The following is a 54,057-nucleotide window of genomic DNA, read 5'->3' on the forward strand; positions in this document are numbered from 1 at the left end:
CCGCTCGCCACGCGCCAGAAGGGCGGAGGCGGGTATCGCGGCCGCAAGGCGAGCCTCGCGCATCCGCTGTTGCGCAGCGCGTACCCGCGCGTGCTCGCCGAACATGCTCATGCCGCGTCCTCCCGTTCCACCCGGTGGCGGGCCCGGGCCCGCGTCTCACGCATCATCGCTCCCCATTCGGTGCGCGTGGCGGGCAGGCTCATCCAGTGCATGCAGCGACGGAAGAACAGGATCGCGGCCAGCACGAATACCAGCTGCAGCACCGCGAGCGCGACCAGCGCCCAGATCCAGGACGCAAACCACTTGGCCAGCAGCACGCCGACCAGCGCCAGCAGGGTCAGGCCCAGGCCGACGCCAGCGACGGTCGCGGCCAGGCCAGCCAGCAGCATCCACGAAAGCGCGCTGCGCGCCAGTCCGACTTCGGCCGACAGCAGTTCCAGCTGGGCGCCGAACAGCTCCTTGATGGCGCGGCCGAGCCCGCCCAGTTCGGCGAGCACGCCCGAGGGCGGTGCCGCCTCGGCGGCACCGCCCTCGGTGGTGGTGGTTTGTTCGGCCTGTGGCATCCCTGGCACTCGTCGGCGTTTTCGTCAGCGCCGCAGGAGGCGGCCGAGCAGCCAGCCGGCGCCGACCGCGATGGCGACCGACTGCATCGGCTTCTCGCGCACGTACTCGCGCGCCTGCTCCATCCAGAGCTCAGCCCTGTCCATGGTTTCGTCACGCAGCTGGCGGCCACGCTCGCTGAGATCCGCCGCCTTGTCGTTGGCCCGGTGGGCAGCGCTGGCGGCCTTGTCGGTCGCCCGATGCACGCCCGCCTCGACCTTGTCGGCGGTGGTGTCGACCGCCTGCTTGGTGCGCGCCACCGCATCGGAGGTGGCCTGCTTGACGCGCTCGGCGCCCTGGTCGATGCGGGCGTGCCCCTTCGAGGTGCCCGTGTCCGCCAGCAGCGGATCGGTCGCGTCGGAGGCGGCCATGGAAGGATTCGGCACGGCCGGGTTCAGACCGGGATCGCGCGGGGTGGACGAGCTTTGGATCGGGTTCATGGCGTTCTCCCGGTGGATGGTGAGGACACCGCCGCTCAACTGGCGCGGCGGAAGAAGGCAATGATCGCGAGGATCAGGAAGATGACGAACAGGATTTTCGCGATGCCCGCGGCGGCGCCGGCGATGCCGCCGAAACCGAGGATGGCAGCAATGATCGCGATGACCAGAAAGACGATGGCGTAATGCAGCATGACGGCTTCCTCATGGGTGAGAGTTGACCCCCTTCATGGGCCGGCCTGCAAGGCCCGACGTGGCTCATTCATCCACAGGGGCTGCCATCTGCACGTGAAGAGGCGCGTGCCAGTGCGCCTCCGTTCACTTCGCGTGCGGGTTGATCGCGTAAGTGCCGGTCAGCCCGGCGCGGGCGAGCACGTGGCCGTCTATCGCCTGGCGCAGCTGCCCGACGCCGAAGCCCGGAGACAGGCCAAGGCCCGGAATGTCCAGCGCATGCAGTTCGAAGCGGTAGCGGTGCACGCGCGCGTCGTTCCAGGGCGGGCATGGGCCATCGTAGCCAAGGTAGGTGCCGGCCATGTCCGGATCGGAGGCGAACCAGCCGCCGTAGTCGTTCGCGCCCTGGACGCTGCCGGGCGGGCCGGCGGGCGTGCGCTTGCCGCGCGGGGTGACGCCGTCGCTGCACGAACCGTTTCCCAGCTCGCCGCATTCGGCCGGGATGTCGGCCATCAGCCAGTGCACGAAATCGGTGCGCGGCAGGTCGGCACTGACCGTGCGGCCTTCCTTGTTGACGTCGTCGCCGCGGCTGGGCGCGTCGCCATCGATGCAGGTGAGCACGAACGAGCGCGTGCCGGGCGGGGCGTCGCGCCAGGCCAGGTGCGGGTTGCGGTTGTCGGACAGGGCGATCGGGTCGCCCGGCTTGCCGAAGGCGCACGCGGGCGGAATCGGCTCGCCATCCTGGAAGTCGTTGCTGCGTAGTTGCATGGAAACTCTCCTGTCGTCGAAATCCAGCTCCCCCTCTCCTCCCGGGAGAGGGCGCAAGTCAGCGCCGGTACGTCACGCGGTACACCGCTCCGGCCAGGTCGTCGCTCACCAGCAAACTGCCATCGGGCAACGGCTGCACATCCACCGGCCGGCCCCACGCCTGCTCGTCCTGCTCGAACCCGGTGATGAAGGGTTCGTAGGACGCGATCTTGCCGCCATCCAGCCGCACGCTCATCACGCGATAGCCCGACTTCTTCGTGCGGTTCCACGAACCATGCTCGGCGACGAAGATCGCCCCCTGGTAACGCGCCGGGAACTGCGTGCCGGTGTAGAAGCGCAGCCCCAGCGAGGCCACGTGCGCGCCCAGCTTGAGCACCGGCGGCGCGTAGTCCTTGCAGGGATGGCCCTTGCCGAATTCCGGATCGGCGATGTCCCCCTGGTGGCAGTACGGATAACCGAAATGCTGGCCGAGGTGGTCGACGCGATTGAGCTCGTCGCTGGGCACGTCGTCGCCGAGCAGGTCGCGACCGTTGTCGGTGAACCACAGCTTGCCGGTGGACGGCCGCCAGTCGAAGCCGACCGTGTTGCGGATGCCGTAGGCGACGTCGGTGAGGCCGCTGCCGTCCGGATTCATGCGGGTGAGCTTGGCGTAGGCCTTGTCCTTGTCGCACAGGTTGCAGGGCGCGCCGATCGGCACGTACAGCTTGCCGTCGGGACCGAAGGCGATGAACTTCCAGCCGTGGTGCGTTTCGGTAGGGAACTTGCCGTAGACCAGTTCGGGCGCGGGTGGGTGGTCCAGGTGGTTTTCGATGTCGCGCAACACCAGGATGCGGCTTACCGCCGAGACGTACAGGTCGCCCCTGTGGAAGGCCACGCCGACCGGCAGCTGCAATCCGCTGGCGACGACGCGCACCTTTTCCGCGCGACCGTCGTGGTCGGCATCGGTCAGCGCATAGACCTTGCCGGCGTCCATCGAACCGACGAACACGGTGCCCTTGGCGCCCACCGCCAGCTCGCGTGCCTGCGGAACCTGGTCGGAATAGACGGCGATATGGAAGCCCTTGGGCAGGGTCAGCCGGTCCAGTGCCGGGGTGGCCCAGGCGGGTGCGGCGGACAGGGCCAGCAAGAGCAGGAAGGGCAGACGCATGACGACTCTCCTTGGGGGCGGAAAGGCCAGCGTAGCGCTCGCGCCGTGAAGCCGGAAAGGATGGGCCCGCCCGGGCGCCTGCTGCTACCGTACGCGCCTCACGAGGGGGATGCATGAGCGAACTGGACGACCTGGCCACCCTGGTCCGCGCGGCCACGCCGTTGCTGGTGATCGAGACGGTGGACGAGCAGCGCGTGATCGAGTGCTTCCGCCACGTCATCGCGCAGTCGCTGCGTCCGTTGTGGCGCTGGACGCTGACCGACGGCCTGGGTCGCCTGGATTTCGTCCAGCCCACCGGCGAGGCCGTTGCGCCGGACGCCAGCGCCACGCTGGAGGCGATCCGCGCCGCCGACGAACGCGGCGTCTACCTGCTGTTCGATTTCCATCCGTTCCTGCGCTACGCGATGAGCCTGCGCCAGATGCGCGAGATCGTGCAGCGCCACCGGAGCGCGACGCACACGCTGGTGCTGGTCGGCGCCAGGATCGAGCTGCCCGAAGAACTCGAAGCGCTCGCCACGCGCGTGCCGCTGGCGCTGCCGGATCTGAAGGAACTGGCCGCCATCCTGCGCGGCGAGGCCGCCGCCTGGCAGCGCGAGCAGGGGCGCCGGCTGGAGGTCGACGGCGACGCGGCGCGCACGATGGTGCGCAACCTGGTCGGCCTGTCCGGCCCCGACGCGCGACGCATCGTGCGCAAGCTGATCTACAACGACGGCGCGCTCGGCACCGCCGACCTGCCGGAGCTGATGCGCTCGAAGTTCGACCTGCTCAACCGATCCGGCCTGCTGCACTACGAATACGCCACCGCGAGCTTCGCCGACGTCGCCGGCGTGGCGCGGCTCAACGCCTGGGTGCAGCGTCGGCGCGCGGTATTCCTCGATCCCCAGCCGGCGCTCGATCCGCCCAGGGGCGTGCTGCTTCTGGGCGTGCAGGGCTGCGGCAAGAGCCTGGCGGCGAAGGCCACCGCCGGTGGGTTCGGCGTGCCGCTGGTGCGGCTGGATTTCGGCACGCTGTACGACAAGTACCAGGGCGAGACCGAGAAGAACCTGCGCGAGGCGCTGGCCAGCGTGGAACTGCTCGCGCCCTGCGTGCTGTGGATCGACGAGATCGAGAAAGGCCTGGCCAGCGGTGGCGGCGAAGACGGCGGCGTGTCGCGCCGCGTACTCGGTTACCTGCTGACCTGGATGGCCGAACGCAAGGCCAAGGTGTTCGTGGTCGCCACCGCCAATGCGGTCGACCAGCTGCCGGCCGAACTGCTGCGCAAGGGTCGCTTCGACGAGATCTTCTTCGTCGACCTGCCCACGCCGGCCGCGCGCGCGGCGGTGTTCGCGCTGCATCTCGAACGGCGCAAGCTCGATCCGGCGGGCTTCGACCTGCCGGCCCTTGCCGCCGCGAGCGACGGCTTCTCCGGCGCCGAGATCGAACAGGCCATCGTCAGCGCTCTCTACGACACTGCCGGCAGCGGCGCACCGCCGGACCAGGCCGCGCTGTGCCGAGCGCTGGAGCAGACCCGTCCGCTGTCGGTGCTCATGCGCGAGCAGGTGCAGGCGCTGCGCGACTGGGCTCGCGAACGCTGCGTGCCGGCCGACTGATTCCCGCTTCGTCTCCTCCCCTTCCCCCGCAGCCGGATCCTCATCCCGGGCTGCTCGGCGGAGGGTGACGGAGCCAATCACGAGGGCTGCAAAACTTGCAGCCCGACGCAAATGTTGCGCGCTTACCGGCCGGAAACACCCGCAAACCGCGTCGCGCGAAAGGGCACGCTTCTTGCCGCCTGGGGAAACCCCCGCGGCCGGTGCTCCGTGCCGGTCGTCTCCCTCCGCAGACGACAGAAGGACGCTTCCCATGTTCGCTCACAACAAACGGCTGCAGTACACGGTGCGGGTCTCCGAATGCAATCCCGCGCTGGCCAATCTCATGCTCGAACAGTTCGGCGGACCGCAGGGCGAACTCGCCGCCGCGATGCGCTACTTCACCCAGGCGCTGGCCGAGGACGATCCCGGGCGCAAGGACATGCTGCTGGACATCGCCACCGAGGAACTGAGCCACCTGGAGGTGATCGGCACCATCGTCGGCATGCTCAACAAGGGTGCCAAGGGCAAGCTCGCCGAAGGTGCCCAGGAACAGGCGCAGGCGTTTCGCGAGCTGCAGGGCGCCGGCAACGACTCGCACGTGACCCAGGTGCTCTACGGCGGCGGACCGGCGTTGACCAATTCCGGTGGCCAGTTGTGGACCGCCGGCTACATCGATTCGATCGGCGAGCCCACGGCCGACCTGCGCTCGAACATCGCCGCCGAGGCTCGCGCCAAGATCATCTACGAGCGGCTGATCAACGTGACCGCCGATGCCGGCGTGCGCGACGCGCTGGGCTTCCTGATGACCCGCGAGATCGCCCACCAGCAGTCGTTCGAGAAGGCGTTGTACGCGATCGAGCCCAACTTCCCGCCGGGCAAGCTGCCGGGCAAGGAGGAGTTCGCCAACGTCTACGTCAACACCTCCCAGGGCGAGGGTGACATGCGCGGTCCGTGGAACAGCGACGACAACTTCCAGTTCGTCAGCGACCGCGAAAAGATGCTGGCGATGGATGGCGGCAGCGGCATGCCGGAAGTGGCAATGACCGACCAGCAGCGTTCGGTGCTGATGGAGATGGCCAAGCGCACGCGCTCGGATCCCTCGATCAATCCGGAAACCGGTGCCGAGCTGGGCCGCAGCGGCGGCCAGCCGCGAGGCACACGCCACTAGCTCCAGGAAACCGTGGGGGGCTTCTGCCCCGCCTTGCCCGCAAGGATGAGGGGCTGGGGCCCACCCTGCGTGCTGCTTGCTCAGCCGAAGGCGGTATCGAGCAGCATCATCAACACGAAGCCGACCATCAGCCCGCCGGTGGCGAAGTGCTCGTGTCCCTGCCGGTGCGATTCGGGGATGATTTCGTGGCTGACCACGAACAACATCGCCCCGGCCGCGAAGCCCAGCCCGACGGGCAACAGCATCGGGTAGTCGATCACGACGCCGGCGCCGACCAGGGCGCCGACCGGTTCGATCAGGCCCGATGCCATCCCCACCGATACCGCCCAGCGCCGGCGGTAGCCCGCGGCCATCAGCGCGATCGCCACCACCAATCCCTCGGGCAGATCCTGGATGGCGATGCCGGTGGCCAGCGCCACACCGTGCGCCACACCCGGCCCGAAGCCCACGCCGATCGCCAGCCCTTCGGGTAGGTTGTGCAGGCAGATGGCGAACACGAACAGCCAGGCGCGCTTGAGCCGCAGCGACGGATGCCCTTCCGGTCCCTTGATGAAATGCTCGTGGGGCAACACGCGTTCGAGCAGCACCAGCGCGGCCGCGCCGATGAGGATCGCCACGCCGACCAGCGCGCCCGCCGCCCATGGGCCTTCGCCCTGGCGCTGGGCCTCCTGGATCCCCGGTAGGGCCAGCGAGAAGGCGCTGGCCGCCAGCATCACGCCCGCGCCGAAACCGAACATGGTGTCCTGCGTGCGCTGATCGATTTTCCTCGCGAACAGCGCAGGCACCGTGCCCAGTGCGGTGGCGGCCGCGCCCGCGACGCCACCCAGGCAGGCCGCGAGGATCGGCGTCATGCCCATGCTTCGGTCCTGCGCGTGGGTAGGGTCGTCGCGGGCATGCGGTTACGGGTCAGCGGGCAGGCGTCCAGCATGGCGCCCGGGCGGCCCCGGCGGCGTGAACGGATACGTTGATCCGCGGCGCGGTGCCGCCCATGCTGGCGGAACCGCCCCGGTTCCCGCGAGATCCCCATGTCCACGCTCCCGCCCTTCCACCTCGCCTTCCCGGTCACCTCGCTGGCCAAGGCGCGCGCCTTCTACGGCGGGCTGCTCGGTTGCCCCGAGGGGCGCTCCAGCGAGGACTGGGTCGATTTCGACTTCCACGGCCACCAGATCGTGGCGCACCTTGCTCCGGAAGAAGCTCGCGCGGTCGCCGCGCACGAGGTCGACGGCGATGCGGTGCCGGTGCGCCACTTCGGGCTGGTGCTGGCGATGGATGCCTGGCAATCGTTGGCCGACCGGCTGCGGGCGGCGGGTACGCGATTCGTCGTCGAGCCGCACATCCGCTTCCGTGGCCAGCCGGGCGAACAGGCGACCATGTTCCTGCTCGACCCGTGCGGCAACGCCCTGGAGTTCAAGGCCTTCGCCGATCCGGCGCGTCTGTTCGCGAAATAACCCAGGGTGGGCTTCGGCCCATCGCACGATGGCGCCAAGCCGGTGGGCTGCAAGCCAACTTACGCCAGCAACGCGTTGAACCGCGCGGCGATGTACTCGTCGGTGAAGCTCACCATGTCGGCGCCGCGAATGAAGCCGCAATGGCCGCCGTGTTCGGCGATGTCGAGCTCGATGTTCGGCGGCAGCTGCAGTTGCTCGAAGGCCCGGACCGGAATCACCGGGTCGTCGCGCGCGGTAAGGATGGTTGCCGGGATGGCCAGGCCGGCGAGCGCGTCGCGCGCTACCGAATAGCCGTCCAGGTAAGCCTGCAGCGAATCGAAGTCGGTGTGCCGCAGTACCAGCGCCTCGGTCAGCCCGCGCAGGCTCTGCTTGAGCTCGGCCAGCTCGAAGTACTGGCGCTGCGGAAAGGCCTGCTGCTTGGCTTTCAGCGACTGCCGCCACTTGCGCATGAAGTACGCCTGGTAGAACCAGGGCGCGCTTTCTTCCAGCGAGAACAGGCCTTCGCCGGGATCGATGATCGGGCACACCGCCAGCGCGTAGTCCAGCGCGATCCCTGCCGCCGGCGCGCGCAGCGCCGCCCGCAGGGCGAAATTGCCGCCCAGCGAAAAGCCGGCCAGCGCGGTCACCGGCCGCGGCCAGCGGCGCACGATGTCGCCGAGCGCGTTGGCCACCTCGTCGATGCGGCAGGAATGGAACAGCGCCTCGTTGAGGTGGTGGCTCGCGCCATGGTCGCGGAAGTTGAGCCGGAACACGTCCCAGCCGTCGCGCAGCAGGCGGCTGCCGGTCTGCAGCACGTAAGTCGAATCGACACTGCCTTCCCAGCCGTGGAACAGCACCGCCAGGCCGCGCGAGGCACCACCGGTGCGTTGCGCGGTGAACGCGCCGGTCAGGCGCACGCCCTCGCCGCCATCGACCAGCACCGGCTCAGCGCCCTCGAGCACCTCGCGCGCACTCTTGGGCAGCAGCAACCGACGCACGCCACTGGAGGAAAGCATGGTCTGCAGATGGCCGCTGGTCAGCGGCCAGGGGGGACGGAAATCCTTTCCGCGGGGCAGCTCGCTCATGCGTGCGCGTCTTCCAGGGCCGCGCCGGTGCGCTCGCGCGAGAGGTCGGCCATGCGCCGGCGCGCCTCGGGCATCGCCGGCACGGGCGCAAGGAAATGCACTTCGGCGTCCAGCGGCGCCTCGCCCAGCATGCGCAGGAGGTTGCCCATGAAGTTCTCGCCCTCGCGGAAGCCGGCGTCGACCACCCGCTTGCCGTTGCGCGCGAAGCGCAGCGCCACCGGCTGCACCGGCACCTGGGCGTCCAGCCCGGCCTGGAAGATGCGCGCGTGGAACACCTTGAGCACGCCGTTGTGGCCGGTGCCTCCCTCGGGAAACACGGCCACCGAGCGGTGGCCGCGCAGGCGCTCGACCATCGCCTGCATCACCGCCGCCAGCGAATGGTTGCTGCCGCGCCGGTGGAAGATCGTGCCGCCGGTCGCGGCCATCCAGCCGACCAGCGGCCAGCGCGCGATCTCGGCCTTGGCGACGAAGCAGGCGGCGCGCTGGCTATGCAGCAGCTCGATGTCGATCCACGAGGTGTGGTTGGCGACGAACAGCACCGGGTCGGGCAGCGGCTTGCCGACGCGCACCGAGCGCAGGCCGAAGATGCGCATCAGCATGGTCGACCACCAGCGGATCATGCGGTGCGCGAACGGCTCGCGGCCGTCGACCATCACCCGGTGGCGGTTCCAGCTGAGGATGCCCGCGCACAGCAGGATGCCCAGCAGGATGTGCAGCAGCAGCAGCGGCACCCGCCACAGGTAGCGCAGAGGGCGCCAGGGATCGCGGTCTGGAGTCAGGGCGGTGTCCATGAGCCGGTTAGTTTATCGTTTTCGTCCTGCCCCAGCGCATCGCCTGGCGCGCAGGTGGCCGCCCCCCGTGCGGAAAGGTCGCCGAAGCCGGCCCCGCGGGGTCATGGTTCCAACTGCCCCAGCGGCAACGAGGGCGAGCGCTTGACGGTGCGCAGCACGAAGCTCGAATTGGCGTCGGCCACGCCCGCGTCGTTGAGCAGCCGGTCGAGCAGGAAGCGCGAGAAGTGCGGCAGGTCGGCCACGTACACGTGGAGCAGGTAGTCCATGTCGCCGGTCAATGCGTGGCACGCGACGACTTCCTCCCAGCCTTCCACCTTCTCCACGAAGCGGTCGATTGCGCCCGCCTCATGCCGCGCCAGCTGTACGCGCACGAACGCCTGCAGGCCCAGGCCGACTGACTGCGGGTCGATCTGCGCGGCGTAGCCGGTGACGATGCCATCGGCTTCCAGCCGCTGCAGCCGCCGCAGGCAGGCCGAGGCCGACAGGCTGACCCGTTCGGCCAGCTCCGCGTTGGTGATGCGCCCTTCCCCCTGCAGCACGGCGAGCAGGCGCAGGTCGGTGCGATCGAGCTTGGACATGGCAGCTTGCTCCACTTTACGAGCGCTCGGCGCAAGAATACTGCGCCACCTAACGGGTGATTCACAACAAACGCAACCTTCGTGCAGCCCACACTGCGTATTCTTGAAAGATCGAAGGCTTGCGCCTGAACCGCCCGGAGTCGCCATGGAAACCGCCACGCCCCGCAAGGTCGAACACCAGCAGACCGACCGCGGTTACGTACCGGTCTACGCCACCGGCGTGGTGGAGCAACCCTGGTCGAGCTATACCCGCACGGACCACGAGGTGTGGGACACGCTGTTCGCGCGCCAGTGCGAAATGCTGCCGGGGCGTGCCTGCCAGGAGTTCCTCGACGGCGTGGCCAAGTTCGGCCTTGGCGCCGGCGGCATTCCGAAGTTCGCCGACATCAACCAGGTACTTTCCAAAGCCACCGGCTGGGAGCTGGTCGCGGTCGAGGGATTGCTGCCGGATGAGGTGTTCTTCGATCACCTGGCCAACCGTCGCTTTCCCGTGAGCTGGTGGATCCGCAAGCCCGACCAGCTGGACTACCTGTCCGAGCCGGACCTGTTCCATGACCTGTTCGGCCACGTGCCGCTGCTGCTCAACCCGGTGTTCGCCGACTACATGCAGGCCTACGGCCGTGGCGGCATGAAGGCGCACGCGATCGGGCCCGAGGCGCTGATGAACCTCACGCGGTTGTACTGGTACACGGTGGAGTTCGGGCTGATCAACACGCGCGAGGGGATGCGCATCTACGGCGCGGGCATCGTCAGTTCCAAGGGCGAATCGGTGTACAGCCTGGATTCGGACGCGCCCAACCGGATCGGCTTCGATCTCGAGCGCGTGATGAGCACGCGCTACCGCATCGATACGTACCAGCAGACCTACTTCGTGATCGACAGCTTCGAGCAGCTGTTCGAGGCGACGTCGCCGGACTTCACGCCGATCTACGCGCGCCTGCGCGAGAACGCGCCGCACGCCGCCGCCGACGTGCTGGACGATACCGACCGCGTATTCCACTACGGCAGCCACGAAGGTTTCGCCACCAACGCGGACACCTGAGCGCCCGACCCTGGGCCCGACCGGCATCTTCCACGCATGACGCGATGGCCGGCATGGCAGTCGCGCCCACGCGCGCACCTACATCAGTCGACGCTTTGCCATCCAGTCGCGCACCACGCCGGTCCACAGTGCGTAGCCCTCGGCATTGAGGTGCAGCCCGTCGTCGTCGAACCAGCGCGGATCGGCCTCGCCGTCGGCGCCGAGCATCGGCGAGTGGATGTCCAGGAAATCCACCCCGCGTTCGTCCGCACAGGTGCGGATCAATGCGTTGGCCCGGCGGATCAGCGGCAGCTGCCTGCGCCGCGAAAGATTGGGTTTGATCGACAGATAGGCGAACGGCACCTCGCCTGCCCAGCGGCGCGCCTGCGCGACGAAGGCGCGGAAAGCGTCGCGCACCTGTTCGGGCGACTTGCCGTCGGCCAGGTCGTTGCCGCCGGCGTACATCACGATCGCCCTCGGCCGGTAGGGCGCGACCAGCTGTTCGGCGAAGTACACGCTATCGGCGATTTCCGACCCGCCGAAGCCGCGATTGATGGTGGGCACGTCCGGGAAATCCGCCGCCAGCGTATGCCACAACCGGATCGATGAGCTGCCCACGAACAGCACCGCGTCCACCGGCGGCGGCGCGAGCCTGTCGATCGCCGCGAACACCGCGATCTCGCTCTGCCATTCGATGAACTCGGCGACCTCGCCGCCGGAAGGAGAAACCTGGTCGAGCATGCCGTCTCCGCCGGACGCTGGTTGCCGCGAGCCTAGGCGATCGGCGATCAAGGCGGCGTGGGTGCGCGCGGAAGCCTCAACGCGCGAGGTCCAGCGTCGCATGCAGCCAATTGCGCACCAGGCCCGTCCACAGGCGGTAGCCCTGCCGGTTCATGTGCAGGCCGTCCGGGCCGAACCATGTCGGTCGTGGCTGGCCATCCGGCCCCAGCATGGGCGTGAAGACGTCCAGATAGCCGATACCCTTCTGCCCGCGCGCGTACTCACGCACCAGCGCGTTCGCCCTGCGGATCTGCGGCAACAGGCTCTTGCGCGCCATGCTGGGCTTGATCGCGATGAAGGCGACTGGCACATCCGCGTCCAGCGACCGCGCGCGGCGCACGAAGGCGCCGAACTCATCGCGCACCTGCTCGGGCGTGCAGCCCTCGGCCAGGTCGTTGTCGCCGGCATAGAAGACGATGGCGCGCGGGTGATAGGGCCCCACCAGGCGATCGGCGTAGTAGGTGGCATCGGGAATGCGCGAGCCGCCGAAGCCGCGATTGATCACGGCGCGGCCAGGGAAGTCGGCGGACAGCGAGCTCCACATGCGGATCGACGAACTGCCCACGAACAGGACGGGATGCGCGGGCGGCGCTTGCGCGCGGTCGGCCGCAGCGAACGCGGCGATGTCCGTTTGCCACTGCTCGGGCCGGTCGGCACAGGCCTGCGCCAGCGAGGGCAGCAGCGCGAGTATCAGCAACAACCATGGGAGTCTCATTGGCTCAACCTACCACCCGTGGCGTCAGGGACAGGTTGGCGCGCACCGCCGGATCGCATGCCCGTCCGGCCGCTACGGCCGCTTGAGCTCGCTCACTTCGAGCACCTGCGCGATGCGCGTGCCGTCCCAGCGGTAGATGAAGTGCTGCGCCTGCACGCAGGGGGCGACCACGTCCGGGAAGAACGCCGCCACGCATTCGCCGCCGGCATGCCGCGCGCTGTCGTAGACGATGCCGCTGGCGCCGGCCGCGCGCAGCGTGCGCGCCAGCGCCACGCTGGCCGCGTAGTCGTGCGGATCGTGCGCGGCCGGCCAGCCGCCGCGCAGGTCGTGCAGCTTGCAGTCGATGCTGGTGCGATAGCAGCGCATCTCGATCTCGCACGCCGGCTCGGCGGTAGCGGCGAGGAAACGCTCGCGGTGGTAGACGGTTTCCTCCACGGCGGTGGCCACGCCGTGTGCGGCGTAGAACACGCCCCAGCTGCCGTCGGAGAAACGGCTGCCTTCGGGGTTCAGATGGGTGAACGCGGCCATCACCGGCGTGCTGCCCGGGCCGCTGATGCGCCGCCCGCGCGGCACGAGCTTCAAGGCGCCGGCTTCCTCGCGCAGGCGCGGGTTGGTCATCGCCTCGATGGCGAACAGCGCGTCCAGGTCCGCCGGGTCGGCGATGCGGTCGAACACGCCCACCGGCGGGAAGCGGCTGGGCACGATGCGGTAGGCATGGCTCCAGCGGATGCGTTTCAGGGGCGGCAGGTCGGCAGGCATGCAGGCTCCGGGTTGTGCGTCCTCCCGTCACCGGGGCGGGGAGAAACCAAGCATGGCAGCGCGAGGTCTCGCCGGGCGCGACCGGAGTCTCGCGCCCGCCTCAGCCGCGTTGCGCGTCCAGGTACTGGCGCACCACGTACAGATCGCCCACGTTGCCCGAAAGCATGCGCTCGAGCGCCGAGTGGCCGCCGAACAGCGGCGCCTGGTTCGGCTTGCGCAGCCAGGCGTCGGCCTGGGCCGGATCGGGGAACAGGATCTGCAGCGACTTCCAGATGCCGAGCAGGTAGCTGATCCGCTCGATCACGTCGCGGCCGGGATTGCCGTCCTGGTCACGCTTCCATTTGAAGAAGGTCGATTCGGCCGGGTCGCCAAGCAGGCGGCGCTGTTCGGCAATGCGCAGTTTCCAGTGCTCGGCCAGGCGGAAGAAGGAGCGCAGCGCGGGACCGCCAAGGTCACCGGCAGGGGCCTGTTCGGGACGGGGATGGGCCAGCATGCGAAACTCTCCTTTTGGAGTTCGCATCCAATTTACTGCAAATATGCAGTTGCCGCAAATCGCGTGCGTCCGCAGGTGGGCCTCGGCTACCTCCTGCGATGGCGTTTGGAAACGGTGGGCCGGAGCCCACCCTGCCGTTACTTGCAGTCGCAGCCGTAGCCGGGTTCCGGGCCTCCCTCGGCAATGAATCGGTCGATGCGCTTTTCCAGCACCGGCAGCGGCACCGAACCGAGCTGCAATACGGTGTCGTGGAAGTGCCGCAGGTCGAACCTGGCACCCAGTGCGTGCTCGGCCTTGCCGCGCAGCTCGCGCATCTTCAGGTAACCGAGTTCGTAGGACAGGGCCTGCCCGGGCCAGCTGATGTAGCGGTCCACCTCATTGGCGATTTCGCGCGCCGACAGCGCGGTGTTCTGTGTGAGGTAGTCGATCGCCTGTTGCCGCGTCCAGCCCAGGTGGTGGATGCCGGTGTCGACCACCAGCCGGCAGGCGCGCCACATCTGGTAGGTGAGGTAGCCGAAGCGCTGGTAGGGCGTCTTGTAGATGCCCATCTCGTTGCCCAGGTATTCGGAATACAGGCCCCAGCCCTCACCGAAGGCGGAGATGTAACCCTGGCGCCGGAACTCGGGTTGGCCCTTCTGCTCGGCAGCCAGTTCCAGCTGCAGCGCGTGGCCGGGATAGGACTCGTGCAGGGTCAGCGCCGGCATGTTGAAAAGCGGCCGCGACGGCAGGTCGTAGGTGTTGACCAGGTACGCGTCCGCGCCGCCGCGGCCGGAGGTGTAGTACGGCGCGATATCGGCCGGCACCGGCACGATGGCGAAGCGCGCGCGCGGCAGGTGGCCGAAGAAGCGGCTCATCTGGCCGTCCACTTCCTTGGCCACCCAGGCGGTGCGCTGCAGCAGCTCGTCGGGCGTTTTGGCGTAGAACTGCGGATCGGTGCGCAGGAAGTCGAGGAACGCGGGGAAGTCGCCCTTGAAGCCACTGTCCTTCATCGTCTGGAGCATCTGCGCGTGGATCTTCGCCACCTGCTCCAGGCCGATCGCGTGGATCGCATCGGGGTCCAGGTCCAGCGTGGTGTATTCGCGGATCTGCTGGCGATAGAACGCCTTGCCCTCCGGCAGTGCCTCGGCCGCCAGCGTGGTGCGCGCGTGCGGCACGTAGCTCTGGCGGAAGAAGGTCAGCAATTTGCCGTAGGCCGGGATCACCTCGTCGCGGATGCGCCGCAGCGCCTCGCCCTGCAGCGCCTGCGCCTGGTCGGCGGGGATCGCGCCCGGCATCTGCTCGAACGGTTTGTAGAAGCTGCTGGCGGTGGGATCCTTCAGCTCCGCCACGGCGGCGATCGACACGTCGCGCCCGTCCAGCACGGCGCGCGGCACCGAGAAGCCGCGCTTGAGGCCCAGCCGCATGTTGGCGATCTGCTGATCGAAGTAGGCGGGGATCTGCGCCAGCCGGTCGAGGTAGCGGCGGTAGTCGTCGGTGGTGCGCAGGTGGTCGGCGTCCAGTTCGTAGCCGATGTCGCTCCAGAACGCCGAGTCGCTGTTGAACGGCATCTGCCAGGTCTTGAAGCGCTGGTCGGCCAGCAGGTTCGCGATCTGCGCGTGGTAGATGGCGTAGTTGACCTGGTTGGCGGGCGAGAGCTGGCTTGCGGCGAGCGCATCGAGCCTGGCCAGCACCTGCTGCCATTGCTCCAGCCGCTGCTGCTGGCTGGCCGCGTCGACGTTGTCCAGCCGGCCGTTGTTCGGTTGCGGTTCGCCCGAGGCGCTGATGTCGCCCTGCCCGGTGCGCCACGCCCACTCCTGGGTGTAGATCGCCTTGAAGCGGTCGTCGGCGTCGTTGGCGTGCACGGCCGGGGCGAGCAGCAGGCCCGCGGCCAGCAGGCCGCCCAGCAGGTGGTTCATCGGGGAAGCTCCTTGCGAGGGAAGCGGTGATGATCGCAAAAGAAGCCCCTCCGATGGGCGCGCCGCGTAGGGTGGACTACACGCCTGCGTAGTACCCGCGCATGGCGTCCAGGTAGGCGTCCAGGTTGCGGCCTTCGCCCATCGCGAAGCGTTCGCCGGTTTCGTCGAACTGGTCGATGCGGTCAGGACGGAAGTTGCGGAACGCGCCGCGCAGGCGGCACCAGGTGCCCAGCGTCCACTTGCCGCCCCAGAACGCCAGGCACAGCGGCTCGACGTCGCGCGTGCTGGCCTGGCCCGCTTCGTCGCGATAGACCAGCCGCAGCACCAGCTGCGCCTCGATCGCCGCGTGCAGTCGGTCGATGCGCGCAGCGAACGCGGTGCTGTATTCGTCGCGCCACACCGGCGCGTAGATGCGCGTGCGCGCGGCGCGCTCGCGCAGTTCCGGCGGCAGCACCGCCTCGATCTTCATCAGCGCGGCCTGCGCGCCTTCGGCCAGGCGCTCGCCGGCGAAGGCGCGCACGAAGCGGGTGCCGACCACCAGCGATTCGAGCTCCTCGGCGGTGAACATCAGCGGCGGGATGTCCGCGCCCTTGCGCAGCACATAGCCCACCCCCGCCTCGCCCTCGATCGGCACGCCCGAGAGCTGCAGGTCGGCGACGTCGCGGTAGACCGTGCGCAGCGAGACGCCCAGCGTCTCGGCCAGCGAGCGCGCCTGCAGCGCGGTGCGGCGGCCGCGCAGGGCGTGGATGATGAGGAACAGGCGGTCGGCGCGGCGCATGCGCGCATGATCGCCGAGGCGCGACGCATGGGCCAGTGCGCCGGCACCCGCGGTCGCTCAGGACTGGCTGGCGAGAAACCCGGCATCCTTCGCTTCCGCCCGTTGCATCGCCGGGCGCGCACGCACGCGGGCGATGTAGTCGCGCACCGGCGGCACGTCCGGCACCAGTTTGAACATCGTGGTCCAGTGCAGCGCGGTGCCCCACAGCACGTCGGCGGCGGTGAAGCGCTCGCCGAGCAGCCAGGGCCCGGGTGTGAGCTGGGCGACGATGGCGTCCAGCACTTCCTGCCAGGTGCCATAGGGCGAGGTCGCGTGGGGCGCCGGCTCGCGTTGCATGGAATGATCGACCAGCGCCGGCTCGAAGCAGGAGCCATAGAACACCATCCAGCGCAGGTACGGCCCGCGCAGCGGATCGCCGATCGCCGGCGCCAGTCCCTTGTCCGGATAGAGGTCGGCCAAGTACATCATCACCGCCGGCTGCTCGGTGACCATGGCGCCGTCGTGGCGGATCGCCGGCACCTTGCCCAGCGGGTTGAGTGCGAGGTAGGCCGGGTCGCGCTGCGTGCCGGCCTTGAGATCCAGCAGATGCAGGTCGTAGTCGACGCCCAGTTCCTCGAGCAGCGCCAGCGTGCCGCGCGAGCGCGACTGCGGCGCGTGGAAGAAGGTGATCTCCGGTGCGTTCATGGCGTGTTCTCCGGCGGCCGATGGCAGACCGCTTCCAGGTTGTGTCCATCCGGGCCGATCACGAAGGCGCCGTAGTAGTTGTCGTGGTATTGCGGGCGCAGCCTGGGCGCGCCGTTGTCGCGCGCGCCGGCCGCCAGCGCGGCGCGATGGAAGGCGTCGACCTGCGCTCGGCTGGCGGCCGCGAAGGCCATGTGCAGTGGTCCCGGGACATGGTCGGCGCGGGTCAGCCAGAGCTCCTGCTCGGCCGTTCGACCCCGACCGGCGGCCAGGCCCACGGCGTCGGGAAAGCCTTTCACCACCGCGATGCCCAACGGCTGCAGCGCCTGCTCGTAGAAGCGGCGCGCGTGTTCCAGGTCGGTCACGGGGAGCCCGAGATGATCGAACATGGCCTTGCGCTCCTAAAGGTAGGTGGTCACGGCCGGGGGGTTCATCCAGTTGTCGTGGCGACCGTCGAAGTAGCGCACCGGCGCGCGGGCCAGTTCCTCCGGACTGGCGTCGTCCAGGCAGGCGAGGTTCACGCTGACGAAGTCGCCGCCCAGCTGCTCCAGGTGCCCGGTGCCGAAGGGCTGGATGCCGCATTGCCGGCAGAAGCGGTAGTGCATGCTGTGGGTGCCGAACTGGTAGTCCGCCAACGCCGCTTCGCCTTCCAGAAGGCGAAAGGCCTCCGGCCTGACGATCGCGCCCCAGCGGCGCGTCTTGCTGCAGATCGAGCAGTTGCAGCGGCCGGTGCCGGCGGAAAGATCGATGTCGGCGGCAAAACGCACCGCGCCGCAATGGCAGCTGCCGTGATAGGTCCTGGTCATGCGTGTTCCCCGGCCGTGGTGATGGACGATGATGCGCCGCGCAGCAGCGAACGCGGCGTGGGCGCCAGGCGCAGGGTTTCGGGCAGCGCCTCCAGGCAATGGACCCAGGCTTGGACGATCGGGTCGGCGGCCGCGGCGGCGCGGTGCCGTGCCTGCGCCGCGGCATCGGCGAAGGCGGCGAACCAGACGAATACGCTTTCGCCTTCGCGCACCGGGAGCCGCGGGAAGGTGTTGCGCGCCGGCTCGGTGACGAACTGTCCCAGCACCGGTGCGCCGAGGCGCTCCAGCACGGGCCGCACCTGCGTATCGAAACTGCGCGCCAGCGGCGCGGCAGCGGACGGTGGCACGGGGCAGATCGTGGCGCTCAGCAGGCCGGCAGGCGAGCGTTCGCCAAGTCCCGGGCGTGGCATTCCCTGCACTGCGAAAGGCTGGGTCGGGCGCAGTAGCAGCACGTCGTCCGAATCGAGCATCGTCGCGTTGGCGGCCTCGCGGTGAGCGCGCCAGACCGGGCCGTCGTAGAACGCCGCCAGCGCCGCGGCGCGCGCGGGCATGTCCGGAAAACTGCGCAACCAGACGAAGCGATCCGGATCGTCGAGGTCGCGGTACTGCCCTGGCAGGGCCATGCCGAGCGCTTCCTGCGGCTCGATGAACTCGCGCTCGAAGAGCTCGACCAGCCGCTCGCGCTGGCCGGGACGCAGCGTGTACTGGCGCAATTCGAATACGGCGTGGGCGCTCATGGGCGCCGTCCGAACAGCGTGGCGACCAGCGCCAGCAGGGTCATCCGCCGGGATGGCTGGCGCGCGGCCTCGGCCGGCAATCGATGCGGCCCTTCGACCAGCCGGTTGCGCCCGGCCAGCGGGCGGTAGGCGTCGGCGATGCGGTCGAGGATCGGATGCACGATCGTCCTCCTCACGCCGCCACCGCTTCGCCAACGCACCACGGCGGCAGCTGGGCATGCTTGAACAGGCGATACCAGTGTTCGCGGTCGCCCGGGCCGTAGAGGTCCAGCGTGCGGATCACCTCGCGCGCGAACTCCACGCTCCCCAGATGGCTGGCGGTGATGGTGCCGCCGTCGCTGACTGCCAGTACCGAGGCGTCGTACTGCGCGCTGCCGGCGTAGCCCGGTACCTGGGCATCGATATGACCGGCCCAGTTGCCGGTGTGGCGGCAGCGGTCGAGCAGGCCAGCGCGAGCCAGCGCCAGCACGCCGCTGTCGATGCCGGCGACCACCGAGCCGGCACCGTGCAACTGGCGCAACGCGGCCACCGCCGAGGCGCCTTCGCCGCGCTGCCACAGGTGACCGCCCGGCACGATGGTGAGCGCGGCACGCGCGAAGTCGAGCTCGGCAAGGCTCAGCTCCGGCTGCACCGCCAGGCCGCCCATCGAGCGCACCGGCGCGCGGGTGAAGCCCACCGTCGCCACCTGCCAGTCGCCCGGCCGACGCACCTCGCACAGCGCCAGCGCTGCCTGCCAATCCGCAAAACCGTCGAACACCAGGAAATGGATCGTGTCGCGCATCGCGTTGCCTCCTTTGCAAGATGGGCAGGATGCGCCGGGGCTGCTGCCAGCGTGATGTCAGCAGTGGGGCAAAAGGCGGACCCCATTATCCCGGGCTCATACCTGCAGGCCGAAGGCGAAGCACCCCGAATCCGCTTTGCCAGGCCCGGCGCGGAGGGGGCCGGGTGCGTCCCGCCATTCACGCGCACCCCGTAAAATGCGCGTTCCTTCCAGCCACGGACCCGACATGAAGCCTGTTTCGCTGATCCAGTTCCTGATCGAGGAGCGCCGCGCCGGCCACATCAACGCCGAGCTCTCGCTGCTGATCGAAGTGGTCACGCGCGCCTGCAAGCGCATTGCGGTGGCCACCAGCAAGGGCGCGCTGGGTGGCGTGCTGGGCAACGCCGGCAGCGACAACGTGCAGGGCGAGGCGCAGAAGAAGCTCGACGTGATCTCCAACGAGATCCTGCTGGAAGCCAATGCCTGGGGCGGCCACCTGGCTGCCTGCGCGTCGGAGGAGATGGAAGATCCGCAGCCGATCCCGGACATGTACCCGAAGGGCAACCACCTGCTGCTGTTCGATCCGCTGGATGGCTCGTCCAACATCGACGTGAACATCTCGGTGGGCACGATCTTCTCGGTGCTGCGCTGCCCCGAGGACGTGACCGAGCCGAAGGTCGAGGACTTCCTGCAGCCGGGGACGCAGCAGCTGGCCGCCGGCTACGTGGTGTACGGCCCGGCCACGTTGCTGGTGCTGACCTTCGGCCACGGCACGCACGAGTTCACGCTGGACCGCGAGGTCGGCAGCTTCATCCTGAGCCGGCGCGACATCCGCATCCCCGAGCAGACCGCCGAATTCGCCATCAACATGTCCAACCAGCGCCACTGGGAGGCGCCGATGCAGCGCTACGTCGGTGAGCTGCTGGCCGGCAGGGAAGGACCGCGCGGCAAGGACTTCAACATGCGCTGGGTCGCCTCGATGGTCGCCGACGTGCATCGCATCATCACCCGCGGCGGCGTGTTCTTCTATCCGCTGGACGCCAAGATCAAGGCCAAGGGCGGCAAGCTGCGCCTGATGTACGAGGCCAACCCGATGGCCTTCATCGTCGAGCAGGCCGGCGGCGCGGCCACCACCGGGCGCGAGCGCATCCTGGAGCTGCAGCCGACCGGCCTGCACCAGCGCGTGCCGGTGTTCCTCGGTTCGAAGGGCGAGGTGGAAGTGGCCACCCGCTACCACCGCGAGGCGGACGTCGCCTACGCCTGAGGACCCCGGGCAGGCGCCCGTGCGCCTGCCCGGTCCCGCCCCGGTTTCGCCATCGTCCTGCCGCACGCTTCCCGCCGACTTCCCGACCTATCGACGATGGCCCGACGCCTGAGCCTCCTGCTGCTGTTGACCGTGGCCCTGGCCGGCTGCGCACCCGTGCGCAAGCCGCCGCCGGTCCCACCGCCGCGCAAGCTGGTGGTCGGGCTGGCGCTGGGTGGTGGCGCGGCCAAGGGCTTTGCGCACATTGGCGTGATCAAGATGCTGGAAGCCAGCGGCATCCACGTGGATGTCGTTGCCGGCACCAGTGCCGGCAGCGTGGTCGGCGCGCTGTATGCCAGCGGCATGGACGCCTTCGCCATGCAGCAGGCGGCCATCTCGCTGGACGAAGCCTCGATCCGCGACGTGCGGCTGTTCAGCGGTGGCCTGGTGCAGGGTCGGAAACTGCAGGATTACGTTGACGGGCTGGTGCGCCAGCGACCGCTCGAACGGTTGAGGCTGCCCTTCGCGGCGGTCGCCACCGAGCTGGAGACGGGCCAGCGCAAAGTGTTCCGCCAGGGCGACACCGGCCAGGCCGTGCGCGCCTCCTGCAGCGTGCCCGGCGTGTTCGAGCCGGCGGCGATCGGCGGGCGGCATTATGTCGATGGCGGCGTGGTCAGCCCGGTGCCGGTCGACGCCGCGCGCGAGCTCGGTGCCGACTTCGTCATCGCGGTGGACATCTCCGCCCGCAGCGACGGCACGCTGCCGGATGACATGTTCGGCATCGTCGGCCGCTCGGTGGTGATCATGGGCCAGCACCTGGGCGCGCAGGAGCTGGCGCGCGCCGACGTGGTGATACGTCCCCGGGTGAACGACATCGGCGCGGCCGACTTCGCGCAGAAGGAGCGCGCGATCATGGAAGGCGAGAAGGCGGCGCTGGCGGCGATGCCGCTGGTCCGCGCACGGCTGGCCGCGGCGCAGCTGGCGCCGCCGGCGATCGCCGCACGACCCAGCCGCCCTTAGCTGGACTTCAGCCCACCGGCACGCTTCCCCCGCATCCCGGTCGGCCCAAGCCCAGCCTACGCGAACCATGGTGTGACCGGCCGCACTGGAGCAAGCACCGATGCGCTGCTAGCGTGGACCCTTTCCTCGCGAGAGCGGCCCATGCCCCCTTCCCTGCGCCTCCTGCCCCTGTTCACCCTGGCCCTCGCCCCGCTGGCGTGGGCCGCGCCCGGCAAGGTCGACCCACGCATCGACCAACTGCTCGACCAGCTCGGCAAGGTGCGCATGGTCCACGCCGTGCAGCTCTCGCCCGATGGCCAGCGGCTGGCCTGGGTGGTGGACAGCCACGGCAAGCCGATGATCCAGCTTGCACGCGCCGATGGCACCGGCGCGCAGGCGCTGGCGATGGGTGATACGCCCTGCCGGCAGGAGGAGATCGCCTGGTCGCCCGACTCCCGCCACCTCGCCTTCCTGTCCGACTGCGGCGGCAAGGCCGGCGATATGGACGTCTATGCGGCCGATGTCGCCAGCCAGGTCGCTCCGCACCGCCTGGCCGACCTGCACGGTTACGCGCATGACCTGGCCTGGTCCGCCGACGGCCGCACGCTCGGCTTTCTCTATGTCGAAGGCGCCACCCGCCGCGCCAGCGCGGTAGCCGCGGCCAAGCCTCAGGTCGGCGAGGTCGGCGTCGAGGGGTTGGAGATCCAGCGCATCGCCACGCTGCCCGCCAGCGGCGGCACGCCGGCGCTGGTGAGCCCCGCGGACAGGTACGTCTACGAATTCAGCTGGTCGCCGGACGCCCGGCAGCTGGCCTACGTCGCGGCGCCCGCGCCGGGCGACAACAACTGGTGGATCGCCAGGCTGTACGCCCAGGACGCCCGCGCCGGCGCCGCGCCACGCATGCTGGTCGACCCGAACACCACCGGCCCGTTGCACCGCCTGCAGATGGCGCTACCGCGGTGGTCGCCGGACAGCCGGCGCATCGTCTTCGTCGGCGGCCTGATGAGCGACCAGGGCGCCACCGGCGGCGATCTCTACGCGGTACCGGCCGCGGGCGGCGCGACGGTCGACCTTACGCCGGGCATCCACGTCACGCCGTCGTGGTTCGCCTGGACGTCGCCTCGCACGCTGCTGGTAAGCCAGGTGACCAACGGCCGCAGCCAGCTGGCCGACTATGCGGTCGATGCGCAACGCGCCACGCAGCAGCGCGTGCACTTTACGCTGCCGGCCAGCATCGGTGACGGCAGCGCCTCGATGGGCGTGTCGCTGTCGGCCGACCACAAGCGCATCGCGTTCGTGCAGAGCTCCTACACCGCCGCACCGGAAGTACACGCCGGTCCGCTCGGCCACGAAGCTCCCCCCGCGGTCACCGCGATCAACGCCGCGCTCGCTCCGAGCTGGGGCAAGGCCGAATCGGTCGAGTGGGAGCATGACGGCCGCCACGTGCAGGGCTGGCTGCTGTACCCGGCGCACTACGATCCGAACAAGACCTACCCGATGATCGTCAGCGTGCACGGCGGCCCGTCCAGCGCCGTGATCCCGCGCTGGCCCGGCGTCGGCTACGGCAGCGTGCCGTTCTCCACCCTGGGCTACTTCGTCTTCCAGCCCAACCCGCGCGGCAGCTTCGGCCAGGGCGAGGCCTATGTGCAGGCCAACCGCAAGGACTTCGGCTACGGCGACCTGTCGGACATCCTCGCCGGCATCGATGCAATCGAAAAGAAGCTGCCGGTGGACGACCAACGGCTGGGCCTGACCGGCTGGAGCTACGGCGGCTTCATGAGCATGTTCGTGCCCACGCAGACCGACCGCTTCCACGCCGTGGTGGCCGGCGCGGGCATCGCCAACTGGCAGAGCTATTACGGGCAGAACCTGATCGACCAGTGGATGATCCCGTTCTTCGGCGCGTCCGTGTACGACGACCCGGCGGTGTACGCCAGGAGTTCGGCGATCAACTTCATCAAGCGGGTGAAGACGCCGACGCTCGTGGTGGTCGGCGATCGGGACGCGGAGTGCCCGGCGCCGCAGTCGTTCGAGTACTGGCATGCGTTGCGCGCGCAGGGCGTGCCGACCTCGCTGGTGGTGTATCCGGACGAGGGCCATCACTTCGTCGATCCGGCGCACCAGCGCGACGTGCTGCAGCGGGCACTGGAGTGGTTCGTGAAATACCTTCCGGCCCGCTGACCGGTTTGCGCCGGGCCGGAATCCCGGCCTGGCGCTTTATTTGGGCGGATCGCGCCGCTGCGTGTGCTTGACCGCCCCCAGGATCCCCAACCCGAACACCACGATGACCCCGGCACCGATCCATTGCAGCGGCACGTGCATCAGCCAGGCGACATAGGCCAGGCCGCCGATCAGCACGATGATGCCGACGAGGTAGAGCGAGAACGAGGACATCGCGTGGCCTCCGTGGCGTGGATTCCATCGGAAGCAGAGCGGTTGGGCGATCACCGGCGCGTGAAGCCGTGCCGGGTGCCTATCGGCGCCGGCTGCAGCCGGCGCCCGGGGTGATCGCCGGCTCGATCCCTGGCCCATTGACGCGCCGTTGCCGCCGTCCGCTCCACGCTGCATGGAAGCAACGGAGCCCGAAGGCGTGAACGAAACCACCCGTCTGTCCCGCTACGCCCGCATCGGCGCGTTCCTGCTGCGCTATCGCAAGGCCGGCCTGTTCAGCGGGCTGGAACTGGACATCCAGGAGGCGGCGCTGGCGGACGAGGAAGATGCGTTCAGGCCGGGCCAGCCCAAGCAGTTCGTCGACGACCTGGAAGCGCTGGGGCCGACCTTCATCAAGGTGGGCCAGGCGCTGTCCACGCGTCCGGACATGGTGCCCGCGCCTTACATCGCCGAACTGGAACGGATGCAGGACGACGTCATGCCGGTGCCGGTGGACGAGATCCGCAAGATCGTCGAGGCCGAACTGGGCGCGCGCATCGGCACGTTGTTCGCCCGCTTCGACGACCGGCCGCTGGCCGCCGGCTCGGTCGCCCAGGTGCACGCGGCCACGCTGCGCGACGGCCGCGAAGTGGTGCTCAAGGTCCAGCGCCCGAACATCGCGCAGACCCTGCGCGAGGACCTGGCGATCCTGGAGAAGCTCGCCGGCGCGGCCGACCGCATGACCGACGTCGGCCGGCGTTACGGGTTCGTCGGCCTGGTCAACGAACTGCGCCACAGCCTGGCCAACGAGATCAACTTCGAGCTGGAGGCGGAGAACCTGCGCCGCTTCGCCGAGAACCTGCGCGGCTACGACACGCTCTACGTGCCCTTGCCGCTGGCCGACTTCACCACCACGCGCGTCCTGACCATGCAGCGCGTGCGCGGCATCAAGGTCACCCACATTCCCGCCTTGCGGCGCATCGAGCATCCGCTGCACGAGCAGGCGCGCGAACTGCTGCGCGCCTACCTCGACCAGGTGTTCCTGCACGGCCTGGTCCATGCGGACCCGCATCCGGGCAACGTGTTGCTGATGGAGGACCAGCGCCTGGCGCTGTTCGACCTGGGGATGGTGGTACGGCTGGTGCCGCGCACGCGCCAGTTGCTGCTCAAGCTGATGCTCGGCGCCATTTCCGGCAACGGCGATCAGGTCGGCGACATCAGCGAAACGATGGGCACCGCGCTGGAGGACTTCCGCCGCAATCTCTACCGGCGCCAGGTCGAGCAGCTGATCGCCAGCTACGTGGGCCTGCACAACTCGAGCCGGCAGTTTTCCGAGGGCCGGCTGGTGCTGGAGCTGGCCCGCGTGGGCGCTTCCTGCGGCCTGCGCCCGCCGGCGGAACTCTCCATCCTGGGCAAGACCCTGCTCAACCTCGAGGCGGTCACCAGCGCGCTCGATCCGACCATCGACACGCGTCGCGTCGTCGAGCAGCACCTGCAGCAGGTGCTCAGGCGGCAGGCGCTGGGGACGCTGTCCCCGGCCAACCTGGCGACCGAGTGGCTGGACCTGCAGGAGCTGGCGCGGCACACCCCGCAGCATGTGGCCGCGATCCTGCGCACGCTGGCGCAGAACCGCCTGCGCGTGCGGGTGGACGGGCTGGAAGAGTCGCACATGATGGAAAGCCTGCAGAAGATCGCCAACCGGATCAGCACGGGGGTGATCGTCGCCGCGCTGGTGATCGGCGGCGCGCTGACCTCGCGCATGCACAGCGGCCCGATGCTGTTCGGGCTACCGATCCTGGCGGTGCTGTTCATCGCGGTGGCGACGGTGCTGGGGCTGAGCCTGGTGATCAGCGCGCTGCGCCGCGACGGCAAGGTGGAGCGGGCCGCCAACCGGCCGCCGGACTAGCGGGATCCCGCGCAGGAGCGGCTCGTCAAAACAACGAGCCCTGCGGCGAGGCCACGCGCGGCGGTTCGAAGCGCGAGCTATCCAGCTCGAGTTCGCGCGCGCGACCGAAACCGTGCCGGCGGCAAGCTACCTCGAAACGCCGCTTGAGCAGCTGTGCGAACACGCCTTGCCCGCGCATCCGCGTGCGGAAGTCGCTGTCGTAGTCGCGCCCGCCATTCATCTGCTGGACCAGACTCATCACGTGCTCGGCGCGCTGCGGCGCGTGCAGCGCAAGCCACTCGCGGAACAGCGTCTTCAGCTCGTAAGGCAGCCGCACCACGGTGTAGCCGGCACAGCGTGCCCCCGCCGCATGCGCCTGTTCCAGCACCGCTTCCATGTCGCGGTCGTTGAGCGCGGGGATGATCGGCGCGACCAGCACGCCGACCGGCACGCCGGCGCCGGCCAGCGCCGCGATCGCCTGGATGCGCCGGTGCGGCGCGCTGGCGCGAGGCTCCAGCTTGGCGGCCAGGTGGTTGTCCAGCGAATTGACCGAGATGAACACCTGTACCAGCCGGTCGCGCGCCATGGCGGCCAGCACGTCCAGGTCGCGCTCGATCAATGCGTTCTTGGTGACGATGGTGCAAGGGTGGCGGCACTCGGCCAGCAGCTCCAGCGCACCGCGGGTCAGCCGCCAGCGCTTTTCCACCGGCTGGTAGGGGTCGGTGTTGCTGCCGATGTTGATCGGGCTGGGCACGTAGCCACGTTTGCCCAGCTCCGCGCGCAGCACTTCGGCGAGGTTGCCCTTGGCACGCAGCCGCGTCTCGAAGTCGAGACCGGGCGAAAGATTGAGGTAGCTGTGCGAGGGCCGCGCGTAGCAGTAGATGCAGCCGTGCTCGCATCCGCGATAGGGGTTGATGGCCTGGTCGAAACCGATGTCCGGCGAATCGTTGCGACTGATCACGCTGCGCGCGCGTTCCTCGGTGACCTCGGTGCGGGGGCGCGGCGCGTCGACATCGAGCAGCAGGCTTTGCCAGCCATCGTCCTCGGCATGATGGCGTACGCTCTCGAACCGCCCTTCCGGATTGGAAGCGGCGCCCCGGCCCTTGATGGCGTGCGGCGGTAATTCGGACATCGGTCCAATCTAGCGCGCCGGCGTCTCAGGCGACGCGACCCCCACGCAGCCGTGCGCGGGCGAAGCTACACTCGGACGTCCAAACCTTGCGTCCACCAGGGAGATTTCCCATGTCCACGCTCCATCCGGTCCAGGCTGCCTTCGTTGACAAGGCGCGCATCGGCAAGGCCGACTACGAACGGTTGTACGCCGAGTCGGTGCGCGACCCCGAGGGCTTCTGGGCGAAGGTGGGCCAGCGGCTGGACTGGGCGAAGGCGCCCACGCAGGTGAAGGACGTGTCCTTCGATCCGGCCGACCTGCACATCCGCTGGTACGGCGACGGCACGCTCAACGTGGCAGCCAACTGCCTGGACCGTCACCTGGCCGAGCGCGGCGACAAGACCGCGATCATCTTCGAGGGCGACGATCCGAACGAATCGCGCCGGATCAGCTACCGCGAGCTGCACGCGGAAGTGTGCAAGTTCGCCAACACGTTGAAGCACCTGGGCGTGGCCAAGGGCGATCGCGTTGCGATCTACCTGCCGATGGTCCCGGAGGCGGCCATCGCGATGCTGGCCTGCGCCCGCATCGGCGCGATCCACTCGGTGGTGTTCGGCGGCTTCTCGCCCGATTCGCTGGCCGGGCGCATCGCCGACTCGCAGTGCCGGCTGGTGGTGACGGCCGACGAAGGCGTGCGCGGCGGCAAGAAGATCCCGCTGAAGGCGAACGTCGACGAGGCGCTGGAGCGCCCCGGCACCAGCAGCGTGGAGACGGTGGTGGTGGTGCGCCGCACCGGCGCCGCGGTGGCGATGCAGTCGCCGCGCGACCGCTACTGGCATGTGCTGATGGATGGCCAGAGCGCCGACTGTCCGGCCGAACCGGTGGAAGCCGAACACCCGCTGTTCATCCTCTACACCTCCGGTTCCACCGGCAAGCCCAAGGGCGTGCTGCATACCTGCGGCGGATACCTGGTGTTTGTCAGCTACACCCACGAATGCGTCTTCGACCTGCGCGAGGATGACGTCTACTGGTGCACGGCCGACGTGGGTTGGGTCACCGGCCACAGCTACGTGGTGTATGGCCCGCTCGCCAATGGCGCGACCACCGTGATGTTCGACGGCGTGCCGAACTATCCCGATTGCAGCCGCTTCTGGCAGGTGATCGACAAGCACAAAGTGACGTTGTTCTACACCGCGCCCACCGCGATCCGGGCGCTGATGCGCGAGGGCGAGGCGCCGGTGAAGACGACCTCTCGCGCCAGCCTGCGCCTGCTCGGCACGGTCGGCGAACCGATCAATCCAGAGGCCTGGGAGTGGTACTGGCGCGTGGTCGGCGACGAACGCTGCCCGGTGGTGGACACCTGGTGGCAGACCGAGACCGGCGGCATCCTGATCACCCCGCTGCCGGGTGCGACCGACGCCAAGCCCGGCTCGGCCACGCGGCCGTTCTTCGGCATCAAACCAGCGATCGTCGATGCCGGCGGACAGGTGCTGGACGGTGCGGCCGAGGGCAACCTGTTGATCACCGATTCCTGGCCGGGCCAGATGCGCACGGTCTACGGCGACCACCAGCGCTTCATCGACACCTACTTCAGCGCCTACCCGGGGAACTACTTCACCGGCGATGGCGCGCGTCGCGACGCGGACGGCTATTACTGGATCACCGGACGCGTGGACGACGTGATCAACGTCTCGGGCCACCGCATCGGCACCGCCGAGGTCGAGAGCGCGCTGGTGGCACATCCGAAGGTGGCGGAGGCGGCGGTCGTCGGATGCCCGCACGAGATCAAGGGCCAGGGCATCTACGCCTACGTCACCCTGGTCGCCGGCGAGGAGGGCAGTGAGGAGCTGCGCAAGGAGCTGGTGGCCTGGGTGCGCAAGGAGATCGGTCCGATCGCAACGCCCGATCACCTGCAATGGGCGCCGTCGCTGCCCAAGACGCGCTCGGGCAAGATCATGCGGCGCATCCTGCGCAAGATCGGCGAGAACCAGCCCGAGCAGCTGGGCGATATTTCCACCCTGGCCGACCCGAGCGTGGTGCAGAAGCTCGTGGACGAGCGGTTGGTCAGGTAGCTATTCGCAGGGGCGCCTTGGCGCGACCGCCGGGAGCATGGTCGCGCCCAGGCTTTTGAATAGGTCGGTGGCTTCGTCGCGCCGCCGGCTGATGCTACCGTCCGTGAATGCCGATTCCGCCTACCGACGTCCCCGCCGTTGCGGCCCAGCTGGATGACGACTCGCTGCATGTGTGGCGGCTGTCCTATGATGCCGGCCGCCGCCGCGCGCCCCTGGTGGCGCTGCTCGGCAGCTATCTCGGCGTGCCCCCCGATGCCGTCCAGCTGGTCGAAGGACCCCACGGAAGACCGCACCTCGCGCCCGCGCAGGCGAGCGCGCTGGATTTCAACTGGTCGCATAGCGGCGACTGCGCCCTGGTGGCCCTCGCGCGGCGCGTCGCGCCCGGGGTCGACGTGGAGCGCCTGCGCCCGCGACCCCGTGCACTGGAACTCGCGAGACGCTATTTCCAACCGGCCGAGGCTGCGTGGCTGGCCGCGCTACCGGTCGACCAGCGCGATGAAGCATTTCTCGCACTGTGGACGGCCAAGGAAGCCGTGCTGAAGGCGCTCGGACGTGGCCTGGCGTTCGGCCTGCACCGGCTGGAAATCGGCCTGGACGCCGGCAGTCCGGAACTGCTGCAGCTGGCGGACGAGGACGCCGACGCCTGGCAATTGCATTCGCTGGACGCAGGTCCCGGATACCGGGCGGCCATCGCGTGGCGAGGTCCGCCCCGCGGCATCCGGCAATGGGTACTTGCCGACGCCGGTTGATCGGCGCAGTGTTTCCGGTCCCTGGTTCCCTTAACGGCGTCCATGACCCTGCTCAGCGTCAACCTCAACAAGATCGCCGTGTTGCGCAACTCCCGCGGCGGCACCGAACCGGACATCCTGCGCGCCGCGCATACCTGCATCGAAGCAGGCTGCGGCGGCATCACCGTGCACCCGCGGCCCGACCTGCGCCACGTGCGCCCCGACGACGTGCGCGCACTTGCCACGATGCTGCGCGGCAGGGTCGAGTACAACATCGAAGGCAATCCGTTCGCGCCCGCCCGGGGCCCGTATCCGGGACTGGTCGCGCTGGCCCGCGAGGTACGCCCCGCGCAGGTCACGCTGGTGCCCGACAGCGACGGCCAGATCACCTCCGACCATGGTTTCGACCTCGCCGCCGACTGCGAACGGCTGCGGCCACTGGTGGCGGAGCTGCGCGAGATCGGTTGCCGGGTGAGCCTGTTCTTGGACGCGGGAACTCGAGGCTTCGAACGGGCGGTGGCGCTCGGTGTCGAGCGCATCGAGATCTACACCGGCCCTTATGCCGAAGCGTTCGCCGAAGGCGACGCCAGGAATGCCCTGGCCGCATGCGCGGACACCGCGCGACGGGCGCAGCAGGCGGGGTTGGCGGTCAACGCCGGACACGATCTCAACCAGGCCAATCTAGGCGGCTTCAAGGCAGCCATTCCGGGCCTGGCCGAAGTATCGATCGGGCATGCCCTGATCGGCGAGGCGTTGTACGACGGGCTGGCGCCGACGGTCCGACGGTATCTTCAAATCCTGCGCTGAGCGCTCGTGGCTTTCCGTCGGGCGGGCTTCGACCCTACCGTCGGTATTCGTTAGCGTGCGATGGCTGCAGCCGCTCTACGTCCTCGCGGCGGCTCCCACGCCGGGCATGCGCTTTTCCAAAAGCAAAACCCCCGCTTGCGCGGGGGTTTGCCGGTAGCGTTAATCCGCCTGAGATCATTGCCCTTCGGTGAAGCCGATCTTGGTCAAACCGTAGCTCTTGGCGTCGGCCAGCACCCGGGCGACCGACTCGTAAGCCACGCCGTCATCCGCATTGATCTGGATTTCCGGCTGGTTGGTCTGCTGGGCGATGACCGCCATCTGTGCCTTCAGGCCCAGCTCGTCGACCGGCGTGTCGTTCCAGTACAACGCGCCGGCGCGATCGATCTTGAGCCGGATCGGCTCAAGCGGATTTTCCGGCTGGACGATGTTGGGGTTCGGCTGCGGCAGATCGATCTTCACCTTGTGGGTGAGCATCGGCGCCGTGATCATGAAGATGATCAAGAGCACCAGCATCACGTCGACCAGCGGCGTGACGTTGATGTCGGCCATCGGGCCGCTGGTGTTTCCGGAACTGAAAGCCATCGTCCTACTCCTTGCCGGTCGTCATGAAACCGACATGGACCATGCCCGCTGCCTTCGCGTCGGTAAGGATCTTGCGGACGTACTTGTACTCCGTGTCCTTGTCCGCGCGAAGCTGGATTTCCGGCTGCGGCGTCTTGGACGCCGCCACCGCGAACTGTGCCTTCAACTCCGCCTCGGTCACTTCGGCGTCGTTGAGGTACATCGATCCATCCTGCTTCAGGGCCACATCCATGGGTTCAACGTAACCGGTATCGGGCGCCTTGGGATTGGCGTTCGGCAACGGCACGATGATCCGGTGCGACATCAGCGGCGCGGTGATCATGAAGATGATCAGCAGCACCAGCATCACGTCGACCAGCGGCGTGACGTTGATTTCCGACATCGGGCCGCCGGAATTGCCTCCGGTACTCATTGCCATGGGTCAAGCCTCACTTCTGGGTCGGCGCCACGCCTTCGACACGCGAACCGGTGGCGAAGAAGTCGTGCAGGTCGTGCGCAAACTCGTCGAACTGCGCGTAGGTCATGCGGTTCGAGCGGTTGAAGAAGTTGTACGCGAGCACGGCCGGGATCGCGGTGAACAGACCGAACGCGGTCATGATCAGCGCCTCACCCACCGGACCGGCCACCGCTTCCATCGAGGCGTTGCCCGACGCGGAGATCTTGATCAGCGCGTGGTAGATGCCCCACACGGTACCGAGCAGACCGATGAACGGTGCGGACGAACCGACGGTTGCGAGCAGCGTCATGCCACCTTCCAGGCGCAGGCTCTCGCGGGCGACGGCCTGGCGCAGGGCGCGGTCGATGAACTCCGAGCGGCTCAGCGACTCGGCCAAGCGACCACCACCGACGGCAGCCGCGGTGGCCTGCTGGTGATGGGCGACCGCCGAGGCGGCGTCCAGCGCGATCTTCGAGAAGGGTTCGCCCTTGGGCTGGGCTTCCAGCTCACGGATCGCTTCCTGCGTCGAGGCGGTGTTCCAGAAATTGGAGATCACCTTCTCGGCGCGCGAGCGGACCATCGCGTTGCGGATCGCGTTGGCGATGATGAAGTACCACGATGCGAAGGACATCACCACGAGCGTGATGAACACGATCCAGCCGAGCGGATCGAAGTTGTGGATCAGGTCCCCGAAGCCCATGTGCTTCATGGCTTCGGCGTTCGAGGTGCCGCCTTGGGTCGGTGCAGTTTGTAGGAACATCATGACGCTACCTTTAGAGATGTCAGGCGTGAACTGGTGGACTGTAACCTTCGGTTACAGCTGGTTGAGATTCCAGGCGACGGGAACGCGAACGTAGCCTTCGGTCTTCTGACCATTCTTGATGGCCGGATTGAAGCGCCATTTCCTGGCCGCTTCAATCGCCGCGCGATCCAGCTCGCGATAGCCACTGGAGGTCTCGACCTTGATGTCCTTGGGGCTACCGTCCGTGCCCACCAGGATCAACAGCGTAGTCGTGCCCTCGTGACGCTGGCGGATCGCCTGCGGCGGATAGCGGGGCTGAATGCGGTTGTTGTAGCTGATGTCCTGGCTGGCCGTGATATCCGAAGGCGGCGCCGGGGGAGCCGGCGGCGCCGGCGGCGGGGCCGGGATCGGATTGGTCGTCGCTTCTTCCACGGCCGGCGGCGGAGCCGGCGGCGGCGGGGTCGGCGGCGGCGTCACCTGCTGGATGATTTTCGGCGGCGGCTGCTTCGGCGGTTCCGGCGGCGGCGGCGGCGGCGGGGGCGGCGGCGGCGGCGGCTCGATGAAGTTCACCTGGACGATGCGCTCTTTCTTCGCCTGATCCTGCTTCGGAGGCGCCGGCGGCGCGATCAGCAGCAGGAATGCAAACGAATGCAGCGCGATGGCAACAGCCAACGCCCAGGTGCGCCTCCAACTGAACGGCGCGCGGCCGGTTTCTTCGTTACTCGAGGCCATCTGTCACTTTCTGGAGCTAGTCAATCGGGAAAGGCGGGGTCGCAGCACCGAACGGCAAATCTCGACCCAACAGGGTGACATCTGCCACTGGACATTGCGCGGGAAAAGGGTTCTCAACGGTACAACAGGCCATGGCGTTTGTATAGCACCCGTGAGGCCGCCAAATGGACGTCCATCCGGCCTCGCGGGTGCGCTCGCCCGAGCCCTTACTTGCCGGCTCCTGCCTGCTTCAGCCAGGCCTTTGCCTTGGCGGCGGTCTCCGGGTCCTGCGCCGCCTGCTTCATGGCGGTGATGGCGCCCGGCTTGTTCTTGAGCCCGCGCTCGGCCTCGGCCAGCATCATGTAGGCCGTGCCCTTGTGCTGCACGCCCTTGTCGATGGCCTGCTTGATCAGGGTCCTGGCGTCGCTGTATTTCTGCTGGCCCAGCAACAGCTGGCCGGCGCGCAGCGCAGCCTCGCCGTCATTGGCCATCGGGATCGCCTTCTTGTATGCGGCGATCGCCTTGGACTCGTCACCGGCGATATAGGCGGCATCGCCAAGCAACTTCTGGTTGTCGTAGCTGGAGGACACCACGCCCTTGGCCATGCCGTCTTCGAGCGCCGCCTCGGCCTTTTTCGCGCTCGGCTTGGGGTCGTCGCTGTTCTGGCCGGTGATCAAATAGAGCTTGGCCAGGTTCACGTACTGCTTTTCGTCCTTCAAGTTGCCGCTGGCGCGCACCTTCTCCATCAGGTCGATGGCTTCCGGATACTTCTGCGCCTGCATCAGCACGGCCACCGCATTGTTCATCGCGGTTGCGTCGTTCGGGTTTGCCGCCAGTTGCTGCTGGGCGAGCTGCGCGGCCTGGTCGGCCTGGCCCGACTCGGAGTAGGCCGCCATCAGGATCTGGTTCCACGAACTCTCCGGCTTGTCGGTCATCGACATCGCCTTCTTCATCGCGGTGACCGCCTCGGGATACTTCTCCAGGCGGTAGTAAGCGTTGCCTTCGAGCGCGTAGGACTCGGCGGTCTCACGCTTGCCCTCGGTGCGCCACTTCTCGACGGTGTCGATCGACTGCTGGTACTGCTCGTCGGCGAGGTAGAACTGGGCCAGTTCGTACTCGAGCTGGAAGAAGGTTTCGTTCGGCAACACGCCGATGTCCAGCGCCTGCTTGAGCGAGGTGATGGCGCCCTTGAGGTCGCCGTCGTTGTACTTGAGGTTGGCGATGCCCTGCAGCGCGAGCGACTTGGCGTACTTGCTGTCGGCGTCCTGGGCAAGCGGCTGCAGCAACTGCATCGCCTTGGCCTTGTCGCCGGCGTTGACCGCTTCGAGACCGTCGTTGAGCGTCTTCTGCTCTTTCTCGCTCTTGAGGTCGAGCTTGGGCTCCTCGCGGGTGGCATTCGGATAGAGCGCCTGCTTGGTGTCCTTTGAAGCCTGGTCGCCATGACGGTCACGAGCGATCGCCGGGCTGCTGATCAGCGCGAACGCGAGCGCGGTGCCGCTCAACAGCTTGAGGAAGGGAACATGCTTCATGGCAGTCCTCATGTAAGGGTTTTCGCACAAGCAGTGCGGGGGATCGTTGAGCGTACCGCGAGCAGGCAGGCGATAACAAGTCGCACTGCCGCATGGAAGCCCTAGGCAAATCAATAGCTTGCGGCTACCTTGCCATGCCGGATGAAAAATTTCCGGCAAATTCATGTCATGACGGGGAAAGGGTCGGCGCTACCGATCGAAGCGCGCCCGCGTCCCCCCGCGTGTTCCAACGCATTATCACGCTAATTGACGCGGCCGAAGAAAACGCCGCCGCGCGGAACGCGGCAGCGTCGGGGTCAGATGTCCAGGTTGGCGACCTTGAGCGCGTTCGCCTCGATGAAGTCGCGGCGCGGTTCGACCGCCTCCCCCATCAGCATCGAGAACATCTGGTCGGCGGCGATCGCATCCTCGACGCCTACCTGCAGCATACGCCGGGTTTCCGGATTGACGGTGGTCTCCCACAGCTGTTCCGGATTCATTTCGCCCAGACCCTTGAAGCGCTGGATGCTGCGGCCCTTTTTGGCCTCGTCCAGCAACCAGGCGCGGGCTTCGGCGAAGGAAAGGACGCCGCGCGAGGCATTGCCCCGCCGCGCCACCGCCTCGGGCTGGATCAGGCCGGCCAGCTGCTGGCTGACGGTCAGGATGGGACGGAACTCCGCGCTGGCGAAGAACGGTTGCGGCAACAGCCACGTGTGCGACAGGCCGTGCTGCTCGCGCACCACCTCGATCGCGGCCGGCTGCTGTTCGTGCGCCGGGCGCAGGGCCAGCCGGTAGCGCGGCTTGCCCAGGCCACTGGCTGCCAGGCGCCCGGACAGTACCTCCAGCCAGCCCTGCATCGCCAGCTCGTCCGTCCACAATGCCGGGCCGAGCGGCGGATGCTCGAGCATGGCCGACAGCACGTTCGCGTCGAAGCGATGACCCAGCCGCTGGATCTGGTCGAGCGCCGCCTGATAGTCGCGCAGCAGCTTTTCCAGCCGCTCGCCGTTGATGGCCGGCGCATGCGGATCGGCCACCAATTCGGCACCGTCCACGGCGCTGGAAATCAGGTAGGCGTTGAGCGCCGCATCGTCCTTCAGGTAAAGCTCCTGCTTGCCCTGCTTGAGCTTGTACAGCGGCGGCAGGCCGATGTAGACGTGGCCGCGCTCGATCAGCTCGGGCATCTGGCGGTAGAAAAAGGTCAGGAGCAGCGTGCGGATGTGCGAGCCGTCCACGTCCGCATCGGTCATGATGATGATGTGGTGGTAGCGCAACTTGTCCGGGTTGTACTCCTCCTTGCCGATGCCGGTGCCCAGCGCGGTGATCAGGGTGCCGACCTCGGCCGAGGACAGCATCTTGTCGAAACGCGCCTTCTCGACGTTGAGGATCTTGCCCTTCAGCGGCAGCACCGCCTGGGTCTTGCGGTTGCGGCCCTGCTTGGCCGAGCCGCCGGCCGAGTCACCCTCGACCAGGAACAGCTCGCACAGCGCCGGGTCCTTCTCCTGGCAATCGGCCAGCTTGCCGGGCAGGCCGGCGATGTCCAGCGCACCCTTGCGGCGCGTCATCTCGCGCGCCTTGCGGGCGGCCTCGCGGGCGCGCGCCGCGTCGACCACCTTCGAGGCGATCGACTTGGCTTCGTTCGGGTGCTCCAGCAGGAATTCGCCCAGCTTCTCGTTGACCGCCTGCTCGACCGCCGTCTTGACCTCGGAGGAAACCAGCTTGTCCTTGGTCTGCGAGGAGAACTTCGGGTCGGGCACCTTTACCGACAACACCGCGATCAGGCCCTCGCGCATGTCGTCGCCTGACAGCGTGACCTTGGCGTTCTTGGCCAGCCCTTCTTTCTCGATGTAGTTCTGCAGCGAGCGGGTCAGCGCCGCGCGGAAGCCGGTCAGGTGGGTGCCACCATCGCGCTGCGGGATGTTGTTGGTGAAGCAGAACATCGTCTCCTGGTAGGAGTCGGTCCACTGCATCGCCAGCTCGATCGTAATCCCGTCCTGCTCGGCGGACAGGCTGATCACGTTCGGATGCAGCGCGGTCTTCAACTGCGCCAGATGCTGCACGAAGGAGCGGATGCCGCCCTCGTAGGCGTAGGTATCGTGGCGACCTTCGCCTCGCTCGTCCTTCAAGTCGATGGTGACGCCCGAGTTCAGGAACGCCAGCTCGCGCAGGCGCTTGGCCAGCACGTCGTAATGGAACTCGATGTTGGAGAACGTCTCCGTGCTGGGCAGGAAGCGCACGATGGTGCCGCGGCGGGTGGAGTCGCCCACTTCCTTCAACGGGTACAGCGGTTCGCCCAGCGAGTATTCCTGCTGATATTCCTTGCCATCGCGGTGGATGGTCAGCCACAGGTGCGAGGACAACGCGTTGACCACCGAGACGCCCACGCCATGCAAGCCGCCGGACACCTTGTACGAGTTGGCGTCGAACTTGCCGCCGGCATGCAGCACGGTCATCACCACTTCGGCGGTGGAGCGACCCTCCTCCGGGTGGATGTCCACCGGGATGCCTCGGCCGTTGTCGCTGACGCTGACCGAGCCGTCATCGAGGATGGTGACGATAACGTGGTCGCAGTAACCGGCGAGGGCTTCGTCGATCGCGTTATCGACCACCTCGAACACCATATGGTGCAGGCCGGTACCGTCATCCGTATCGCCGATGTACATGCCCGGGCGCTTGCGCACCGCTTCCAGGCCTTTAAGAACCTTGATGTTGCTCGAATCGTAGGATGCGTTCATGCCCTGCCCGTTGCTGCGCTGCCCGGCCATCCGACGAGCGTCGGCGCGGGAAAAGCCATCCAACAATTATAGCAGAGGGCGGATTTGACCCTGTTCCACGTGGAACATGCGGTGCGAACAGGACTGGAGGGAGACGGGGCATTCGGTCCCCGTGACTAGGACTTGGGCGCCAACGGCAGCCAGGCGCTCGACGACCGCAGCCTGGTGTGCCAGATCGAGTTCCGAGGCAAGGTCGTCCAGACAGACGACCGGCCATTCGCCGCGGCATTCGGCATGAAGCTCGGCCTGGGCCAACAGGCAGGTGAGTGCCGTCAGCTTTTCCTGACCTCGTGAGAGGTGCTCACGCAGTGGCGCCTGTTCGAACGCGAGCGACCAGTCAGCGCGATGGACACCTGCGGTCGTATGACCTCGCGCAAGATCCCTTCCCCGCTGCTCGGCCAGCACGTCGGCGAGCCCCACGTCCTCGGCCCAGCCTCTGCGGTACCGCAGGTCGACGGGTCCGAGTTCGGGCAGCAGGGAGGCTGCACTGGTTCTAAGTATCGGCAACAAGCGCCCGAGGTACGTTTGGCGATAGCCATCGATGGCGGACGCCATTTCGCCCAATTCGCGCTCCCACGGTACGTAGAGTTCGTCCGGGCCGGAGGCTCCCGCGCGCAGCAGGGCGTTGCGTTGTTTCAGGGCGCGCTGATATCGACGCCATGTGCCGAGGAAGCCATGTTCCACGTGGAACACGCCCCAATCGAGGAAGCGCCTGCGCTCCTCGGCCGCGCCAGCAATCAACGCGTGGGAGCCGGGCTCGAAGCACACCACCGCGCACGCCTGCACAAGCAACCCCAGCGGCACGCTTTCCCCATCCAGCCGGGCCTCCCACCGTGCGCCTTCCCGCCCCAGCCCCAGGCGTCGCCGGATGTCACCGCACCCTAGCGCTTCCGCGAAAACGGCGAGCGACGAGGAACCGCGCTGCGTCAGCGCCTCGCGGGCGCCGCTACGGAACGAGCGACCATGTGACAAAAGATAGGCCGCCTCGAGCACGCTGGTTTTCCCGGCACCGTTGGCTCCGACGAAGAGGTGGATGCCCTCGCCCAACTCCAGCGAGACGTCGGTCAGGCAGCGCAGGCCCTGGATGCGCAGACGCTCAAACTTCACATCGCACCCCACAACGAACAACGCCGGAGCGTCTCGCGACGGCTCCGGCGTTGCAGGGCGACCTCGCGTCGTCCGACCGTCATGCGGTCAGAGCCGCAAAGGCATGATCACGTGGCGCGAAAGGTCGTTGTCGTCCTCCTGCACCAGACAGCTGGACTGGGCGTCACGCAAATTCAGGCGAGCACGCTCGCCCTTCAGCGCAGCCAGCGCATCGAGCAGGTAGCCCACGTTGAAGCCCACGGCGAGATCCGAAACCACCGTATCGGCTTCGACTTCCTCGACCGCTTCCTCCTGCTCCGGGTTATGCGCCACGATCCGCAGCTTGCCAGGGGAAAGCTCGAGCTTCACGCCGCGGTATTTCTCGTTCGACAAGATGGCCGCACGCTGCAGCGCACCGCGCAGCACCTCCCGATCCAGCGTCGCGCGCTTGTCGGCTCCCAGCGGGATCACCGCCTCGTAATCCGGGAACCGCCCATCGATCAGCTTGGACGTGAACACCACATCGCCGCGGCGCACGCGCAGATGATTGCGACCAAACTCCAGCTCCACCTGCCCGTCGCCGGTTTCGAACAAACCGACCAGCTCGTTCACGCCCTTGCGCGGGATGATGATCTGACGCCGCGCTGCGACCTTGCTCTCGAGCTTGGTCTCCTTGAGCGCCAGGCGATGGCCATCGGTGGCCACGCATCGAAGCGTGTGCTCCTGCAGGTCCAACAGCATGCCGTTCAAGTAATAGCGAACGTCCTGGTTGGCCATTGCGAAGGCCGTGCGCTCCATCAGGTCGCGCAGCACCTCTTCGGGCAGGCTGACGCGTTCGACCAGCTCGATCTCGTCGATGGTCGGAAACTCGCTGGCCGGCAGCGTGGCCAGGGTGAAACGGCTGCGCCCGGCGGTCATGGCGACGCGGTCGCCGTTGAGCTTGAGGTCGATCCGCACGCCATCGGGCAATGCGCGCACGATGTCGAACAGCTTGCGGGCGGGGATGGTGACCTCGCCATCGCCCAGCTGTTCCGCCGCCGTGGTAGCGACCATCTCTACTTCGAGGTCCGTGCCCGTCAGCGATACGCGACCATCGCCGACTTTCACGAGCAGGTTGGCCAGAACCGGCAAGGTCTGCCGCCGTTCGACCACGCCCACCACCTGCTGCAGCGGCTTGAGCAACGCTTCTCGTTGGATGCTGAATTGCATGAGTGGGCTTCCCCTAACTGCTGTTCTGTTTTTTTAAAAGAAGTACGGTAGTAGTTGTTGGCGCGGTGGATATCTTTTATTTACCGTCTTTCCCTTATGATTCAAGGGATTGCACGTTTTTTTGCCTGTGCCCAACCGTGCTGGCCGGTTGTGGGTCGATTGTGGATAAATTCAGGCGCCGAGTCATCCACCTATTATCCACAGCTTGACCCATGGGTTATCAAGCGCTTAGCCGGTCAGCACGCGGATGAGCTGCTCCCAGTCCTGCCGCATGCGTGCGTCGGTCTCGCACAGCTTCCTTATGGTGCGGCAGGCGTGCAGGACGGTGGTGTGGTCGCGCCCGCCGAACGCCTCGCCGATCTCCGGCAGGCTGTGCTCGGTGAGCTCCTTGGACAGCGCCATCGCGATCTGCCGCGGCCGCGCCAGCGAACGCACGCGTCGCTTGGACAACAGGTCCTGCAGGCGCACGTTGAAATACTCGGCGGTGATCTTCTGGATGTTGGGTACCGTCACCGCCTGGGCGTGGGTGGCGAGCAGGTCGCGCAGGGTTTCCTCGGCAAAATCGGTGGTGATGGGCTTGCCGTAGAAGTTTGCGCGCGCGGCGAGCGTATTGAGTGCGCCTTCCAGGTCGCGCACGTTGGAGCGGATGCGCTTGGCCAGCAGCATCGCCACGTTCTCGCTCACCGCCACGCCCTTGTCCTGTGCCTTGGACAGCAGGATCGCCGCGCGCGTCTCGAAGTCCGGCGGCTCGATCGCCACCGACAGACCCCAGCCCAAGCGCGACTTCAGTCGAGGCTCGAGCTTGTCCACTTCCTTCGGGTAACGGTCGCAGGTCAGGATGATCTGCTGCTTGGATTCGAACAACGCGTTGAAGGTATGGAAAAACTCCTCCTGCGTGGTGTCCTTGCCGGCGAAGAACTGGATGTCATCGATCAGCAAGGCGTCGACCGAACGGAAGCGCTGTTTGAACTGGTCCATGTTCTTGGTGCGCAGCGCCTCGATCATGGCGCCGACGAACTGCTCCGAGCGCAGGTACAGCACCTTGCAGCTGGCGTTGCGCTCGCGCATCAGGTTGCCTGCCGCATGCATCAGGTGGGTCTTGCCCAGACCGGTGCCGCCGTAGAGCAGCAGCGGGTTGTAGGCGCGGCCTGGGTTCATCGCCACCTGCATGGCGGCGGCCTTGCCCAGCTGGTTCGACTTGCCCTCGACGAAGGTCTCGAAGGTGTAGTGAGGATCCAGGTTGTGCGGAAAAACCGGCGCGGGCGCAGCCGCTTCCACGGCGGCGGCCTTGGGTGCGGCGGCGGGCCGCGCGGGGCGCGGCGAGCTGGAGCCAACCTCGATGCGCACCGGGCAATCGCGCCCGGCCAACTGCCCCAGCACCGTCTCGATCCGCGCAAGGAAGCGCTCGCGCACCGTTTCCAGCGTGTACGGGTTGGGCGCGAACAGCTGCACGCCGGCGTCATCCTCGCGAGCCTGCAGCGGCATGAGCCAGGTATGCAGCTCCTCGGCGCTCAGCTCGCTTTCCAGACGCTCAAGGCAGCGCCGCCACAAATCACTCATTGGGATAATTCTTGACCGACGAAGGGGCGCCCGGAAGCGCAGGGTGGACCGGCGAGTCTAGCAGCCAACCCCCAGCATATCCCCAGCGATGTCCACAGGCCGCATCAGGGCGGTTTGACAGCGCCTCCACACAGGCTCCATAATTTCCAACCTTTTTGTCGACTTATCTTCTGGAGCTAAAGCCATGAAGCGGACCTTCCAGCCGAGCAAGCTCAAGCGCGCCCGCACCCACGGCTTCCGTGCCCGCATGGCGACCGCCGACGGCCGCAAGATCCTCAACGCCCGTCGTGCCAAGGGTCGCAAGCGCCTGATCCCGTAAGCGGCGTCACCGTCATGCCTGCCGCCGGCCTGCCGCGCGACGCGCGGGTTCGCCGTGCCGGCGACTTCGCCGCCTTGCGTCAAGCCAGCGGCCGCCTCGGCGGCCGCTGTTTTTCTGTGCGCTGGCGTCCGAACGGGCTCGACCACGCCCGACTCGGCCTGGCCATATCCAAGCGTGTGTCCAAGCGCGCGGTCGAGCGCAACCGGATCAAACGCCTGGTGCGCGAATCGTTCCGCCGCGCTCGTCTCGAACTGCCGCCGATCGACCTGGTCGTGATGGCACGCGAAGCGGCTGCCGCCGTGCCCGGCGCCGAACTGCTGGTCGAACTCGACGCCCTGTGGCGCCGGCTGCCGCCGTTGAAGCCCATCGAAGGCACCGGCACAATCGCGTGTTGACCTCCTTTTTCTCCTGTCCCTCCGCGGCTCAAGCTCGCGGTGCCACCGGAATTGCCCCGCGATGAACCAGACGCGTACGTTTCTCCTGTTTGCCCTGATGGCCGTGGCCTATCTCTTGTGGATGGCCTGGGAGAAGGACTACGCACCGGCCCCGGCGCCGACCGCCCCAGTGGCCGCGGCGAGCACGAACGTGCCGGCGGACAACACCGTGCCTGGCGCCGGCGCCGCCACCCCGGCGATCGCCAGCGGCGCCCCGACCAGCGTCGCCGCCGGCCAGCTGATCACCATCAGCAATGACGTGCTGCGCCTGACCATCGATACCCGCGGCGGCAGCGTGGTACGTGCCGACCTGCTCGCCTACCCGGCCGAGCCGGTCACCCGCAAGCATCCCGAGCAGCCCCCGGTGCGCCTGCTGGCCGACACGCCGGACAAGTACTTCGTCGCCCAGAGCGGCCTGGTCAGCGCCACCGGTCCGGCGCCGGACCACCGTGCGCTGTTCCAGTCGGCGCAAGCGCACTCCGAACTGGCCAACGGCATGCCGCAGGTCAAGGTCGACCTGACCTGGCAACAGGATGGCATCAAGGTCACCAAGACCTACACGCTCAAGCGTGGCCAGTACGTGGTCGAACTCGACCAGCGCATCGACAACACCGGCAGCACGCCCTGGCAGGGCAGCGCCTACGAGCAGCTGCAGCGTGCGCCGCGCCAGGAGCACACCAGCTGGCTGCAGAACATGACCGATCCCTCGGCCGCCAGCTTCTTCGGCGCTGGCTGGTACAGCCCCGAGGATCACTTCCAGTCGCTGAAGTTCGAGAAGTTCCAGGAAGACGCGCTGCAGCAGTCCTTCGCCGGCGGCTGGGCCGCGATGCTTCAGCACTATTTCTTCGCTGCGTGGATTCCGCCCGCGCAACAGAAGGCCACCTACAGCACCGACGTGGTCAATGCTGGCGGCGACCATCCGACTTACCTGATCCGCGCCGTCAGCCCCGCGCTGACCGTGGCGCCGGGCCAGAACCAGACCACCGGCGCGCGCCTGTACATCGGTCCGAAGCTGGTCGGCACGCTCGATTCGGTGGCCCCGGGCCTGGCGCTGGCCACCAACTACGGCGTGTTCACCGTGATCGCCCAACCGATGCACGCGCTGCTGTCGTGGCTGGAGAAGGTCAGCGGCAACTGGGGCGTGGCGATCATCCTGCTGGTGCTGATCATCAAGGGCCTGACCTGGAAGCTCACCGCCGCGCAGTACCGCTCCAGCGCCAAGATGCGCAAGTTGCAGCCGCGCGTAAGCGCGCTGAAGGAGCGCTACGGCGACGACAAGCAGAAGATGCAGATGGCGATGATGGAGCTGTACAAGAAGGAGAAGGTCAATCCGATGACCGGCTGCCTTCCGGTGCTGATCACCATTCCGATCTTCTATGGTCTGTACGAAGTGCTGCGCGAGAGCGTGGAGCTGCGCCAGGCGCCGTTCGTCGGCTGGATCCACGACCTGTCCGCGCCCGATCCGTTCTTCGTGCTGCCGGCGGTCTACACGCTGGTGATGCTGGGCCAGCAGTACCTGATGCCGGCCACGGGCATGGACCCGACGCAGGCGAAGATGATGAAGTTCATGCCGCTGATCTTCGCGGTGCTGTTCGCCTTCTTCCCCGCCGGCCTGTGCCTGTACTACGTGGTCAACGGCATGGTCAGCCTGGGCCAGCAGTGGTACATCACGCACAAGGTGGAGAACGCCGAGGTCAAGGCGCAGGCCTGAGTCAGGGTCTGGGTGCACGGTGGGCTTCGGCCCGCCTTGCTCTCGCACCTTCCCGCGGCTTGCGGTGACCTCAAGCCACCCTACGGTTCCCGCCATGACCGACACCGACACCATCGCCGCGATCGCCAGCGCCCCCGGCGCGGCTGGCATCGGCGTGGTGCGCGTGTCGGGCCCGCGCGTGCCGGCCATCGCGCAGGCGCTGCTTGGCCGTGCTCCCGACCCGCGCCACGCGCACCTGGCCGCGTTCCACGAGGGTGACGGCACACTGATCGACCGGGGCCTGCTGCTGCACTTCCCGGCGCCGCATTCCTACACCGGCGAGCACGTGCTCGAACTGCAGGGCCACGGCAGCGTCGTGCTGCTGGACCTGCTGTTGAAACGCGTGTGCGCGCTTGGCGCGCGGCTGGCGCGACCGGGCGAGTTCACCGAGCGGGCGTTTCTCAACGGCAAGCTGGATCTCGCCCAGGCCGAGGCGGTGGCCGACCTCATTGCTGCGCGATCCGAAGCCGGCGCGCGTGCCGCCTTGCATTCGCTGGATGGCGCGTTCTCGCGACGCGTGCACGCGTCGCTCGATGCGCTGGTCGCGTTGCGCGTGCATGTGGAGGCCGCGATCGATTTTCCGGAAGAGGAGATCGATTTCCTTGCCGACCCGGCCATCACATCCCAGCTCGAAGCGCTGCGCGCACAGCTGGCTGAACTGCTGGTCGAGACCCGACGAGGCGTGCGCCTGGCCGACGGTCTCAACGTCGCGATCGTCGGCCGGCCCAACGCGGGCAAGTCCAGCTTGCTCAATGCGCTGGCGCAGAGCGAGCGCGCCATTGTCACGCCTATTGCCGGCACCACCCGGGACGTGCTGCGCGAGACCGTGAGCCTGGATGGCGCTGTGCTGGAACTGGCCGACACGGCCGGCCTGCGCCACACCGAGGACGAGGTCGAACGCGAAGGCGTACGCCGCGCCCGCGCGGAACTGGTCCGTGCCGACCTCGTGCTGCTGGTCACCGACACGGCGCATGCCAGCGCCGACCTTGGCCTGCTCGACGAATTGCCGGCGGCCGTCGCGCGCCTGGTCGTCGTCAACAAGATCGACCTCGATGCGCTGCCGCCGCGCGCGGAAACGCGCGCCGGCCTGTTGCATCTATGGATCTCGGCGCGGACCGGCGAAGGCCTCGACCTGCTGCGCGCGGAACTGAAGACCCGCGCCGGCCTGGGCGGCGGCGAAGGCGCCTTCAGCGCCCGCCGTCGCCACGTGGCGGCGCTCGAAAGCGTCCAGGGCCATCTCGACCACGCCGCGGCGGCACTGGCCGCCAATCGCGCCGGCGAACTCGCCGCCGAGGACCTGCGCCATGCCCAGCACGCGCTGGGCGAGATCACCGGCAGCTACACCAGCGACGATCTCCTCGGCGCGATCTTCGGCAGCTTCTGCATCGGCAAGTAGCGCGGCACCAGTGGTGAACATCGCCGGCAGCCCGGACCGCCGCGCTGCGCCGGGCGCACGGTTCGCTATCGACCGAGGAAGGCGTCCAGCTCCTGCCCGCGCGGCATGCCCTGCTGCGCGCCCAGCCGAGTTACTGCCAAAGCTGCGGCGGCACAGGCCTTGCGCACGGCCTGCGGCAGGCCTTCGTGCAGGAAGACCGCCAACGCGGCGTTGAAGGTGTCGCCGGCCCCGGTGCTGTCGACCACCTCGACCTCGAAACTGGATTGATGGGCCGGCTCGCCCTGCTCGCGGTACCACGCGCCTTCGCTGCCGCGGGTAAGCACTACCGGGCATGGCGCACGGCTCATCAACGCGTGAAAATCTTCCGCCGGATCGGCACCGAGCAACACCGCAAGCTCGTGCTGGTTGGGCGTGACGTAACGCGCCATGGCAAGCCACCCGCTCGGCAGCGGTCGGGCCGGCGCCGGGTTGAGGATCACGGGCACGCCCAGCCGATGCCCCAGGCGCAGGGTCGCTTCGATGGCATCCAGCGGGATCTCCATCTGCACCAGCACGACGTCCGCGTGTGCGACGACTTCGCGCGCGGCCTCGACGTGCGCCGGCGTGACACCGGCATTGGCCGCCGGCACCACCACGATCTGGTTCTCGCCGCCGGCGACCGTGATCGAAGCGGTGCCGCTGGCCTCATCGGCCAGCCGGTGCACGTGCGCAAGGTCCACGCCTTCCTGGCGCAGGCCGGCGTGCAGCTGATCGCCGAAGGCGTCGCGGCCCAGCGCGCCGACCAGCGCCACCGCGGCCCCGAGCCGCGCCGCCGCCACCGCCTGGTTGGCGCCCTTGCCTCCGGGCACGGTCACGAAGCCCGTGCCGAGCAGCGTCTCGCCCGGTTGCGGGAACCGCGGTGCCTGGGTCACCAGGTCCATGTTGATGCTGCCGACGACGACGATGCGGCGGGTCATGCGGTTTCCTTCCGGGACAATGTCCGAAGCATAGCGGCCGATGCGCGCCTGATAGCGCCGGCATCGTCTCGGGGTGCCAGGCTGGGACCGGCGTCGTAGCTGGTCAGGTCGACACCCGTTGACGGCCGCTCCTGCGCCGGCATGCGAGCATGCCTCCATGACCTCGCCAGATCACTCGCAGCCATCGCTCACGGACTCACGCACCTCGCTGCATCGGGTCGTCCGACTGGTCGCCCTGTTCAATCTCGCCTACTTCGGCGTCGAGTTCGCGGTCGCGCTTGCGATCGGTTCGGTCTCGCTGTTCGCCGACAGCATCGACTTCCTCGAGGACGCGTCGGTCAATCTGCTGATCTTCCTGGCGCTGGGCTGGTCGCCCATGGCCCGGGCGCGCGTGGGCATGGCGCTGGCGGCGATCCTGCTGGTGCCGGCGCTGGCGTTGCTGTGGGCGCTGTGGCGCAAGCTGCAGTTGCCGGTGCCGCCCGCGCCGCTGCCGCTGTCGGTCACGGGGCTGGGTGCATTGGTCGTGAACCTGTCCTGCGCGTTGCTGCTGGCGCGCTTTCGCCACCACGCCGGCAGCCTTACCCGGGCGGCGTTCCTGTCGGCACGCAACGACGCGTTCGCCAATGTGGCGATCGTGCTGGCCGGCGGTGTGACGGCGTGGACCGGCTCGGTGTGGCCGGATGTCGTCGTCGGGCTTGGGATCGCCGCGATGAACGCGGACGCCGCGCGCGAAGTGTGGGAAGCGGCACGCGGTGAGCACCGCCAGGCGCAGGCGTAGCTCGCGACGGGTGGACTCAGCTCACCGGCGGTGTTGCGGGAAAGGCAGGTAGGCCGGAGCCTACCTACGCCAGCGGATCAGTGCGCGTGGCCGATGCCCGAGTCGCCCTGCTCCAGCGGCGGCGGCGTGCCGGCCACGGCGAGCAGCGATTGCGCGTAACCGTCTTCCATGCTGATCGTGGACACCTCGTCCCAGGCGAAGAACGAGGCCTCGCGCAACCACTCGGCGTCGGGGCTGATCTCCTGCAGGGTGAAGCCGTCCTCTTCCACGCCGACCAGCCGGCCGATGTAGCAAACCTCGGCCTCGTCCTCGCTGTCCACGTGTACGCCGATCACCGGCGCCACGCGACCGGCGGCCTGGACCACCTCGCGGATCGAGTCCAGCGGGAAGCCGCGCGGCGTGCGCGGCAGCAGCTGCTTGAGCCTGAGCGCCTTCTCCATGAAGTCGTGGTGCTTGTCCGGCGCCTCCAGCTCGGAGATGTCGCGATGGCGCATCACGTACATGCCGTCGTAGGTGATGCCGTCGCCGACCACCCACAGCAGCAGGAACTCGCGGCCGACGCCGCCCACGTAGCCGCAGAAGCTGCCGTGCTCCAGTTCGGCACGCCACAGCCGGACCAGGTGCTGGTTCTGCTGCGCCTCGCGCAGTTGCGCGCGCTGGCCGGTGGTTTTGAGTTCAATGACCTTGCCCATGACAGGAATTTTACCAGACGGGTCTCTGCAGCTTGTTTAGAGGATGTAACGGCTCAGGTCCTGGTCCTTCACGAGAGATCCTAGGTTCTTGTCCACCTGTTCGGCGTCGATCAGGTACTTTTCGCCGGACTTGTCCGCGGCCTCGAACGAAATTTTCTCCAGCAGGCGTTCCATGACGGTGTGCAGGCGGCGGGCGCCGATGTTCTCGGTACGCTCGTTCACCTGGCAGGCGACCTCGGCCAGGCGGTCGATCCCCGACTCGGTGAACTCGATCGCCACGCCTTCGGTCCTCAGCAGCGCCACGTACTGCTTGGTGAGTGCGTTATGCGGCTCGCGAAGGATGCGCTTGAAGTCGTCGATCGACAGCGCCGAAAGCTCGACGCGGATCGGCAGACGCCCCTGCAGCTCCGGAATCAGGTCCGACGGCTTGGACAGCGAGAACGCGCCCGAGGCGATGAACAGCATGTGGTCGGTCTTGATCGGCCCGTATTTGGTCGACACGGTCGAGCCCTCCACCAGCGGCAAGAGGTCGCGCTGCACGCCCTCGCGCGAGACGCCTGCGCCGCCCCACTCGGAGCGCTGCGCAACCTTGTCGATCTCGTCGATGAAGACGATGCCGTTCTGCTCGGCGGCCTCGACCGCCTCCGCGCGGATCTCTTCCTCGTTGACCAGCTTGCCGGCCTCTTCCTCCACCAGCAGCGGGCGGGCCGCCCTGATCGGCAGCTTGCGCGACTGCGTGCGTGCGCCGCCGAGGTTCTGGAACATCTGGCGCAGCTGCTGGCCCATCTCCTCCATGCCCGGCGGGGACATGATTTCCACGCCCACGTTCATGGCGAAGTCCAGCTCGATCTCGCGGTCGTCCAGCGCGCCCTCGCGCAGCTGCTTGCGCAGCTTCTGCCGGGTGTCGCTGTCGGCGGAAGACACGGTGAGGTCGTGCGACCAGTCGGCGGCGGTCTGTCGGCGCGGCAGCAGCGCATCGAGGATGCGGTCCTCGGCGCGGTCCTCGGCGTGCGAGCGCACGCGCTTGGTCGCCTGCTCGCGGGTGAGCTTGTAGGCCACGTCGGCCAGGTCGCGGATGATCGACTCGACGTCCTTGCCGACGTAGCCCACCTCGGTGAATTTGGTCGCCTCGACCTTCACGAACGGCGCGTTGGCCAGCGTGGCCAGGCGGCGCGCGATCTCGGTCTTGCCCACGCCGGTGGGGCCGATCATCAGGATGTTCTTGGGCGTGACCTCGTTGCGCATCTCAGGGTCCAGCTGCATGCGGCGCCAGCGGTTGCGCAGCGCGATGGCGACGGCGCGCTTGGCGTCGTTCTGGCCGATGATGAAACGGTCGAGTTCGTTGACGATTTCGCGGGGAGTGAGTTCAGACATGGGGCGGGCCGGATGCAGAGCGGGGGATGGGGAAGGGAAAACGTCGGGCGTGAGGTGAACGGGCAGGCTCACGTCCCCTGTTCCGCGCCGCCGGTCGCCGCCTCCAGCTCCTCGATGGTCGTGCTGTGGTTGGTGTAGATGCAGATGTCGCCGGCGATCTTCAGCGCCTTCTCCACGATCTGGCGCGCGTCCATGTCGGTGTTCTCCAGCAGCGACAGCGCTGCCGCCTGGGCGTAGGGGCCGCCGGAGCCGATCGCGATCAGGCCGTTTTCAGGCTCCAGCACGTCGCCGTTGCCGGAGATCAGCAGCGAGGCATCCTTGTCGGCCACCGCGAGCATCGCCTCGAGCTTGCCGAAGCGGCGGTCGGTGCGCCATTCCTTGGCCATCTCCACCGCCGCGCGGGTGAGGTTGTTGCCGTGCTTGTCCAGCTTCTGCTCGAACAGCTCGAACAGCGTGAAGGCGTCGGCGGTGGCGCCGGCGAAACCCGCCAGCACGTCGCCCTTGCCGAGGCGACGGATCTTGCGGGCGTTCGACTTCATCACCGTGTTGCCCAGGGTGACCTGGCCGTCGCCGCCCAGCACGACGCGCCCGCCGCGGCGGACCGAGAGGATGGTGGTGGCGTGGAACGATTCCATGCTGGGCTCCGCGAATGCTTGAGCGTGCATACATGGGGTCGCTGGAATCGCCTTCAACATGGCTCCGCTGTCGCCGAACGGGTCCGGTGCCCTCCGCCTGCGCACGGCGAAGGCCGCAGGATCGAAACGTTTCGCGAGCCTCGCCCGGCACCTGTCCTTCGGCAATTCCAGGGCGGTGTCCGGGAAGAAGGAGCAGGTCGCTTCAACCCTTGCGCCGCGCCCGCGGATGGGCCGCGTCGTAGACCTTGGCCAGGTGCTGGAAATCCAGATGCGTGTAGATCTGGGTGGTGGCGATGTCGGCGTGGCCGAGCAGTTCCTGCACGGCGCGCAGGTCGCCGGAGGATTCGAGCATGTGGCTGGCGAAGGTATGCCTGAGCAGGTGCGGATGCACGTGCTTGGCGAAACCCTGGGCCAATGCCAGCGTCTTGAGCCGTGACTGCACCGTGCGCGGGCTGATCGACGCGCCCGCGCGGCCGCGGAACACCGGCGCGCCCGGTGGCATGCCCTCGGCGAGACCCAGCGCGCGCAGCGCGGCCGCGGCATGGCTGCCGACCGGCACGATGCGGGTCTTGGCGCCCTTGCCGAGCACGCGCACTTCGCCTTCCTCCAGGCTGAGGTCGCCCCAACGCAGGCCACACAGTTCCGACAGGCGCAGGCCGGAGGAATAGAACAGCTCCAGCATGGCGCGGTCGCGCAGCGCCAGCGCGCCTTCGCCGGGGTTCTCCACCAGCGCGCCGGCTTCGTCCACGTCCAGCACCTGCGGCAGCTTGCGATGCACTTTCGGACCACGCACGCCGGCGGCCGGGTCATGCGCCAGCAGGCCCTCGCGGGTCAGCTGGCGAAACAGGCTGCGACAGGAGGAGAGCAGGCGCTGCAGGCTCTTCGGCGACAGGCCGGCGCGGTGCTGGGTGGCCACGAACGCACGCATGCGGTGCGCGCCCAGGTCGGCAAAGCCGCCGATGCCTTGCGCGTCCATCCATCCCAGCAGCTTGTCCAGGTCGCGCCGATAGGCCGCGACCGTGTGCGCGGAAGCCTGGCGCTCGCCGGCGAGCCGGCCCAGCCAGGCCTCGACCTGCGCGCGTGGCGTGGTGCTCAGGCCAGCTCCTGCGAACGCGCCAGCGCGGCACTGACCGTGGCGGCGAGCATCTTCAGGAACAGCGTGCCCATGCCCGGCTGGAAATGGTTCGGATCGGCGCTGCCCAGGGCCAGTAGCCCCAACTCGCCCAGCGGCATCACCGCGGCCGACTGCACCTCGGGCGCGTGGTCGCCGAACAAGCGATACAGCCGCTCGGCCGAGAGTCGGCCGACCAGCGGTTCGTGGTTGCCCTGGAAGCCGGCGAACTCGGTCAGCGCGGCGCGGCCGCCCGGCTCGACCACCAGCCATTCGGCCTGCGGCAAGCCATAGGACTGCCCGAACAGCAGCAGCCGCACCTGCTCGATGCGGAAGTCGCTGGCCAGCCCGCTGATCACGCTGCGTGCCGCCAGCGAGGGCGTGGCCGCGCGCAGCATGGTCACGTTGAGCTCGTGCACGCGTTGCATCAGCCGCTCGTTTTCCGCGGCGATCGTGATCAGTTCGGCCAGGCGGCGCTCGAGCTCGGCGTTCTTCTCGCGCAACTGCTGCAGCTGGTACATCGCTAGCGACGCGACCGGACCCTCGCTGCGCGGCAGCGTCAGCTGCGCGGCAAGGTCCGGGTAATCGGCCAGGAAGTGCGGATGGCGCTTGAGGTACGCGGCGACCGCAGTGGCACCGGGGATCTCGTCGAGCAGGGTGTCGGGCATGGAACGACCTAAGGGAACGTCAGGCAGCGGATCGGCCTGGCCCGAGTGTGCGACGCGCGCGCCTGCGCATCAATCGTCAATGCAGGTTTGGCCGGACGTCTGCGCGCAGGGCGGGCTTCAGCCCGCCGTTGCTGCACCTTGGGGAGGGCTGAAGCCCATCCTACGCAACGCCGGGCGACCACTCGCCCTCGAAGGCGAATGCCGCGGGCCCGGTCATCCACAGCGTGTGGCCGGGACCGGCCCAGTCGATCTGCAGGCGTCCGCCGGGCAGGTCGACCTGGACGCTTTCGTCCACGTGCCCACGCCGCCGCAGCACCGCCATGGCGGCGCACGCACCGGTGCCGCAGGCCTGCGTCCAGCCGCTGCCGCGCTCGTGCACGCGCAGGCGCAGGTGGCCGCGACCCACGATCTGCACGAAGCCGGCGTTGGCGCCCGCGGGAAAGCGCGGGTGGCCGGTGAGCTGCGGACCCAGCCGCGCGAGCGCGGGATCGGCCAGGTCCTCGACGGGGACCACCACGTGCGGATTGCCCATCGATACGGCACCAGCCTGCACGGAGTCCTCGCCCAGCGAGAGCGGATAGAACTCGGCCGACCCTTCCGCCGCTAACGGGATGCGCGAGGGCTCGAACACCGGTTCGCCCATGTCCACCGTCACGCGGTGCGCATCCAGCACGCGCACGCCAACCGGACCGGAGGGGCTCTCGATGCGCACGGGCGTGTCCAGCGCCAGCGCACCGGCGCGATGCAGCCACGCCGCCACGCAGCGCACGCCGTTGCCGCACTGGCCCGAGGGGCTGCCATCGGCGTTCCAGATGCCGTAGTAGAACGCGCAGGACGGATCGCGGGCGGCTTCCACGCTGAGCAACTGGTCGCAGCCGATGCCGGTATGGCGATCGGCCAGCGCGCGGATCTGCGCCGGTGCGAGCGCGAGCGGGACATCGCGCGCATCGACCACGACGAAGTCGTTGCCGATGCCGTGCATCTTGGAAAAGCGCATCACGGTCCGTCGGGCAGCGGCGCGCTCGTGGCCGGGGCCGGCACCGAGGCGTTCGGCGCCACCGTGCTGCCGGATTGTCCCGGCGGCAGCACCAGCGGGCCCTTGTTGCCGCAACCGGCGAGCAGGCCCCCGGCGAACAACAGGGCGGTGCAGAGGATGAATCGGCGCATCGGGCTTCCTCAACGGGGCGGCGGCTATGATGCGCGCATCATAACGTCGCGGATTGCCTTCGATGGATTGGGCCACGCTGTTGCAGCTGCCAAGTACCTTGCTGTGGATCCTCGCCGCGCTGGCGCTTCTGTTCGCGCTGGTGCAACTGGCGGCGCTGGGCCGCCGGCTGCGCGCGCGCCGTCCGTTCGCGGCGATCCTGCGCACGCTGTTCCTGCTGGTGGGTCTGGGCCTGGCGCTGCTGCTGGCCGGCGCCGGCTGGAGCCTGCGCGGCTACCGACTGCTCGGCGAGGAAGCGCCGGTGGTGACGGTCGACGCACGCATCCTCTCGCCGCAACGCTGGGCGCTCACGCTGACCTGGCCCGATGGACAGCGCCGCGACGTGGCCCTGGCCGGCGATGCCTGGCGGATCGAGGCGCTGGTGCTCAAATGGAAATTGCCGGCCGTGCTTGCCGGAGTGCCGCCGCTGTACCGCCTGGATCGCCTCTCCGGCCGCTATGACGATCCGGCGGAAGAGATGAGCGAAATGCGCACGGTGGTCGACTTCCGCGACGCGGGCGACGGCGACCTGGTCACCCTGGCCCGCGCCCATCCCGACTGGCTGCCGATGGTCGACACCGTGTACGGCAGCGGCGCCTACCTGCCGCTGGTCGACGGCGGCCACTACACGGTGAGCCTGATGCGCACCGGCGCACTGGTGGCGCGGCCGGACGACGAAACGGCCGATCGGATCGCACATCCGCTCTGAGGTGGTCCGGCCTGCGCCCCGCATGGACGGTATCGCTCCAGACCATGCGGCCCGAGCGTAGGCGCAAAGCGCCGAAGCCGAGGAGTCGCGCAACGACGAGCAGCGCTCAGGAAATCGCGACGCTCTTCTCGTAGCGCCAGGCGTCGGCGCCATCCTCGTAGTAAGCCGCATAACGCCCGATCCGCCGATAGCCGACGCGCTCGTACAGCGCCATGGCGGATGTGTTGTCCACCCGAACTTCCAGCCGTACCGCGCGGCACCCCCTCGCACGGGCGACCTCTTCGGCGGCGGCCAGCAGGCGTGCGCCGATGCCGCGCCCGCGCGCGTGCGGCGCGGTGGCGATCGAATACAGCCGCGCCAGCGTGCTGCCTACGCGGAAGAACACCAGCGCGCTGCCGAGCAAGCCTTCGCCCGGCGCGTCGGCGACAAGCACGGCGGCGCGCGGGCTGGCGAGGTGGCGTCGGTACTGCGCGCGGCTCATGCGGTCGCCGCTGAAGGCGCGCAGTTCCAGCGTCACCAGCGCATCGAGGTCCGTCGGCGTGGCGCGACGCACGGGGACCGGCAGGATGTGGGCGGGAGCAAGCGTCATGGCGCAAGTCTACGCAGAATCACGCGGCGGACTTCAGCGCACCGGCATCGCGACCGAGCGGCGCCTACCGACGGCGACGGCACGCTGAACCGATGGCGCGCACCACCGTTGCGCGCCGCCGCGCCTATGCCCACACTTCGCCACTTGCGCCCTGCCGCCCCGTTCCGTGGCGCGACGGCATCCCCTTTTGCGTGTAGCGAGGTGCCATGACCCGCCTGGTGATCGTCGTCGAGAAAGCCTCCGACTGGAGTGCCTACTACCCCTCCGTGGACGTCATGAGCGCAATGGACTACCTGCGCGAACCGGTCGGCGGTGACGACGAGCGTACCCACGTGATCAACCTGTGCCGCAGCTACAAGTACCTGGGCACCGGCTACTACGTCTCGCTGCTGGCCGAGGCGCGTGGGCACAAGGTGTTGCCCTCGGTGCGCACCATCAACGACCTGCGCCGCCGCTC

The 54,057-nt window shown here is 68.2% G+C and carries 60 protein-coding genes (2 of these 60 cut by a window edge); 18 read left to right on the plus strand and 42 right to left on the minus strand.

The features are described from left to right. From LQ772_RS16625 to LQ772_RS16650, 6 genes are all read right to left on the minus strand, one after another. Positions 1-111, minus strand: the start of a protein-coding gene (locus LQ772_RS16625) for a hypothetical protein (RefSeq protein ID WP_231322515.1). The gene continues 186 nt to the left of window position 1, outside the view; only the first 111 of its 297 coding nucleotides appear in the window; the start codon lies at positions 109-111; the stop codon falls past the left edge of the window. Next, positions 108-563, minus strand: a complete 456-nt coding sequence (locus tag LQ772_RS16630) for an ABC transporter ATP-binding protein (RefSeq protein ID WP_231322517.1) — start codon at positions 561-563, stop codon at positions 108-110. The genes LQ772_RS16625 and LQ772_RS16630 overlap by 4 nt, the downstream gene beginning before the upstream one ends. A gap of 24 nt (positions 564-587) precedes the next feature. Further along, positions 588-1,040: an ElaB/YgaM/YqjD family protein gene (locus LQ772_RS16635; protein WP_231322519.1), complete on the minus strand. Its 453-nt coding sequence runs from the start codon at positions 1,038-1,040 to the stop codon at positions 588-590. Positions 1,041-1,075: 35 nt separating this feature from the next. Beyond that, positions 1,076-1,231 (minus strand): DUF1328 domain-containing protein, encoded by a 156-nt coding sequence (locus tag LQ772_RS16640; RefSeq protein WP_091335435.1) that lies wholly within the window; start codon positions 1,229-1,231, stop codon positions 1,076-1,078. A 124-nt stretch (positions 1,232-1,355) separates the two neighbouring features. Beyond that, complete coding sequence (locus LQ772_RS16645) at positions 1,356-1,976, minus strand: YbhB/YbcL family Raf kinase inhibitor-like protein (RefSeq protein WP_231322520.1); 621 nt, start codon at positions 1,974-1,976, stop codon at positions 1,356-1,358. 58 nt (positions 1,977-2,034) lie between these two features. After that, positions 2,035-3,123, minus strand: coding sequence for a PQQ-dependent sugar dehydrogenase (locus tag LQ772_RS16650; RefSeq protein WP_231322522.1), 1,089 nt, complete (start codon positions 3,121-3,123; stop codon positions 2,035-2,037). A gap of 113 nt (positions 3,124-3,236) precedes the next feature. On the opposite strand from LQ772_RS16650, the gene LQ772_RS16655 reads away from it, so the two are divergent. Continuing rightward, positions 3,237-4,712 (plus strand): AAA family ATPase, encoded by a 1,476-nt coding sequence (locus LQ772_RS16655; RefSeq protein WP_231322524.1) that lies wholly within the window; start codon positions 3,237-3,239, stop codon positions 4,710-4,712. 250 nt (positions 4,713-4,962) lie between these two features. Next, on the plus strand, positions 4,963-5,859 hold the full coding sequence (locus LQ772_RS16660; protein WP_231322526.1) for a manganese catalase family protein: 897 nt from the start codon (positions 4,963-4,965) through the stop codon (positions 5,857-5,859). A gap of 80 nt (positions 5,860-5,939) precedes the next feature. Here the strand turns inward: LQ772_RS16660 and LQ772_RS16665 are convergent, their stop codons facing one another. Next, on the minus strand, positions 5,940-6,710 hold the full coding sequence (locus tag LQ772_RS16665) for a ZIP family metal transporter (protein ID WP_231322528.1): 771 nt from the start codon (positions 6,708-6,710) through the stop codon (positions 5,940-5,942). A gap of 174 nt (positions 6,711-6,884) precedes the next feature. Between LQ772_RS16665 and LQ772_RS16670 the strand changes: the two genes are divergently transcribed. After that, positions 6,885-7,307 (plus strand): VOC family protein, encoded by a 423-nt coding sequence (locus tag LQ772_RS16670; protein ID WP_231322530.1) that lies wholly within the window; start codon positions 6,885-6,887, stop codon positions 7,305-7,307. A 59-nt stretch (positions 7,308-7,366) separates the two neighbouring features. Here the strand turns inward: LQ772_RS16670 and LQ772_RS16675 are convergent, their stop codons facing one another. The 3 genes from LQ772_RS16675 to LQ772_RS16685 all read right to left on the minus strand — a co-directional run bounded on the left by LQ772_RS16675 (position 7,367) and on the right by LQ772_RS16685 (position 9,740). After that, entirely contained in the window at positions 7,367-8,371 is a 1,005-nt protein-coding gene (locus LQ772_RS16675; RefSeq protein WP_231322532.1) for a YheT family hydrolase, read from the minus strand. Next, positions 8,368-9,162 carry a lysophospholipid acyltransferase family protein gene (locus LQ772_RS16680; protein ID WP_231322533.1) on the minus strand — a complete coding sequence of 265 codons (795 nt, stop codon included), beginning with the start codon at positions 9,160-9,162 and terminating at the stop codon, positions 8,368-8,370. Before LQ772_RS16680 ends, LQ772_RS16675 begins: the two co-directional genes overlap by 4 nt. Positions 9,163-9,263: 101 nt before the next feature. Then, a complete protein-coding gene (locus LQ772_RS16685; protein WP_231322535.1) occupies positions 9,264-9,740 on the minus strand; it encodes an Lrp/AsnC family transcriptional regulator in 477 nt (158 codons plus the stop codon). A gap of 145 nt (positions 9,741-9,885) precedes the next feature. Between LQ772_RS16685 and phhA the strand changes: the two genes are divergently transcribed. After that, entirely contained in the window at positions 9,886-10,782 is an 897-nt protein-coding gene (gene phhA, locus LQ772_RS16690; RefSeq protein WP_231322537.1) for a phenylalanine 4-monooxygenase, read from the plus strand. Between the two features lie 78 nt (positions 10,783-10,860). Here phhA and LQ772_RS16695 read toward each other — a convergent pair whose 3' ends face one another. The 12 genes from LQ772_RS16695 to LQ772_RS16750 form a co-directional block, all read right to left on the minus strand. After that, positions 10,861-11,502: a GDSL-type esterase/lipase family protein gene (locus LQ772_RS16695; protein WP_231322539.1), complete on the minus strand. Its 642-nt coding sequence runs from the start codon at positions 11,500-11,502 to the stop codon at positions 10,861-10,863. 76 nt (positions 11,503-11,578) lie between these two features. Beyond that, on the minus strand, positions 11,579-12,256 hold the full coding sequence (locus LQ772_RS16700) for an SGNH/GDSL hydrolase family protein (RefSeq protein ID WP_231322541.1): 678 nt from the start codon (positions 12,254-12,256) through the stop codon (positions 11,579-11,581). Positions 12,257-12,328: 72 nt separating this feature from the next. Continuing rightward, complete coding sequence (locus LQ772_RS16705) at positions 12,329-13,015, minus strand: RES family NAD+ phosphorylase (RefSeq protein ID WP_231322542.1); 687 nt, start codon at positions 13,013-13,015, stop codon at positions 12,329-12,331. 100 nt (positions 13,016-13,115) lie between these two features. Next, positions 13,116-13,508 (minus strand): MbcA/ParS/Xre antitoxin family protein, encoded by a 393-nt coding sequence (locus LQ772_RS16710; protein WP_231322544.1) that lies wholly within the window; start codon positions 13,506-13,508, stop codon positions 13,116-13,118. A 137-nt stretch (positions 13,509-13,645) separates the two neighbouring features. After that, positions 13,646-15,403: a DUF885 domain-containing protein gene (locus LQ772_RS16715; RefSeq protein WP_231322545.1), complete on the minus strand. Its 1,758-nt coding sequence runs from the start codon at positions 15,401-15,403 to the stop codon at positions 13,646-13,648. A 76-nt stretch (positions 15,404-15,479) separates the two neighbouring features. Continuing rightward, on the minus strand, positions 15,480-16,181 hold the full coding sequence (locus LQ772_RS16720; protein WP_231322547.1) for a helix-turn-helix transcriptional regulator: 702 nt from the start codon (positions 16,179-16,181) through the stop codon (positions 15,480-15,482). A gap of 57 nt (positions 16,182-16,238) precedes the next feature. Continuing rightward, on the minus strand, positions 16,239-16,865 hold the full coding sequence (locus LQ772_RS16725) for a glutathione S-transferase family protein (RefSeq protein WP_231322549.1): 627 nt from the start codon (positions 16,863-16,865) through the stop codon (positions 16,239-16,241). Further along, on the minus strand, positions 16,862-17,251 hold the full coding sequence (locus LQ772_RS16730) for a VOC family protein (RefSeq protein ID WP_231322551.1): 390 nt from the start codon (positions 17,249-17,251) through the stop codon (positions 16,862-16,864). The genes LQ772_RS16725 and LQ772_RS16730 overlap by 4 nt, the downstream gene beginning before the upstream one ends. 12 nt (positions 17,252-17,263) lie before the next feature. Beyond that, on the minus strand, positions 17,264-17,668 hold the full coding sequence (locus tag LQ772_RS16735) for a GFA family protein (protein ID WP_231322553.1): 405 nt from the start codon (positions 17,666-17,668) through the stop codon (positions 17,264-17,266). Then, positions 17,665-18,405, minus strand: a complete 741-nt coding sequence (locus tag LQ772_RS16740) for an NIPSNAP family protein (protein WP_231322554.1) — start codon at positions 18,403-18,405, stop codon at positions 17,665-17,667. The genes LQ772_RS16735 and LQ772_RS16740 overlap by 4 nt, the downstream gene beginning before the upstream one ends. After that, positions 18,402-18,566 (minus strand): hypothetical protein, encoded by a 165-nt coding sequence (locus LQ772_RS16745; protein WP_231322556.1) that lies wholly within the window; start codon positions 18,564-18,566, stop codon positions 18,402-18,404. The genes LQ772_RS16740 and LQ772_RS16745 overlap by 4 nt, the downstream gene beginning before the upstream one ends. An 11-nt stretch (positions 18,567-18,577) precedes the next feature. After that, entirely contained in the window at positions 18,578-19,186 is a 609-nt protein-coding gene (locus LQ772_RS16750; RefSeq protein WP_231322558.1) for a DJ-1/PfpI family protein, read from the minus strand. Between the two features lie 226 nt (positions 19,187-19,412). Here LQ772_RS16750 and LQ772_RS16755 point away from each other — a divergent pair, with 226 nt between their 5' ends. The 3 genes from LQ772_RS16755 (at position 19,413) to LQ772_RS16765 (ending at position 23,588) form a co-directional block, all read left to right on the plus strand. Next, entirely contained in the window at positions 19,413-20,429 is a 1,017-nt protein-coding gene (locus tag LQ772_RS16755) for a class 1 fructose-bisphosphatase (protein ID WP_231322560.1), read from the plus strand. A gap of 51 nt (positions 20,430-20,480) precedes the next feature. Next, positions 20,481-21,428: a patatin-like phospholipase family protein gene (locus tag LQ772_RS16760; protein WP_425600858.1), complete on the plus strand. Its 948-nt coding sequence runs from the start codon at positions 20,481-20,483 to the stop codon at positions 21,426-21,428. A gap of 141 nt (positions 21,429-21,569) precedes the next feature. Beyond that, positions 21,570-23,588 (plus strand): S9 family peptidase, encoded by a 2,019-nt coding sequence (locus LQ772_RS16765; protein ID WP_231322564.1) that lies wholly within the window; start codon positions 21,570-21,572, stop codon positions 23,586-23,588. A 36-nt stretch (positions 23,589-23,624) separates the two neighbouring features. Here LQ772_RS16765 and LQ772_RS16770 read toward each other — a convergent pair whose 3' ends face one another. Then, positions 23,625-23,801, minus strand: coding sequence for a hypothetical protein (locus tag LQ772_RS16770; RefSeq protein ID WP_231322566.1), 177 nt, complete (start codon positions 23,799-23,801; stop codon positions 23,625-23,627). Positions 23,802-23,997: 196 nt separating this feature from the next. Here LQ772_RS16770 and LQ772_RS16775 point away from each other — a divergent pair, with 196 nt between their 5' ends. After that, positions 23,998-25,683, plus strand: a complete 1,686-nt coding sequence (locus tag LQ772_RS16775; protein WP_231322568.1) for an ABC1 kinase family protein — start codon at positions 23,998-24,000, stop codon at positions 25,681-25,683. Between the two features lie 25 nt (positions 25,684-25,708). On the opposite strand, the gene LQ772_RS16780 is transcribed toward LQ772_RS16775, so the two are convergent. After that, positions 25,709-26,794 (minus strand): PA0069 family radical SAM protein, encoded by a 1,086-nt coding sequence (locus tag LQ772_RS16780; protein WP_231322570.1) that lies wholly within the window; start codon positions 26,792-26,794, stop codon positions 25,709-25,711. A gap of 110 nt (positions 26,795-26,904) precedes the next feature. Between LQ772_RS16780 and acs the strand changes: the two genes are divergently transcribed. The 3 genes from acs to LQ772_RS16795 all read left to right on the plus strand — a co-directional run bounded on the left by acs (position 26,905) and on the right by LQ772_RS16795 (position 30,380). Beyond that, positions 26,905-28,845, plus strand: coding sequence for an acetate--CoA ligase (gene acs / locus LQ772_RS16785; protein WP_231322572.1), 1,941 nt, complete (start codon positions 26,905-26,907; stop codon positions 28,843-28,845). A 107-nt stretch (positions 28,846-28,952) separates the two neighbouring features. Then, positions 28,953-29,594, plus strand: coding sequence for a 4'-phosphopantetheinyl transferase family protein (locus LQ772_RS16790; RefSeq protein ID WP_231322574.1), 642 nt, complete (start codon positions 28,953-28,955; stop codon positions 29,592-29,594). Between the two features lie 42 nt (positions 29,595-29,636). After that, positions 29,637-30,380: a pyridoxine 5'-phosphate synthase gene (locus LQ772_RS16795; protein ID WP_231322576.1), complete on the plus strand. Its 744-nt coding sequence runs from the start codon at positions 29,637-29,639 to the stop codon at positions 30,378-30,380. Positions 30,381-30,554: 174 nt separating this feature from the next. Here the strand turns inward: LQ772_RS16795 and LQ772_RS16800 are convergent, their stop codons facing one another. From LQ772_RS16800 to dnaA, 9 genes are all read right to left on the minus strand, one after another. Next, on the minus strand, positions 30,555-30,962 hold the full coding sequence (locus LQ772_RS16800; RefSeq protein ID WP_231322578.1) for an ExbD/TolR family protein: 408 nt from the start codon (positions 30,960-30,962) through the stop codon (positions 30,555-30,557). A gap of 4 nt (positions 30,963-30,966) precedes the next feature. Further along, complete coding sequence (locus tag LQ772_RS16805; RefSeq protein WP_231322580.1) at positions 30,967-31,380, minus strand: ExbD/TolR family protein; 414 nt, start codon at positions 31,378-31,380, stop codon at positions 30,967-30,969. 10 nt (positions 31,381-31,390) lie between these two features. Then, positions 31,391-32,158 (minus strand): MotA/TolQ/ExbB proton channel family protein, encoded by a 768-nt coding sequence (locus tag LQ772_RS16810; protein ID WP_231326085.1) that lies wholly within the window; start codon positions 32,156-32,158, stop codon positions 31,391-31,393. A 54-nt stretch (positions 32,159-32,212) separates the two neighbouring features. Then, positions 32,213-32,872 (minus strand): energy transducer TonB, encoded by a 660-nt coding sequence (locus LQ772_RS16815; RefSeq protein WP_231322583.1) that lies wholly within the window; start codon positions 32,870-32,872, stop codon positions 32,213-32,215. 206 nt (positions 32,873-33,078) lie between these two features. Next, entirely contained in the window at positions 33,079-34,380 is a 1,302-nt protein-coding gene (locus LQ772_RS16820; RefSeq protein WP_231322585.1) for a tetratricopeptide repeat protein, read from the minus strand. 296 nt (positions 34,381-34,676) lie between these two features. After that, complete coding sequence (gyrB, locus tag LQ772_RS16825) at positions 34,677-37,091, minus strand: DNA topoisomerase (ATP-hydrolyzing) subunit B (protein WP_231322588.1); 2,415 nt, start codon at positions 37,089-37,091, stop codon at positions 34,677-34,679. Between the two features lie 66 nt (positions 37,092-37,157). Beyond that, entirely contained in the window at positions 37,158-38,237 is a 1,080-nt protein-coding gene (recF, locus tag LQ772_RS16830) for a DNA replication/repair protein RecF (RefSeq protein WP_231322589.1), read from the minus strand. 87 nt (positions 38,238-38,324) lie between these two features. Continuing rightward, positions 38,325-39,425 carry a DNA polymerase III subunit beta gene (gene dnaN, locus LQ772_RS16835; RefSeq protein ID WP_231322591.1) on the minus strand — a complete coding sequence of 367 codons (1,101 nt, stop codon included), beginning with the start codon at positions 39,423-39,425 and terminating at the stop codon, positions 38,325-38,327. A 228-nt stretch (positions 39,426-39,653) separates the two neighbouring features. Next, the gene (dnaA, locus tag LQ772_RS16840) at positions 39,654-40,985 is read right to left on the minus strand and encodes a chromosomal replication initiator protein DnaA (protein ID WP_231322593.1); all 1,332 of its coding nucleotides are present in this window, start codon (positions 40,983-40,985) and stop codon (positions 39,654-39,656) included. A 184-nt stretch (positions 40,986-41,169) separates the two neighbouring features. Between dnaA and rpmH the strand changes: the two genes are divergently transcribed. The 4 genes from rpmH (at position 41,170) to mnmE (ending at position 44,884) form a co-directional block, all read left to right on the plus strand. Then, positions 41,170-41,304 (plus strand): 50S ribosomal protein L34, encoded by a 135-nt coding sequence (rpmH, locus tag LQ772_RS16845; protein WP_008211413.1) that lies wholly within the window; start codon positions 41,170-41,172, stop codon positions 41,302-41,304. Between the two features lie 14 nt (positions 41,305-41,318). Next, a complete protein-coding gene (rnpA, locus tag LQ772_RS16850) occupies positions 41,319-41,699 on the plus strand; it encodes a ribonuclease P protein component (RefSeq protein ID WP_231322595.1) in 381 nt (126 codons plus the stop codon). Positions 41,700-41,760: 61 nt separating this feature from the next. Beyond that, the gene (gene yidC, locus LQ772_RS16855) at positions 41,761-43,449 is read left to right on the plus strand and encodes a membrane protein insertase YidC (RefSeq protein WP_231322597.1); all 1,689 of its coding nucleotides are present in this window, start codon (positions 41,761-41,763) and stop codon (positions 43,447-43,449) included. A gap of 94 nt (positions 43,450-43,543) precedes the next feature. Then, positions 43,544-44,884 carry a tRNA uridine-5-carboxymethylaminomethyl(34) synthesis GTPase MnmE gene (mnmE, locus tag LQ772_RS16860; protein WP_231322598.1) on the plus strand — a complete coding sequence of 447 codons (1,341 nt, stop codon included), beginning with the start codon at positions 43,544-43,546 and terminating at the stop codon, positions 44,882-44,884. Positions 44,885-44,949: 65 nt separating this feature from the next. On the opposite strand, the gene rbsK is transcribed toward mnmE, so the two are convergent. Then, entirely contained in the window at positions 44,950-45,840 is an 891-nt protein-coding gene (gene rbsK / locus LQ772_RS16865; RefSeq protein WP_231322600.1) for a ribokinase, read from the minus strand. Between the two features lie 157 nt (positions 45,841-45,997). Here rbsK and LQ772_RS16870 point away from each other — a divergent pair, with 157 nt between their 5' ends. After that, on the plus strand, positions 45,998-46,618 hold the full coding sequence (locus LQ772_RS16870; protein ID WP_231322603.1) for a cation efflux transmembrane domain-containing protein: 621 nt from the start codon (positions 45,998-46,000) through the stop codon (positions 46,616-46,618). A 77-nt stretch (positions 46,619-46,695) separates the two neighbouring features. Here the strand turns inward: LQ772_RS16870 and LQ772_RS16875 are convergent, their stop codons facing one another. From LQ772_RS16875 to lptM, 7 genes are all read right to left on the minus strand, one after another. After that, positions 46,696-47,310 (minus strand): hypothetical protein, encoded by a 615-nt coding sequence (locus LQ772_RS16875; RefSeq protein ID WP_231322606.1) that lies wholly within the window; start codon positions 47,308-47,310, stop codon positions 46,696-46,698. Between the two features lie 36 nt (positions 47,311-47,346). Then, entirely contained in the window at positions 47,347-48,684 is a 1,338-nt protein-coding gene (gene hslU / locus LQ772_RS16880; RefSeq protein WP_231322609.1) for an ATP-dependent protease ATPase subunit HslU, read from the minus strand. 68 nt (positions 48,685-48,752) lie between these two features. Further along, a complete protein-coding gene (gene hslV / locus LQ772_RS16885; RefSeq protein WP_231322612.1) occupies positions 48,753-49,319 on the minus strand; it encodes an ATP-dependent protease subunit HslV in 567 nt (188 codons plus the stop codon). A gap of 202 nt (positions 49,320-49,521) precedes the next feature. After that, positions 49,522-50,415, minus strand: coding sequence for a tyrosine recombinase XerC (gene xerC / locus LQ772_RS16890; protein ID WP_231326087.1), 894 nt, complete (start codon positions 50,413-50,415; stop codon positions 49,522-49,524). Further along, on the minus strand, positions 50,412-51,098 hold the full coding sequence (locus tag LQ772_RS16895) for a DUF484 family protein (protein ID WP_231322614.1): 687 nt from the start codon (positions 51,096-51,098) through the stop codon (positions 50,412-50,414). Before LQ772_RS16895 ends, xerC begins: the two co-directional genes overlap by 4 nt. Positions 51,099-51,258: 160 nt before the next feature. Next, a complete protein-coding gene (gene dapF, locus LQ772_RS16900) occupies positions 51,259-52,095 on the minus strand; it encodes a diaminopimelate epimerase (RefSeq protein ID WP_231322617.1) in 837 nt (278 codons plus the stop codon). Beyond that, on the minus strand, positions 52,095-52,265 hold the full coding sequence (gene lptM / locus LQ772_RS16905) for an LPS translocon maturation chaperone LptM (protein ID WP_231322619.1): 171 nt from the start codon (positions 52,263-52,265) through the stop codon (positions 52,095-52,097). Before lptM ends, dapF begins: the two co-directional genes overlap by 1 nt. 62 nt (positions 52,266-52,327) lie before the next feature. Between lptM and LQ772_RS16910 the strand changes: the two genes are divergently transcribed. After that, positions 52,328-53,011 carry a hypothetical protein gene (locus tag LQ772_RS16910; protein WP_231322622.1) on the plus strand — a complete coding sequence of 228 codons (684 nt, stop codon included), beginning with the start codon at positions 52,328-52,330 and terminating at the stop codon, positions 53,009-53,011. Positions 53,012-53,117: 106 nt separating this feature from the next. Here LQ772_RS16910 and LQ772_RS16915 read toward each other — a convergent pair whose 3' ends face one another. Further along, the gene (locus tag LQ772_RS16915; RefSeq protein WP_231322624.1) at positions 53,118-53,600 is read right to left on the minus strand and encodes a GNAT family N-acetyltransferase; all 483 of its coding nucleotides are present in this window, start codon (positions 53,598-53,600) and stop codon (positions 53,118-53,120) included. A 206-nt stretch (positions 53,601-53,806) separates the two neighbouring features. Here LQ772_RS16915 and LQ772_RS16920 point away from each other — a divergent pair, with 206 nt between their 5' ends. After that, on the plus strand, positions 53,807-54,057 hold the start of the coding sequence (locus LQ772_RS16920) for a RimK family protein (RefSeq protein WP_231322626.1). 1,234 nt of this gene lie beyond the right edge of the window; only the first 251 of its 1,485 coding nucleotides appear in the window; its start codon is at positions 53,807-53,809; the stop codon falls past the right edge of the window.

Origin of the sequence: Frateuria edaphi, from assembly GCF_021117405.1 — a bacterium.
GTDB classification, from domain to species: domain Bacteria; phylum Pseudomonadota; class Gammaproteobacteria; order Xanthomonadales; family Rhodanobacteraceae; genus Frateuria_A; species Frateuria_A edaphi.

Bases quoted from the DNA above. Each gene is read 5' to 3' on its own strand.
- LQ772_RS16695 (WP_231322539.1), bottom strand. From the start codon at position 11,502: ATGCTCGACCAGGTTTCTCCTTCCGGCGGCGAGGTCGCCGAGTTCATC.
- hslU (WP_231322609.1), bottom strand. From the start codon at position 48,684: ATGTCTGAACTCACTCCCCGCGAAATCGTCAACGAACTCGACCGTTTC.
- LQ772_RS16675 (WP_231322532.1), bottom strand. From the start codon at position 8,371: ATGAGCGAGCTGCCCCGCGGAAAGGATTTCCGTCCCCCCTGGCCGCTG.
- LQ772_RS16875 (WP_231322606.1), bottom strand. From the start codon at position 47,310: ATGGGCAAGGTCATTGAACTCAAAACCACCGGCCAGCGCGCGCAACTG.
- LQ772_RS16810 (WP_231326085.1), bottom strand. From the start codon at position 32,158: ATGTTCCTACAAACTGCACCGACCCAAGGCGGCACCTCGAACGCCGAA.
- LQ772_RS16800 (WP_231322578.1), bottom strand. From the start codon at position 30,962: ATGGCTTTCAGTTCCGGAAACACCAGCGGCCCGATGGCCGACATCAAC.
- LQ772_RS16640 (WP_091335435.1), bottom strand. From the start codon at position 1,231: ATGCTGCATTACGCCATCGTCTTTCTGGTCATCGCGATCATTGCTGCC.
- gyrB (WP_231322588.1), bottom strand. From the start codon at position 37,091: ATGAACGCATCCTACGATTCGAGCAACATCAAGGTTCTTAAAGGCCTG.
- LQ772_RS16710 (WP_231322544.1), bottom strand. From the start codon at position 13,508: ATGCTGGCCCATCCCCGTCCCGAACAGGCCCCTGCCGGTGACCTTGGC.
- LQ772_RS16820 (WP_231322585.1), bottom strand. From the start codon at position 34,380: ATGAAGCATGTTCCCTTCCTCAAGCTGTTGAGCGGCACCGCGCTCGCG.
- LQ772_RS16915 (WP_231322624.1), bottom strand. From the start codon at position 53,600: ATGACGCTTGCTCCCGCCCACATCCTGCCGGTCCCCGTGCGTCGCGCC.
- LQ772_RS16805 (WP_231322580.1), bottom strand. From the start codon at position 31,380: ATGGCAATGAGTACCGGAGGCAATTCCGGCGGCCCGATGTCGGAAATC.
- lptM (WP_231322619.1), bottom strand. From the start codon at position 52,265: ATGCGCCGATTCATCCTCTGCACCGCCCTGTTGTTCGCCGGGGGCCTG.
- LQ772_RS16630 (WP_231322517.1), bottom strand. From the start codon at position 563: ATGCCACAGGCCGAACAAACCACCACCACCGAGGGCGGTGCCGCCGAG.
- hslV (WP_231322612.1), bottom strand. From the start codon at position 49,319: ATGGAATCGTTCCACGCCACCACCATCCTCTCGGTCCGCCGCGGCGGG.
- acs (WP_231322572.1), top strand. From the start codon at position 26,905: ATGTCCACGCTCCATCCGGTCCAGGCTGCCTTCGTTGACAAGGCGCGC.
- LQ772_RS16705 (WP_231322542.1), bottom strand. From the start codon at position 13,015: ATGCCTGCCGACCTGCCGCCCCTGAAACGCATCCGCTGGAGCCATGCC.
- rnpA (WP_231322595.1), top strand. From the start codon at position 41,319: ATGCCTGCCGCCGGCCTGCCGCGCGACGCGCGGGTTCGCCGTGCCGGC.
- LQ772_RS16670 (WP_231322530.1), top strand. From the start codon at position 6,885: ATGTCCACGCTCCCGCCCTTCCACCTCGCCTTCCCGGTCACCTCGCTG.
- LQ772_RS16685 (WP_231322535.1), bottom strand. From the start codon at position 9,740: ATGTCCAAGCTCGATCGCACCGACCTGCGCCTGCTCGCCGTGCTGCAG.
- rpmH (WP_008211413.1), top strand. From the start codon at position 41,170: ATGAAGCGGACCTTCCAGCCGAGCAAGCTCAAGCGCGCCCGCACCCAC.
- LQ772_RS16650 (WP_231322522.1), bottom strand. From the start codon at position 3,123: ATGCGTCTGCCCTTCCTGCTCTTGCTGGCCCTGTCCGCCGCACCCGCC.
- LQ772_RS16645 (WP_231322520.1), bottom strand. From the start codon at position 1,976: ATGCAACTACGCAGCAACGACTTCCAGGATGGCGAGCCGATTCCGCCC.
- LQ772_RS16635 (WP_231322519.1), bottom strand. From the start codon at position 1,040: ATGAACCCGATCCAAAGCTCGTCCACCCCGCGCGATCCCGGTCTGAAC.
- LQ772_RS16730 (WP_231322551.1), bottom strand. From the start codon at position 17,251: ATGTTCGATCATCTCGGGCTCCCCGTGACCGACCTGGAACACGCGCGC.
- LQ772_RS16720 (WP_231322547.1), bottom strand. From the start codon at position 16,181: ATGCGCCGCGCCGACCGCCTGTTCCTCATCATCCACGCCCTGCGCGGC.
- LQ772_RS16780 (WP_231322570.1), bottom strand. From the start codon at position 26,794: ATGTCCGAATTACCGCCGCACGCCATCAAGGGCCGGGGCGCCGCTTCC.
- dnaN (WP_231322591.1), bottom strand. From the start codon at position 39,425: ATGCAATTCAGCATCCAACGAGAAGCGTTGCTCAAGCCGCTGCAGCAG.
- LQ772_RS16680 (WP_231322533.1), bottom strand. From the start codon at position 9,162: ATGGACACCGCCCTGACTCCAGACCGCGATCCCTGGCGCCCTCTGCGC.
- mnmE (WP_231322598.1), top strand. From the start codon at position 43,544: ATGACCGACACCGACACCATCGCCGCGATCGCCAGCGCCCCCGGCGCG.
- LQ772_RS16910 (WP_231322622.1), top strand. From the start codon at position 52,328: ATGGATTGGGCCACGCTGTTGCAGCTGCCAAGTACCTTGCTGTGGATC.
- yidC (WP_231322597.1), top strand. From the start codon at position 41,761: ATGAACCAGACGCGTACGTTTCTCCTGTTTGCCCTGATGGCCGTGGCC.
- LQ772_RS16660 (WP_231322526.1), top strand. From the start codon at position 4,963: ATGTTCGCTCACAACAAACGGCTGCAGTACACGGTGCGGGTCTCCGAA.
- LQ772_RS16770 (WP_231322566.1), bottom strand. From the start codon at position 23,801: ATGTCCTCGTTCTCGCTCTACCTCGTCGGCATCATCGTGCTGATCGGC.
- LQ772_RS16740 (WP_231322554.1), bottom strand. From the start codon at position 18,405: ATGAGCGCCCACGCCGTATTCGAATTGCGCCAGTACACGCTGCGTCCC.
- LQ772_RS16755 (WP_231322560.1), top strand. From the start codon at position 19,413: ATGAAGCCTGTTTCGCTGATCCAGTTCCTGATCGAGGAGCGCCGCGCC.
- LQ772_RS16870 (WP_231322603.1), top strand. From the start codon at position 45,998: ATGACCTCGCCAGATCACTCGCAGCCATCGCTCACGGACTCACGCACC.
- LQ772_RS16700 (WP_231322541.1), bottom strand. From the start codon at position 12,256: ATGAGACTCCCATGGTTGTTGCTGATACTCGCGCTGCTGCCCTCGCTG.
- LQ772_RS16750 (WP_231322558.1), bottom strand. From the start codon at position 19,186: ATGCGCGACACGATCCATTTCCTGGTGTTCGACGGTTTTGCGGATTGG.
- LQ772_RS16895 (WP_231322614.1), bottom strand. From the start codon at position 51,098: ATGCCCGACACCCTGCTCGACGAGATCCCCGGTGCCACTGCGGTCGCC.
- LQ772_RS16715 (WP_231322545.1), bottom strand. From the start codon at position 15,403: ATGAACCACCTGCTGGGCGGCCTGCTGGCCGCGGGCCTGCTGCTCGCC.
- LQ772_RS16790 (WP_231322574.1), top strand. From the start codon at position 28,953: ATGCCGATTCCGCCTACCGACGTCCCCGCCGTTGCGGCCCAGCTGGAT.
- LQ772_RS16765 (WP_231322564.1), top strand. From the start codon at position 21,570: ATGCCCCCTTCCCTGCGCCTCCTGCCCCTGTTCACCCTGGCCCTCGCC.
- LQ772_RS16795 (WP_231322576.1), top strand. From the start codon at position 29,637: ATGACCCTGCTCAGCGTCAACCTCAACAAGATCGCCGTGTTGCGCAAC.
- LQ772_RS16655 (WP_231322524.1), top strand. From the start codon at position 3,237: ATGAGCGAACTGGACGACCTGGCCACCCTGGTCCGCGCGGCCACGCCG.
- LQ772_RS16725 (WP_231322549.1), bottom strand. From the start codon at position 16,865: ATGAACGCACCGGAGATCACCTTCTTCCACGCGCCGCAGTCGCGCTCG.
- dnaA (WP_231322593.1), bottom strand. From the start codon at position 40,985: ATGAGTGATTTGTGGCGGCGCTGCCTTGAGCGTCTGGAAAGCGAGCTG.
- LQ772_RS16815 (WP_231322583.1), bottom strand. From the start codon at position 32,872: ATGGCCTCGAGTAACGAAGAAACCGGCCGCGCGCCGTTCAGTTGGAGG.
- LQ772_RS16665 (WP_231322528.1), bottom strand. From the start codon at position 6,710: ATGACGCCGATCCTCGCGGCCTGCCTGGGTGGCGTCGCGGGCGCGGCC.
- rbsK (WP_231322600.1), bottom strand. From the start codon at position 45,840: ATGACCCGCCGCATCGTCGTCGTCGGCAGCATCAACATGGACCTGGTG.
- phhA (WP_231322537.1), top strand. From the start codon at position 9,886: ATGGAAACCGCCACGCCCCGCAAGGTCGAACACCAGCAGACCGACCGC.
- dapF (WP_231322617.1), bottom strand. From the start codon at position 52,095: ATGCGCTTTTCCAAGATGCACGGCATCGGCAACGACTTCGTCGTGGTC.
- LQ772_RS16735 (WP_231322553.1), bottom strand. From the start codon at position 17,668: ATGACCAGGACCTATCACGGCAGCTGCCATTGCGGCGCGGTGCGTTTT.